The organism is Acinetobacter sp. WU_MDCI_Abxe161 (genome assembly GCF_025514355.1).
In the GTDB taxonomy this organism is placed as follows: Bacteria; Pseudomonadota; Gammaproteobacteria; order Pseudomonadales; family Moraxellaceae; genus Acinetobacter; species Acinetobacter pittii_E.
In genome coordinates this window covers 1-57,064 of sequence record NZ_JAHPTU010000003.1, presented here as the reverse complement: position 1 = coordinate 57,064, position 57,064 = coordinate 1, and the positions used below count along the sequence as shown (strand labels likewise).

The 57,064-nt window shown below is 37.8% G+C and carries 58 protein-coding genes and 1 pseudogene (1 of these 59 cut by a window edge); 32 read left to right on the top strand and 27 right to left on the bottom strand.

Annotation, left to right across the window (positions count from 1 at the left end; translation table 11 throughout):
• A protein-coding gene (locus tag KTI78_RS04045; RefSeq protein ID WP_262445286.1) for an alpha/beta fold hydrolase crosses the window boundary here: on the bottom strand, positions 1-693 show its 5' portion. Its footprint begins 168 nt before the window's first position; 693 of the gene's 861 nt are visible here — the first part of the coding sequence; the start codon lies at positions 691-693; its stop codon lies off the left edge, out of view.
• Between the two features lie 141 nt (positions 694-834).
• Between KTI78_RS04045 and KTI78_RS04040 the strand changes: the two are divergent.
• Positions 835-1,276: pseudogene (locus KTI78_RS04040) on the top strand (hypothetical protein).
• 25 nt (positions 1,277-1,301) lie between these two features.
• On the opposite strand, the gene KTI78_RS04035 reads toward KTI78_RS04040, so the two are convergent.
• The 3 genes from KTI78_RS04035 to brnQ form a co-directional block, all read right to left on the bottom strand.
• Positions 1,302-1,556 carry a hypothetical protein gene (locus KTI78_RS04035; RefSeq protein ID WP_005068965.1) on the bottom strand — a complete coding sequence of 85 codons (255 nt, stop codon included), beginning with the start codon at positions 1,554-1,556 and terminating at the stop codon, positions 1,302-1,304.
• Positions 1,557-1,814: 258 nt separating this feature from the next.
• Complete coding sequence (locus KTI78_RS04030) at positions 1,815-2,234, bottom strand: GlcG/HbpS family heme-binding protein (protein WP_016140763.1); 420 nt, start codon at positions 2,232-2,234, stop codon at positions 1,815-1,817.
• 188 nt (positions 2,235-2,422) lie between these two features.
• Entirely contained in the window at positions 2,423-3,724 is a 1,302-nt protein-coding gene (gene brnQ / locus KTI78_RS04025) for a branched-chain amino acid transport system II carrier protein (RefSeq protein ID WP_262445285.1), read from the bottom strand.
• A gap of 352 nt (positions 3,725-4,076) precedes the next feature.
• Here brnQ and map point away from each other — a divergent pair, with 352 nt between their 5' ends.
• Positions 4,077-4,871: a type I methionyl aminopeptidase gene (map, locus tag KTI78_RS04020; protein ID WP_262445284.1), complete on the top strand. Its 795-nt coding sequence runs from the start codon at positions 4,077-4,079 to the stop codon at positions 4,869-4,871.
• Between the two features lie 49 nt (positions 4,872-4,920).
• Here the strand turns inward: map and KTI78_RS04015 are convergent, their stop codons facing one another.
• Complete coding sequence (locus KTI78_RS04015) at positions 4,921-5,820, bottom strand: LysR family transcriptional regulator (RefSeq protein ID WP_016140766.1); 900 nt, start codon at positions 5,818-5,820, stop codon at positions 4,921-4,923.
• A gap of 234 nt (positions 5,821-6,054) precedes the next feature.
• Between KTI78_RS04015 and KTI78_RS04010 the strand changes: the two genes are divergently transcribed.
• Positions 6,055-6,378: a hypothetical protein gene (locus KTI78_RS04010; RefSeq protein ID WP_262445283.1), complete on the top strand. Its 324-nt coding sequence runs from the start codon at positions 6,055-6,057 to the stop codon at positions 6,376-6,378.
• A gap of 48 nt (positions 6,379-6,426) precedes the next feature.
• Here the strand turns inward: KTI78_RS04010 and grxD are convergent, their stop codons facing one another.
• On the bottom strand, positions 6,427-6,768 hold the full coding sequence (grxD, locus tag KTI78_RS04005; protein WP_002120913.1) for a Grx4 family monothiol glutaredoxin: 342 nt from the start codon (positions 6,766-6,768) through the stop codon (positions 6,427-6,429).
• Between the two features lie 227 nt (positions 6,769-6,995).
• Between grxD and KTI78_RS04000 the strand changes: the two genes are divergently transcribed.
• Positions 6,996-8,204: an aspartate aminotransferase family protein gene (locus KTI78_RS04000; RefSeq protein WP_016140768.1), complete on the top strand. Its 1,209-nt coding sequence runs from the start codon at positions 6,996-6,998 to the stop codon at positions 8,202-8,204.
• 56 nt (positions 8,205-8,260) lie between these two features.
• Here KTI78_RS04000 and KTI78_RS03995 read toward each other — a convergent pair whose 3' ends face one another.
• The 3 genes from KTI78_RS03995 to KTI78_RS03985 all read right to left on the bottom strand — a co-directional run bounded on the left by KTI78_RS03995 (position 8,261) and on the right by KTI78_RS03985 (position 9,748).
• Positions 8,261-8,692, bottom strand: coding sequence for a CBS domain-containing protein (locus tag KTI78_RS03995; RefSeq protein WP_206239357.1), 432 nt, complete (start codon positions 8,690-8,692; stop codon positions 8,261-8,263).
• 147 nt (positions 8,693-8,839) lie between these two features.
• Positions 8,840-9,214: a DUF2750 domain-containing protein gene (locus tag KTI78_RS03990; protein ID WP_025470290.1), complete on the bottom strand. Its 375-nt coding sequence runs from the start codon at positions 9,212-9,214 to the stop codon at positions 8,840-8,842.
• 300 nt (positions 9,215-9,514) lie between these two features.
• Positions 9,515-9,748: a hypothetical protein gene (locus tag KTI78_RS03985; RefSeq protein ID WP_002121063.1), complete on the bottom strand. Its 234-nt coding sequence runs from the start codon at positions 9,746-9,748 to the stop codon at positions 9,515-9,517.
• Positions 9,749-9,964: 216 nt separating this feature from the next.
• On the opposite strand from KTI78_RS03985, the gene KTI78_RS03980 reads away from it, so the two are divergent.
• From KTI78_RS03980 to KTI78_RS03960, 5 genes are all read left to right on the top strand, one after another.
• The gene (locus KTI78_RS03980) at positions 9,965-10,324 is read left to right on the top strand and encodes a hypothetical protein (protein WP_002120892.1); all 360 of its coding nucleotides are present in this window, start codon (positions 9,965-9,967) and stop codon (positions 10,322-10,324) included.
• A 99-nt stretch (positions 10,325-10,423) separates the two neighbouring features.
• Entirely contained in the window at positions 10,424-10,750 is a 327-nt protein-coding gene (locus KTI78_RS03975) for a hypothetical protein (protein ID WP_016140772.1), read from the top strand.
• A 119-nt stretch (positions 10,751-10,869) separates the two neighbouring features.
• Entirely contained in the window at positions 10,870-11,982 is a 1,113-nt protein-coding gene (ftsY, locus tag KTI78_RS03970) for a signal recognition particle-docking protein FtsY (protein ID WP_031948529.1), read from the top strand.
• Between the two features lie 187 nt (positions 11,983-12,169).
• On the top strand, positions 12,170-12,766 hold the full coding sequence (locus tag KTI78_RS03965) for a nitroreductase family protein (protein WP_262445282.1): 597 nt from the start codon (positions 12,170-12,172) through the stop codon (positions 12,764-12,766).
• A 214-nt stretch (positions 12,767-12,980) separates the two neighbouring features.
• Positions 12,981-13,652 (top strand): DUF2057 domain-containing protein, encoded by a 672-nt coding sequence (locus KTI78_RS03960; protein WP_262445281.1) that lies wholly within the window; start codon positions 12,981-12,983, stop codon positions 13,650-13,652.
• A gap of 65 nt (positions 13,653-13,717) precedes the next feature.
• On the opposite strand, the gene KTI78_RS03955 is transcribed toward KTI78_RS03960, so the two are convergent.
• The 8 genes from KTI78_RS03955 to KTI78_RS03920 form a co-directional block, all read right to left on the bottom strand.
• Positions 13,718-14,017, bottom strand: a complete 300-nt coding sequence (locus KTI78_RS03955) for a cyd operon YbgE family protein (RefSeq protein ID WP_239976933.1) — start codon at positions 14,015-14,017, stop codon at positions 13,718-13,720.
• On the bottom strand, positions 14,018-14,119 hold the full coding sequence (gene cydX, locus KTI78_RS03950) for a cytochrome bd-I oxidase subunit CydX (protein ID WP_000270276.1): 102 nt from the start codon (positions 14,117-14,119) through the stop codon (positions 14,018-14,020).
• Between the two features lie 10 nt (positions 14,120-14,129).
• Positions 14,130-15,275 (bottom strand): cytochrome d ubiquinol oxidase subunit II, encoded by a 1,146-nt coding sequence (gene cydB, locus KTI78_RS03945; protein ID WP_262445280.1) that lies wholly within the window; start codon positions 15,273-15,275, stop codon positions 14,130-14,132.
• Positions 15,272-16,858: a cytochrome ubiquinol oxidase subunit I gene (locus tag KTI78_RS03940; RefSeq protein WP_262445279.1), complete on the bottom strand. Its 1,587-nt coding sequence runs from the start codon at positions 16,856-16,858 to the stop codon at positions 15,272-15,274. Before KTI78_RS03940 ends, cydB begins: the two co-directional genes overlap by 4 nt.
• Complete coding sequence (cydP, locus tag KTI78_RS03935) at positions 16,858-17,052, bottom strand: cytochrome oxidase putative small subunit CydP (RefSeq protein WP_262445278.1); 195 nt, start codon at positions 17,050-17,052, stop codon at positions 16,858-16,860. Before cydP ends, KTI78_RS03940 begins: the two co-directional genes overlap by 1 nt.
• A 379-nt stretch (positions 17,053-17,431) precedes the next feature.
• Positions 17,432-18,040 carry an OB-fold-containig protein gene (locus tag KTI78_RS03930; RefSeq protein ID WP_016140780.1) on the bottom strand — a complete coding sequence of 203 codons (609 nt, stop codon included), beginning with the start codon at positions 18,038-18,040 and terminating at the stop codon, positions 17,432-17,434.
• Positions 18,041-18,065: 25 nt separating this feature from the next.
• Complete coding sequence (locus tag KTI78_RS03925) at positions 18,066-18,374, bottom strand: Rieske (2Fe-2S) protein (protein ID WP_002121079.1); 309 nt, start codon at positions 18,372-18,374, stop codon at positions 18,066-18,068.
• A 16-nt stretch (positions 18,375-18,390) separates the two neighbouring features.
• Positions 18,391-19,395, bottom strand: coding sequence for an adenosine kinase (locus KTI78_RS03920; protein ID WP_262445277.1), 1,005 nt, complete (start codon positions 19,393-19,395; stop codon positions 18,391-18,393).
• A gap of 369 nt (positions 19,396-19,764) precedes the next feature.
• On the opposite strand from KTI78_RS03920, the gene KTI78_RS03915 reads away from it, so the two are divergent.
• Positions 19,765-22,704, top strand: coding sequence for an insulinase family protein (locus KTI78_RS03915; protein ID WP_262445276.1), 2,940 nt, complete (start codon positions 19,765-19,767; stop codon positions 22,702-22,704).
• A gap of 20 nt (positions 22,705-22,724) precedes the next feature.
• Positions 22,725-23,876 carry a phospholipase A gene (locus tag KTI78_RS03910; RefSeq protein ID WP_262445275.1) on the top strand — a complete coding sequence of 384 codons (1,152 nt, stop codon included), beginning with the start codon at positions 22,725-22,727 and terminating at the stop codon, positions 23,874-23,876.
• A gap of 37 nt (positions 23,877-23,913) precedes the next feature.
• Here the strand turns inward: KTI78_RS03910 and KTI78_RS03905 are convergent, their stop codons facing one another.
• From KTI78_RS03905 to ilvA, 3 genes are all read right to left on the bottom strand, one after another.
• Entirely contained in the window at positions 23,914-25,251 is a 1,338-nt protein-coding gene (locus KTI78_RS03905; protein ID WP_262445274.1) for a TrkH family potassium uptake protein, read from the bottom strand.
• Positions 25,252-25,269: 18 nt separating this feature from the next.
• Complete coding sequence (locus tag KTI78_RS03900; RefSeq protein ID WP_262445273.1) at positions 25,270-25,920, bottom strand: potassium channel family protein; 651 nt, start codon at positions 25,918-25,920, stop codon at positions 25,270-25,272.
• Between the two features lie 144 nt (positions 25,921-26,064).
• Positions 26,065-27,612 (bottom strand): threonine ammonia-lyase, biosynthetic, encoded by a 1,548-nt coding sequence (gene ilvA / locus KTI78_RS03895; protein ID WP_262445272.1) that lies wholly within the window; start codon positions 27,610-27,612, stop codon positions 26,065-26,067.
• A 101-nt stretch (positions 27,613-27,713) separates the two neighbouring features.
• On the opposite strand from ilvA, the gene rpiA reads away from it, so the two are divergent.
• Together rpiA and KTI78_RS03885 are read left to right on the top strand one after the other, a co-directional pair.
• Positions 27,714-28,385, top strand: coding sequence for a ribose-5-phosphate isomerase RpiA (gene rpiA / locus KTI78_RS03890; protein WP_002046900.1), 672 nt, complete (start codon positions 27,714-27,716; stop codon positions 28,383-28,385).
• Positions 28,385-29,065 (top strand): SprT family zinc-dependent metalloprotease, encoded by a 681-nt coding sequence (locus KTI78_RS03885; RefSeq protein WP_262445270.1) that lies wholly within the window; start codon positions 28,385-28,387, stop codon positions 29,063-29,065. Before rpiA ends, KTI78_RS03885 begins: the two co-directional genes overlap by 1 nt.
• Here the strand turns inward: KTI78_RS03885 and KTI78_RS03880 are convergent.
• Positions 29,062-30,582, bottom strand: coding sequence for a hypothetical protein (locus KTI78_RS03880; protein ID WP_262445269.1), 1,521 nt, complete (start codon positions 30,580-30,582; stop codon positions 29,062-29,064). The genes KTI78_RS03885 and KTI78_RS03880 overlap by 4 nt on opposite strands.
• Before the next feature lie 183 nt (positions 30,583-30,765).
• Here KTI78_RS03880 and argC point away from each other — a divergent pair, with 183 nt between their 5' ends.
• The 6 genes from argC (at position 30,766) to KTI78_RS03850 (ending at position 37,209) form a co-directional block, all read left to right on the top strand.
• Positions 30,766-31,821, top strand: coding sequence for an N-acetyl-gamma-glutamyl-phosphate reductase (gene argC / locus KTI78_RS03875; protein WP_262445268.1), 1,056 nt, complete (start codon positions 30,766-30,768; stop codon positions 31,819-31,821).
• A gap of 75 nt (positions 31,822-31,896) precedes the next feature.
• The gene (locus KTI78_RS03870; RefSeq protein WP_079284188.1) at positions 31,897-32,655 is read left to right on the top strand and encodes a DUF6776 family protein; all 759 of its coding nucleotides are present in this window, start codon (positions 31,897-31,899) and stop codon (positions 32,653-32,655) included.
• Between the two features lie 9 nt (positions 32,656-32,664).
• Entirely contained in the window at positions 32,665-33,078 is a 414-nt protein-coding gene (clpS, locus tag KTI78_RS03865) for an ATP-dependent Clp protease adapter ClpS (RefSeq protein WP_002121129.1), read from the top strand.
• A 9-nt stretch (positions 33,079-33,087) separates the two neighbouring features.
• Positions 33,088-35,364: an ATP-dependent Clp protease ATP-binding subunit ClpA gene (gene clpA, locus KTI78_RS03860; protein WP_016140791.1), complete on the top strand. Its 2,277-nt coding sequence runs from the start codon at positions 33,088-33,090 to the stop codon at positions 35,362-35,364.
• Between the two features lie 3 nt (positions 35,365-35,367).
• Entirely contained in the window at positions 35,368-35,730 is a 363-nt protein-coding gene (locus KTI78_RS03855) for a YnfA family protein (protein WP_016140792.1), read from the top strand.
• 423 nt (positions 35,731-36,153) lie between these two features.
• Positions 36,154-37,209 (top strand): 3-deoxy-7-phosphoheptulonate synthase, encoded by a 1,056-nt coding sequence (locus KTI78_RS03850; protein WP_262445267.1) that lies wholly within the window; start codon positions 36,154-36,156, stop codon positions 37,207-37,209.
• Positions 37,210-37,259: 50 nt separating this feature from the next.
• On the opposite strand, the gene KTI78_RS03845 is transcribed toward KTI78_RS03850, so the two are convergent.
• Both KTI78_RS03845 and KTI78_RS03840 read right to left on the bottom strand, forming a co-directional pair.
• The gene (locus KTI78_RS03845) at positions 37,260-38,177 is read right to left on the bottom strand and encodes an alpha/beta fold hydrolase (protein WP_262445266.1); all 918 of its coding nucleotides are present in this window, start codon (positions 38,175-38,177) and stop codon (positions 37,260-37,262) included.
• Between the two features lie 2 nt (positions 38,178-38,179).
• Entirely contained in the window at positions 38,180-38,740 is a 561-nt protein-coding gene (locus KTI78_RS03840) for a PadR family transcriptional regulator (protein WP_224991567.1), read from the bottom strand.
• 135 nt (positions 38,741-38,875) lie between these two features.
• Here KTI78_RS03840 and KTI78_RS03835 point away from each other — a divergent pair, with 135 nt between their 5' ends.
• The 4 genes from KTI78_RS03835 (at position 38,876) to KTI78_RS03820 (ending at position 43,249) form a co-directional block, all read left to right on the top strand.
• Positions 38,876-40,900: an NADPH-dependent 2,4-dienoyl-CoA reductase gene (locus KTI78_RS03835; protein WP_262445265.1), complete on the top strand. Its 2,025-nt coding sequence runs from the start codon at positions 38,876-38,878 to the stop codon at positions 40,898-40,900.
• Positions 40,901-40,972: 72 nt separating this feature from the next.
• Positions 40,973-41,380: a nuclear transport factor 2 family protein gene (locus tag KTI78_RS03830; protein WP_262445264.1), complete on the top strand. Its 408-nt coding sequence runs from the start codon at positions 40,973-40,975 to the stop codon at positions 41,378-41,380.
• 38 nt (positions 41,381-41,418) lie between these two features.
• Positions 41,419-42,135, top strand: a complete 717-nt coding sequence (locus tag KTI78_RS03825; RefSeq protein WP_262445263.1) for an SGNH/GDSL hydrolase family protein — start codon at positions 41,419-41,421, stop codon at positions 42,133-42,135.
• A 19-nt stretch (positions 42,136-42,154) separates the two neighbouring features.
• The gene (locus KTI78_RS03820) at positions 42,155-43,249 is read left to right on the top strand and encodes a YheT family hydrolase (protein WP_224991187.1); all 1,095 of its coding nucleotides are present in this window, start codon (positions 42,155-42,157) and stop codon (positions 43,247-43,249) included.
• A gap of 63 nt (positions 43,250-43,312) precedes the next feature.
• Here KTI78_RS03820 and KTI78_RS03815 read toward each other — a convergent pair whose 3' ends face one another.
• Together KTI78_RS03815 and KTI78_RS03810 are read right to left on the bottom strand one after the other, a co-directional pair.
• On the bottom strand, positions 43,313-44,158 hold the full coding sequence (locus KTI78_RS03815) for a metal-dependent hydrolase (RefSeq protein ID WP_262445262.1): 846 nt from the start codon (positions 44,156-44,158) through the stop codon (positions 43,313-43,315).
• Positions 44,159-44,400: 242 nt separating this feature from the next.
• A complete protein-coding gene (locus tag KTI78_RS03810) occupies positions 44,401-44,889 on the bottom strand; it encodes an internalin (RefSeq protein WP_262445261.1) in 489 nt (162 codons plus the stop codon).
• Between the two features lie 223 nt (positions 44,890-45,112).
• Between KTI78_RS03810 and KTI78_RS03805 the strand changes: the two genes are divergently transcribed.
• The 3 genes from KTI78_RS03805 (at position 45,113) to eno (ending at position 48,991) form a co-directional block, all read left to right on the top strand.
• Positions 45,113-46,750, top strand: coding sequence for a CTP synthase (locus tag KTI78_RS03805; RefSeq protein WP_262445260.1), 1,638 nt, complete (start codon positions 45,113-45,115; stop codon positions 46,748-46,750).
• 30 nt (positions 46,751-46,780) lie between these two features.
• Positions 46,781-47,638, top strand: coding sequence for a 3-deoxy-8-phosphooctulonate synthase (gene kdsA / locus KTI78_RS03800; RefSeq protein WP_016140803.1), 858 nt, complete (start codon positions 46,781-46,783; stop codon positions 47,636-47,638).
• A 63-nt stretch (positions 47,639-47,701) separates the two neighbouring features.
• Entirely contained in the window at positions 47,702-48,991 is a 1,290-nt protein-coding gene (gene eno / locus KTI78_RS03795; protein WP_002121066.1) for a phosphopyruvate hydratase, read from the top strand.
• Positions 48,992-49,074: 83 nt separating this feature from the next.
• Here the strand turns inward: eno and KTI78_RS03790 are convergent, their stop codons facing one another.
• Both KTI78_RS03790 and KTI78_RS03785 read right to left on the bottom strand, forming a co-directional pair.
• Positions 49,075-49,752, bottom strand: a complete 678-nt coding sequence (locus KTI78_RS03790; protein WP_016140804.1) for a DUF421 domain-containing protein — start codon at positions 49,750-49,752, stop codon at positions 49,075-49,077.
• A gap of 304 nt (positions 49,753-50,056) precedes the next feature.
• The gene (locus KTI78_RS03785; protein ID WP_262445258.1) at positions 50,057-50,737 is read right to left on the bottom strand and encodes a hypothetical protein; all 681 of its coding nucleotides are present in this window, start codon (positions 50,735-50,737) and stop codon (positions 50,057-50,059) included.
• A 369-nt stretch (positions 50,738-51,106) separates the two neighbouring features.
• On the opposite strand from KTI78_RS03785, the gene KTI78_RS03780 reads away from it, so the two are divergent.
• The 6 genes from KTI78_RS03780 to KTI78_RS03755 form a co-directional block, all read left to right on the top strand.
• The gene (locus KTI78_RS03780) at positions 51,107-53,287 is read left to right on the top strand and encodes a TonB-dependent siderophore receptor (protein ID WP_410374414.1); all 2,181 of its coding nucleotides are present in this window, start codon (positions 51,107-51,109) and stop codon (positions 53,285-53,287) included.
• A gap of 315 nt (positions 53,288-53,602) precedes the next feature.
• On the top strand, positions 53,603-53,992 hold the full coding sequence (gene ftsB, locus KTI78_RS03775) for a cell division protein FtsB (RefSeq protein WP_005069056.1): 390 nt from the start codon (positions 53,603-53,605) through the stop codon (positions 53,990-53,992).
• Positions 53,958-54,674: a 2-C-methyl-D-erythritol 4-phosphate cytidylyltransferase gene (ispD, locus tag KTI78_RS03770; RefSeq protein WP_239977407.1), complete on the top strand. Its 717-nt coding sequence runs from the start codon at positions 53,958-53,960 to the stop codon at positions 54,672-54,674. Before ftsB ends, ispD begins: the two co-directional genes overlap by 35 nt.
• Before the next feature lie 342 nt (positions 54,675-55,016).
• A complete protein-coding gene (locus KTI78_RS03765) occupies positions 55,017-55,688 on the top strand; it encodes a 3-oxoacid CoA-transferase subunit A (protein WP_262445257.1) in 672 nt (223 codons plus the stop codon).
• 18 nt (positions 55,689-55,706) lie between these two features.
• On the top strand, positions 55,707-56,360 hold the full coding sequence (locus KTI78_RS03760; protein WP_262445256.1) for a 3-oxoacid CoA-transferase subunit B: 654 nt from the start codon (positions 55,707-55,709) through the stop codon (positions 56,358-56,360).
• 12 nt (positions 56,361-56,372) lie between these two features.
• Positions 56,373-57,064, top strand: a 692-nt coding sequence (locus KTI78_RS03755; protein ID WP_316249978.1) for a beta-ketoacyl synthase N-terminal-like domain-containing protein, incomplete at its 3' end; no start/stop codon positions are given.

Sequence of the window (57,064 nt, the reverse complement as noted above, 5' to 3'; positions counted from 1 at the left end):
TGCAATTTCATCATCACTTGCCCAAATAGAAGTAATAGAGTAGCTAATTTCAGTATGAAAATCCTGAAAAATAGTTTTACCAATGGCGTTTTTCACATAACCGGGATGACTACAAAATTCACGCCACTGTTGAGCGACTTTTTTAGGTAAGTTTTCTCCCATTCCAATAAATTGGGTAGCAGCATAACCTTTTAAGACACTAGAGATCGGGAAGATAACATTAAACATCACTGGTGCTAAAAACTTGGTTTTACCTTTAAGACCTTTTACGTGACCAGTAGAACCTGCGACTGCAACAACTTTTGCTACTTTATGGAAGTTAGGCACAATTCCTAGCAATTGCCCACCAGCACTATGGCCAAGAAGAGTAACTTGTTGTGCTTGGGTTTTTCCTAATAAAGTATCAATTGCACAAGGGATATCGAGAGTTCCCCAATCATTAATACTTGCACCACTTTGCTTTAACGGCCCATGCAATGAATCTCCAATTCCACGGAAATCAAAGCTTAATACATCATAGCCTTGCTCACTTAACCAACTAGCAAAAGAATGATAAAAGTTTTTGGTAATACCTGTGGCTGGACAAATCAACACGGGATTGGCCAGTTGTTTTGATTGAGCTGGATAAAAATGTGCAGCAAGTTGATAACCATCTTTGCAGGTCATCCAAAATGATTCAAAAGTATTATCCATAATATTTCATAGTGATAAGTTTGTAGATATCTTTAATTTACACGAGTTCTAAAATGAAACTTGGTTAAAATGTGACTACAAAGTCAATAATTATGTTATACGGCTCATTAAATTTGAATAAAACGAATAATTGGAAAAAAGATGGATTTACCACAGGCCGTACAGTTAGCTATTGTGTTTAGTGGCATATTTTTATGGATAGGGATGTTAACCGGGGTATGGAAATATTGGCAAATACGCCGTTCAGAATTAAACCGTGCTCATTATTATGTAGATATCGCTCATCGAAGTAGTTTGTTATATGCAGCCGCTAGCCTAATTCTAGCTGTCTTAAGCTACTTTACTGTTTTAAATGAAAATATTACTTTGTGGTGCGTGTTTGCAAATATTCTGTTTTTTAGTTTATATCCTACATGGCTATTTACAGGACACGACAAAAAAATTTAAACGTCCGCACAAGTTAGGCCATTTTAGTTTGCCTTCATGGTTAATGTCTTTAATGATGATAGGATTAATTGTGACTGAATTACTTGCTACGGCTATTTTAGTTATCGGAACAATTTTTTTATTTTTAGGTATATAAAAATGGATGATCACTCATCCATTTTTTAAGTATTCGAGTTCTGTTGACTAAGACGTCTTTTAGCTAATTTTCGCATCTTATGGTCGACAAAGGCCCACACACAAAATATGAAAGAAACAACCATCGCATACATAAAGTATTCGGGTTTCAGATTTCCCTTAATCATACCTTGAAACAGTAAAGTCAGCATAAGAGCAAGCGGCGTTACTCCATAAACAACTGAATCTTTGCTGTTCAGAGTGTTAATGAAGACTTGTTTGTTGAAATGTAATGATAACATCTCCATCCCTCCTTGTGGTTGTGCTAAAACTGAATGTTTTAGTCAAGAATAAGTTTAATGTTGTACTTCTATTTTTAATTCAATTCAATAGTGAATAGAAAATTTTTTGAGCAGTTTTATAAAAAACTCTATATTTATAAAAGGTTAAGGTATTAAAAAAGTAAATATTAAATATTTTTGTATAAAATACTTAATTTTTTAGAAAAGAGAAATATTTAAGTGAAAAGTGTAATAATTTCTCTTCTCTATAAGTTCAGATTAACTATTTTGTTTTTTTAAAAAGAGGTCAATGGCATGTTGGGCAATTTCTGCATCTTCAAAAGATTGAACGCCAGAAACACCAATTGCACCTAAAATTTGACCGTCGTAAAGAATTGGTTTGCCACCTTCTAGCATGCCCTGAGCACTCGGCATACTTAAAAAACCTAAGCGTCCATTTTGTAGAAGTTCTTCATAGAATTTTGATGGTCTACCTGATATTGAAGAACATTTTGCTTTTTCTAAACATAAATGGGAACTTAAAGGCGAGGCACCATCTAAACGTTTCATGAGTAGTAAAGAACTTGTTTCGTCAACAATAGCAATACTAACTTTAAAGTTGTGTTCAATTGCATATTTTTGAGCTTCTTCCATTAAAAACTCTGCATCTGCTAATGTTAGGTAATATTTACTTTTCATTGTTGCTCTCTTTCCTAGTAAGCTAAAAATTATTTTAGTGTAATTTTACAGTAAAAATTGATTATATCTATAATTGTTTTGTCATTCAAATTAGTGTGGAAACAAAATGCTGGTTGGGTAAACTCAGCATTTTATTCAATATATAAAATCATGTTTGGGTAAAACTCGATTTCAAAATAGACACTAGATTAAATGTTTTTAAATTTAACATTGTCGATCATTACGGTAATGATGAGAACAACTAAAGATGGGATCAACCAAGCTAAGTTTTGTTCGTTTAAAGGTAAGTGTTGAAGAAAATCGGGTAAATAATCACCAAAACCTGCAACCTTAAGACCGTCAATAATCCCGAAGATAAAAGCAATACTTGTTACTGAACCAACAATAAAAGAAGGCTTGTGCCAGAATTTCCAAAAGAAGCTCAGCATAATTACCACAATTGCAGGTGGGTAAATTGCGCTTAAAACAGGCACTGATACAGCAATAAGTTTGGTTAATCCAAGATTAGAAATAACGAAAGAGAAACCAACTAAAATGAATACTAAAAGTTTGTACGGTAATTTAGTTAACTGAGCAAAATACTCACCGCAAGCGCAAGTTAAGCCAATCGCTGTTACCATACATGCTAGAAAAATGAGGCCAGTTAAAAATAGCGAACCCATATTGCCGAAAGCATGTTGAACATACGCATGTAAAATTACTGCACCATTTGCTGCATTTGGTGCAACTTCATGGCTACCTAAACCTAATTTAAACAAGCTTAAATAAACTAATGTAAGTCCAGCACCTGAAATGAGACTGGCAATAATTGCATATTTAGTCACTAGCTTTTTATCGGTAACACCACGCGAGTAAATCGCTTGAATAATTACAATACCAAATACTAATGCGCCTAAAGTGTCCATGGTGAGATAACCATTTACGAAACCTTCTGAAACTGGAGAAGCAACGTAATGGTTGATTGGAGCAGGAACATAACCAGACGGAATCATGACTGCTGCAATGCCTAAAATTGCTAATGCAATAATTTTTAGCGGAGCAAGTACATGTCCAACTGTATCCAATAACTTGTTTGGATAAAGAGAAACTAGAGTTACAAATGAAAAATAAATTGCACTATAGATCAAAAGGCTACTACTTGATGTTCCAAAATAAGAAGAAAAACCAATCTCATAAGAAACAGTAGCTGTACGTGGAGTTGCAAATAAAGGGCCTACTGATAAATAACAAACTACAGTTAAAATCAGACTTGCAACTCGACCTAGAGGAGAGCTAATAATTTCAATGGAACCCTGCATACGAGAGAGTGCCATAATGGTAATTACAGGGAGACCAACTGCAGTAATCAAAAAGCCTATAGCAGCTAGCCATACATGATCACCGGCTTGTTGAGCGACAATGGGAGGAAAGATAATATTGCCAGCCCCAATAAAGAGGGCAAAGGTCATAAAACCTAAGGCAATAATATCTCCAGTACGAAGATGTTGCATAAATTAAATTTAATAAAAAAGAAGGAATTTTAGAGCAAAAGAGAGCATGATCAAGCGGTATTTTATGTGAAAAAGATTTTTTTCGGAGTATAAAAACCTTTAATAGATATCAAAAATATCAACTGGTTAAAGTATGTATTTGAAAAACCATTGAAAGAAATGCGTAAATCATTTTTTATGTCTGACTTTTTAAAAAAATTATGCAAAAATAAAAGTATAAATTTCTATTATGAATGTTGAATATTTGGGCACTTAACGCTTCCAGCCTATCCTATATCCGTTCTAAAATATTCTAAATTAACTTACATTTTTGTAGGCATTGTAAAAATAGTGTCTACGAGGATAAAACTGAATGAGAGCTTCTACTGTTACAATAAAAACTGAACAAGATCTAGAAAAGTTGAGAGTTTCTGGACGCTTGGCTGCGCAAGTTTTAGAAATGATAGAGGCACATGTTAAATCAGGTGTATCTACTGAATATTTAGATAACCTGTGTAACGACTATATTGTAAATACTTTAAAAGTTATTCCTGCCAATGTTGGATATCATGGTTTTACTAAAACAATATGTACCTCAGTAAATGAAGTGGTTTGCCATGGAATTCCATCGCCGAATAAAATTTTAAAAGATGGCGATATTATCAATATTGATGTCGCAATTATTAAAGACGGCTACTTTGGTGACACGAGCCGTATGTATTTTGTGGGTAATGTAAATCCACAAGCAAAAAAACTTGTTGAAACAACTTATGAGGCGATGGTTGCTGGTATTCATACCGTTAAACCGGGAGCTACATTAGGTGATATCGGTTACGCTATTCAGTCAGTTGCCCATCGAGAAGGGTATAGCATTGTTCGAGAATATTGTGGCCATGGGATTGGTAAGGTTTATCATGAACAACCCAATGTTCTACATTATGGACAACGTGGCCAAGGTTTGGTTTTAAAGAAGGGAATGGTCTTTACCATTGAACCGATGATTAATGCGGGCAGACCGCAAGTGAAAGAGCTGAATGATGGGTGGACTGTCATTACCCAAGATCATTCGTTATCTGCTCAATGGGAGCATATGGTTGCTGTAACTGATACAGGCTTTGAGCTATTAACACCTTGGCCTGAAGGTGTAGGAAATTATCCTGCAATTTGAAAATAAAAAAAGTTCGATAATTATCGAACTTTTTTTATTTTAATTTATTTTAATGCTCAGAAAGATGTTCTACCAAATAATCGATAAATACTCGTACAGCAGGTAGCAACCCTCGGCGTGATGGATATACGGCATGTAATATACCGTGAGGCGCTTTCCATTCTGGTAATATTTGTACAAGTTGTCCAGATTTTAGAAAATCTTCTGCTGCGCTTTCTGGGAGTAAAGCGATACCACAGTTTTGACTCGCCAATTGTGCCAACATGTGTATGTTTGTACCCATTATGGTAGGGCTGACTTTGATTTTCTTTTGCTGATTGTCTGGTCCATGCAAAAGAAATTGCTGATCAAGGTGCTCTTCAGAAAGACTTAAAATACGGTGTTCGCTTAGCTGCTCAGGGGTTTTTATATCACCAAACTCATTTAAATAGGCCTGACTTGCAAATAGACTCTGTTCTATAAGAGCAAATTGTCTAAGAACTAAACTTGGGTCATCATCTAGTTTTGAGCGAACTCGTAGAGCAATATCAATTCCTTCATTAATAACATCTACTCGACGATTGCTGACCATAAGTTGCAAACGAATTTCTGGATATTTTTTTAGGAAAGCAGGCAAAATTTTAGGAAGTTGATTTTGAGCAACATCAACTGGAACACTAACTTTAACAACACCTCTGGGTTGAATACTTAGGTGATCAACCAGATCATGTGCGGCTTGTGCAGCATTCATCATGACTTGAGCATGTCTATAAATATCCATCCCAATATCTGTAACAGCAAAATGACGTGAACTACGTTGAATGAGGCGAACCCCTAAGTTTTCTTCTAAACTATACACGCGACGACTTAGTTTTGATTTTGGTATATCCGTTACACGTTCAGCAGCACTAAAGCCACCATGCTCAACAACGAGAGCAAAACAATAAAAATCATCAAGATCAGTGAGCATTAAAATATCCTATTTCTGCAACACCAACGATTTTACATTATTATTTTTGCAACAATAATTCTTAAACTAAATTATTTGTAATTAATTAGCCCTCTAAATAAAAATAGAATTTTGAAATTATATTGTAATTACGTTGTAATTTTAACGTGTATTGTTTTAACTAGTGTTCTAGCCTCTTATAGAAGTTTTAATTAATTTCTTTTACACTATAATTTTTCTCTACTCTCAAATTTCATGCCTTATCAACTGATCGAACTTAACGATGCCTCTGCAAATATTGAATGTCCATTTTGTAAACAAGCGATAATTGACTGGGCGCAAGAACAATATATTCAGCCGTGTGAACATACTTTATTTATTGCTATGGATTTAGGATTTGAATTTGTTGCTGATCGATTTGAAGAGGGTATGAATCAGAATGTAGATGAGTTGCACGAAGATCCGAATATGAATGTATTTGAAGCTTTAACGACAACTACTTATGAAAATCTAATTATTTTGAAGTCTGATTTAGGCGTAGAAAATTTATTTCGCTATGTTGGGGTGAGTGATCGTTAAATTCGAGAGTAATAAAAAAGCCAATCTATTGATTGGCTTTTTTATTATTTACGCTTCTGGCGCTGCGCTGTATTGTTCAACTAATGGTTTTAATTCGCCATTTTGGAACATTTCAAGCATGATATCGCTACCGCCAATAAGTTCACCATTTACCCAAAGTTGCGGGAATGTAGGCCAGTTCGCAATTTTTGGTAATGTTGCACGAATATCAGGGTTTTCCAAAATATTTACATATGCAAATGGACGACCAATTTGACTGAGCGCCTCTACAGCACGTGCAGAGAAACCACATTGTGGAAACTGTGGAGTGCCTTTCATGTAAAGTAAAACGGGATGCTTCGCAATTTGATCGCGGATTAACGCTTCAGTATCACGTGCTTGTTCAGTCATAAATAGATCCTCAACTAATCTAGCAGCATTATAGGGGGTGTTTACATCGCTTTGCAAACCACCTGATTACTTAAAGTTGCATTGAATATTCAATATTTTATTGTATAAACCGAAGTGATAGCAAAAAGCGGACGAAATTTTAGATAAATGAATGATGAGACTTTTCATCAGAGCCAGTTTTTGCTTATATAAACCCTTCTAAAAATCTCATACAGACAGAGTTCGTCATGACTGATATTACCCTAGCCCCAATACAACCTGATCAACCATCACATTTAATGGCTACTTATGGCCGCCAAGCGATCAGTTTTGTACGAGGCCGAGGGGCATATTTATATACCGAAGATGGCACAGAGTATCTAGATGCTTTAACGGGTATTGCTGTATGTGGTTTAGGTCATGCACATCCGGTAATTGCAGAAGCGATTGCAGAACAAGCTGCAACGCTTGTCCATACGAGTAACTTATTTGAAATCCCTTGGCAAACTGCTGCTGCTCAGAAGCTGGCTGAAGTTTCAGGAATGGAAGAGATCTTCTTTTCAAACAGTGGTGCTGAGTCAAATGAAGGAGCGATTAAAATTGCTCGTAAATTTGGTACTCAACAAGGTATAAGTTCACCAAAGATTATTGTGGCAGAACAATCATTTCATGGCCGTACTTTAGCAACACTTTCAGCTACTGGTAATAAGAAAGTACAAGATGGCTTTGCTCCCTTAACTCATGATTTTATTCGTGTGCCATTTGGTGATGTAGAAGCAATTCAAGAAGCCGCTTTACAGCATCCAGATATTGTTGCGATTTTGATTGAGCCAATTCAAGGTGAAGGTGGTATTAATACAGCACCTCAAGGTTTTAGCTATCTTGAAGAAGTACGTATCCTATGTAATCAGCATAACTGGCTCATGATGCTAGATGAAATCCAAACTGGTAATGGCCGTACAGGTAAGTATTTTGCGTATCAACACACAAATATTGTGCCCGATGTTCTTACGACTGCGAAAGGTCTTGGTAATGGCTTTCCAGTAGGAGCGGTCATGACACAAGGTAAAGCTGTAGGTTTATTAGGACCTGGTAGTCACGGTTCTACTTACGGTGGAACTGTGTTGGGTTCTCGTGTGGTTTATACGGTAATTGATACAATCCAAAAAGAGAATGCTGTAGAAAATGCAGCTATAGTCGGTGGTTATATTGTTGATCAATTACGTGCTCAATTGGCAGATAAAAATGTACAAGTACGTGGCTTTGGGATGATGATTGGTATTCAATTACCTAAAGACTGTGCTGAGCTCGTTGCAATTGCTCGTGATCAACATAAGCTGATTATTAACGTTACAGCAGGTTCTGTAGTGCGTTTATTGCCCCCAATTAATATGACTCAAACACAGGCTGATGACTTGCTAGAGCGCTTAGTCTCTTTAATTAATAACTACCTTTAAGTTTTGATATTAATAAAAAATGGGCATATAAATGCCCATTTTTTTATGTGAAATAATTATCCAGAAATGTACTGTTTTAACTGTTCAATGAGGTTTTTCTGGTCTTCCATTGCAGCTTTTACTAAGTCACCAATAGAGATAAATCCAACTAATTTTTCATTGTCTAGTACAGGTAAGTGACGTAAGTGGCGGTCTGTCATGAGCTGTAAACACTCTTCAACCGTATTGTTTAGGCTTACCGTAATCACTTTTGATGTCATAATTTCAGCAACTGTGGTGCTATATGAAGAACGTTCCATTAGTGTCACTTTTCGCGTGTAGTCACGTTCAGATAAAATTCCGACAACTTTTTCGCCGTCTGCTACGACAAGTGCACCAATCCCTTTATCTGCCATGATCTTAATTGCTTCAAGGACAGTGGCTTCTGGAGAAATTGTAAAAATATCTTGCTCTGATTTGTTTTTGATTACTTGTGCAACGATTGTCATTTCTTCTGTCCTGTGTTTTATCATTTTGTTTTAAATTAGCTTGATTTTATAAAAATGCAAAGACTTGATAGTCATTCAAATATAAGTTTTGCATTCAAGCGTTCAAAAAGCATTCTATATTGATTGCTAAAAAGCTAAAGAAAAAGTTTAAGCTCCTTGCCAATGGGGATGTTTAAAAAAGAAATGGTGCATTTGCTGAGTAGATAGCTTTAATTTTCTATGAGATGAATTAAACAAAGCAGGAGTGACGTTAAGTCGAGTTAAGGTGGGTAATAAAGACTCATGGAAATCTTTAGGGGTAATTCTTCTAGGTTTGTAATGTGGCCAATGCTCTTTTGCATAGCGATGTGCCTGCAATCCGTTAAGCCAAAAAGGGAAAATAAAATCTTCCTGATCTGATTTAATTGCCCATCCTTGATGAAATAAACCCCAAAGAACCCCGCAGTACATCATGGTTCTTAAAATATAAATCTTAATCATCAAGTCTCGTGAAACCGGTTGTAGATTACTTAAACTATTCATTGTGAATTTAATGGTTCTTAACTTGTCTTGCTTATTATAAAAAAATCAGATGACATTTCAGTTTAAACAGGTATCAAATCGTAAACAAATATTCCAGTTATGAAATTCTGTTCATTTACTTATAGTGTCTGAAGTTTTAAATCAATTGATAACTTTGGTTTTTTTTACAGGCATAAAAAACGCCACCTGAGCAAGACAAAGCGATTAAAGCTTTGGCGAAGCGCAAGAAGAGATAAGGGATGAATTGGTTTATATCAAATTTTTACAGGCATAAAAAAACGCCACCTAAGTGACGTCTCTTTATGCTTGCATTGTGGCTAACTTTTGCCAGTATTGTGCTTTAAGTGAGTCACGTTCAACACGGAAACCTTGATAATACAATTCTGCTAAAAACAGAGCGGCTTTACCGTGCCCAGCGCGAGCAACTTCTTCTAACTGTGCAACTGCATCCTGAAAATTCATTTGAGAGTGAATTGTGTTTACTGCAGTTGCGTATACATGTTCTAAATCATGATGAGAGATACGTTGAATCATATAAAACTCCTTATTGTAATTATGATTACTTTTTCTAAAGGCTAGTGCCTTTAAATTAATTTAACTTAGTATTGTTAAACTAATATTACAAATTAATGGATTTGTCAACTATTGGTGCAAACCACTTTATTCACTATTAGGATACATGATTAAACATTATTCACAAATAATTTTGAGTAAAATCAATATGAGAATAAAAGACAAGGAGAATAAAATATGACAAATACTATCGATGGCTTTGTTTTTGATACTCCACCTAGAGAGGAACAAATCATAGAACTAGCCCATTATCATCGTAAACTATTAGATGAAGCGATCTTTCATCAAGAGATCCATTTAGGGGATTATTGTCTTGCTCAGCGCAAAAGAGTATTTGATTTCGCTCGGCATTTGGAACCAGCACAAAAAAACTGGTTTTATCAAGTGTATGATGGCGAACTGAGAAAAATTGCTGATGAAGACGAGTTGCATCCAGCAGATGCAGAAGAAGGATTAAGTATCTTTGCTATGTTTTTAGTCTTGGTGATTATTGCGGCAATTTTATACTTTTCTGTCATTCGTTCACTAATAAGCTAAGTATTATTATCCAGTAAGGTACGATTCTTGGCCTTACTGGATGTTTGATCTTGTGCTTATGAGTATTGAACCCTACACTACACTAATTCGAGGTAGGTCATGCTCATATTCAAACAAAATTTCCTTAAATTAAAGTCTGAGTTAAAAATTGATCAATGTTTTAACCTATTTGTGGTTATTGTCATTGGCTGTATTTTTGTGCTGTCATATTTAGCATTACTTCGGCCTATTAGTCCGAATCAATATCAACGAATTGTACAACTCTCTCATCAGGCAACTTATCCAAGAACTCAAGATATGGCTGAGTTACTCATGACTCAATCTGAAATTCATAGAGCAGAGTATTTAAAGTTAATGCATGCATACCAATTTGAAGGTGCTCATATTAAGCAATACCCAGCACTAGCCCAAGAAGATATGCAATAAATTGGTTATCGAGATAAATCTTGGTTTCCAAAGCTTTTTGAGCACTATTGTGGCAGGCAAAAGTTTGAATTTATGCTAAACTTTATCTTTTTTAACACGCTGCTTTTCAAGGAATCCGCATGGAGCAACAATCGAATATGCAAAATAAATTCTTGATAGATGCTGAGATCGGTGATGACGATGTCACATTACCTAATTTACCTGCTATCGATGTTCCCATCGTTGAATCTCCTGTTAAATCACAAGAAAATATTGAAGTAGCCAAAGTTGAATTAGCTCCTTCAGAAACAGCGGTCGAACAACCAAAAACTGGTTTCTTTGGCCGAATGAAAGAGGGTTTAACCAAAACTCGTCGTAATTTCGCTGATGGTATGGTCAATATCTTGATTGGCGGAAAGGAAATTGACGATGAGTTACTTGAGGAAGTTGAAGAGCAATTACTGGTTGCAGATATTGGTGTCGAAGCAACTAAAACGATCATTACCAACTTAACAGAGCGTACAGCTCGTGGCGATTTGATCTATTCTCATTCTTTATATAAAGCCTTACAAGAAGAGCTGGTTGCTTTGTTGGCTCCACGTGTGAAACCTTTGCATATTGATCCTAATAAATCACCGTATGTAATTTTGATGGTTGGGGTAAATGGTGTTGGTAAAACTACTACTATTGGTAAGTTAGCTAAACGTTTGCAAGGGGAAGGTAAAAAAGTGATGTTGGCTGCTGGGGATACGTTCCGTGCCGCAGCGACTGAACAATTACAGATCTGGGGTGAACGTAATGATATCTCAGTAGTGGCGCAAGGCCATGGGGCTGATAGTGCTTCTGTTATTTTTGATGCTTTTGAAAGTGCTCGTGCTAAAGGAATTGACGTATTAATTGCAGATACGGCAGGTCGTTTACATAATAAGAGCAATTTAATGGAAGAGCTCAAAAAAGTTAAACGTGTTATGCAAAAAATTGATGCCACTGCACCTCATGAAATTATGTTGGTGGTAGATGCGGGTACAGGGCAAAATGCGATTAACCAAGTACAAGAGTTTGATCAAGCTGTAGGTTTAACGGGTATTACCATTACTAAGTTAGATGGAACTGCGAAAGGTGGTGTGCTCTTTAATATTGCCAGTCGTACCCATGTGCCAATTCGTTTTATTGGTGTAGGTGAAAAAATTGATGATTTAAGACCATTCTCGGCTAAATCTTTTGTTGCAGCACTATTTGAAACTGATAAGTAAATTGTTTATTAATCTTAAAAAGCTTCACTAAATCGTGAAGCTTTTTTATATCTATATCTTTTTTTATTGTTGCGAAAATAAAACGAACTGTCATATTTTTAATGCTGATTATAAAAAATGACTTTAATACACTGTATTCATTCCCAAACAACGACTCTTGGTCAATCAATAGGTAGGAAATAACAAAATGTCTACTTTCTTAGATAAAATTAAAAACCGTCGTACTATTTATGCAATTGGTAAAAATGTTGCATTAGACCGCACAAAAATTGAAGAAACAATTCGTGAAGCGGTTAAACATAGTCCTTCATCATTCAACTCACAATCTTCACGTGTTGTGACTCTATATGGTGAGTCACATGCTAAATTTTGGAATTTAGTTCGTGAAGCATTACGTAAAATTGTTCCTACAGACTCTTTTGCGGGCACAAATGCAAAAATTGATAGCTTTGTTGCTGGTGTTGGTACGGTTTTATTTTATGAAGACCAAGCTGTTATTAAAAGCTTACAAGAGCAATTTGAATTATATGCAGACAACTTCCCAGTTTGGTCTGAGCATTCAACTGCAATTGCACAGTTTGCAACTTGGACAGCACTTTCAGAGCTAGGTCTAGGGGCATCTTTACAGCACTATAACCCAATTGTTGATGCAGACGCAGCTGAAGCATTTGATATTCCTGCAACTTGGAAATTACGTGCTCAATTAGTATTTGGTTCAGTTGAAGCACCAGCAGGCGAAAAAGCATTTATTAATGATGTTGATCGTTTCAAAACTTTTAATTAATTAAAAGTTAAAAAAAGCACCTATTTAGGTGCTTTTTTTATTTTTTAGAATGAGTAGATAGGTTAACCAAATTAAAAGCTAATAAAATGCAGATAGATATTTCAAAATAAAAAAACAAGAAATTAGCCTATCACTGTACTGTCATAAAATAGTCACAATCATATTGCATATTGCTCATGATTTAATAGCTTATCAAACACAGAGAAAGAGACAGATGACTTTAAGATTAGGTGTTGCTGCAATTGGTTTATTACTCAGCGGTTCGGTATTTTCAGCAGTTACAATTACAGCACCAGAGGAAATTGTAATCCTTGCGGTGAATGGTCAGGAAGTCAACTCTGGATTATTTCGTTCATCTAAAAATAATTATAAAGTTGATGCAGGGGAAACGAGCTTAAGTGTGCGCTATCAAGAATACTTTGAGCATTTAAATGGTGAACATGACATTATTAAATCTGGAGTAGTTACGATTCAAACTCCAGCACTTCAGGATGGGCAAACTTATAAGCTTGCAATGGTAGATGCACCAAAACAATTTGAACAAGCTAAGAAATATGCGGAGCAGCCAACAGTGGCTTTGTATAGTGCAAATAATGAATTAATCGTAAAACAAACTGGTGCAAACAATGAGGCAAAACCTTGGTTTGCAACGGGTTTATTAGGTAAGGTTACTGACTTTACGACTAAATCATCAAAATCACAGCCTGAGGCAGTGTATGCATCTGCTAAACCTATTGCTACACAGGTTGCTGTTCCAGTTCCCACGTCTATGCCAGTAGCGGGTGTAGCACAAACGAATGATCAACGTTTAGTTGAAACTTGGCAGAAAGCTTCTAAAGCTGAGCGTCAAAAATTTATGGCGTGGTTAGCTGAACAATCGAATTAATTTAATATTAGTACCCATTACATTAGTTGAAATGAAAAAGGACCTCAGATGAGGTCCTTTTGGATTTAGGTTAGAAACCAGATGTAATAACCTAGAAACATGAGAGGCCAAGCCACCCATGGGCTAAATAGCCATTTCCATAACCAGAAGTTGGGTACGAAACCCACTCCATAAATAAAGCCACCAGAAATACCAATCATCACCAGCATAAGCTGGCTATGATTGTAGTGTCCATTAGCATCTAGCATGAGTGAAGGATAAACCAACAAAATTGCAGCAAGAGGCAATGCCAACAGAAAAGAAAGGGCCATTGCAAATGCTTGAGCTTTTCGATGATTTGATGCTGTCATTGCGTTTGCCATCATTTATTCCTCATCTAAATTTTGATGGTGTTCGATATACAGCGCGCTGAGTACACCCGCAAAACATGCCATCAAAATGCCTAGGATCCATGCGAAATACCACATAGTTTTCTCCTTAATACAAGCTATGCGAGTTTGACTCGATATGTTTGTTAGTGATGACTCCCCACATTTTGTAATAAGACCAACTGGTATAGATCAAAATGAGAGGAACAAAAATGCAGGCAGCGACAGTCATAACGCCTAAAGTCAGATGACTTGAGACAGCATCCCACATCGTCAAACTGGAGTTAGGGTTGATACTAGAGGGAAGCAGAAATGGAAATAGAGCAAAGCCAGCAGTTAAAATTGCTCCTACAATCATTAAACTTGTGCCAGTAAAACTTAAACCTGCTTTTGCTTTTGAAGATGCAAAAATTGCAATAATTGCACCTAATATGGCAATAACTGGAGCAACTTTAGTCATTGGATAGGTGCTGTAATTGTTCATCCAACCCGGGTTACCATTGGTAATTACTTCTTTAGCTAAGGGGTTAAGCGCAGCATTTGGATCTATGGCAACAGCATAGCTATAACCGGGCACTTGTCCAAAATAGAGCCATGCTCCAATCACAAGGAAGCAAATTAAAAATACAATCGCCATAATTTGAGTGGCTTTGGCAGAGCGTTGTTTTAAAGCTTCATCTGTACGCAACATGAGCCATGCACCACCATGTGCACAAAGCATAGATAGACTCACAACTCCGCAAACTAAGGCAAATGGGTTGAGAAGCGCAAAAAAGCTACCTGAATATTCAGAGCGTAATGTGCTATCTAAACTAAAAGGAATGCCTAAGAACAAATTACCAAATGCCACACCAAATACAAGCGCTGGAACGGCACCGCCAATGCAAAGCCCCCAATCCCAAGAATTACGCCACTTGGTATTGTCTAGTTTAGAACGATAATCGAAGCCGACTGGTCTTAGGAAGAGTGCGAATAAAACCAACAACAGTGCCCAGTACATACCAGAGAAGGCAACGGAATAGACCATTGGCCACGCAGCAAATAGTGCACCACCTGCGGTGATAAACCAGACCTGATTACCATCCCAATGCGGGGCAATGGTATTGATTGCAGCACGGCGCTCGCTATCAGTTTTTCCAACGAAAGGCATAAGAGCCATAGAACCCATATCGAAGCCATCAGTTAGAGCAAAGCCGATCAGTAGTACGCCAACTAATACCCACCAAATGATTTTTAATAATTCATATTCAATCATGATAAGGCCTCCCCATTAACAGCTGCTTTCGATTCTTGCTTTTCAAAATGATATTTGCCAGTGTGCAGGGAACTTGGCCCTAAACGAGCAAATTTGATCATTAAATACATTTCAATAATTAAAAGAGCGGTATAGAACGCTGCTAAAGCAAGGATTGAACCCCATACATCTCCAGTACTTAAACTAGAAGTAGAGAGATGAGTTGGTAAAATCTCACCAATGGACCATGGTTGACGGCCACCTTCAGCTACATACCAACCAGTTTGTGCAGCAATCCAAGGAAGCGGCAGCGCAAACAATGCGTATTTAAGTAACCAAGGTTTGTTTTCAGCATTTCTTTTGGCTACCGCCCAAGTTGCTAAAATGAAAAGTAATAGCATTAAAAAGCCAGAGGCAACCATTGCGCGGAAAGAGAAAAATAGTGCTGTAACATTTGGAACTGTATCTTTTACAGCGGCTTTAATATTTTGCTCACTTGCATCAACTACATTGGGTGCATATTTCTTAAGAAGTAGGCCATAACCTAAATCTTTTTGATTTTTTTCAAAAGAAGCCAATAACTCTGGTGAGCGATCACCTGCACGCAACTTTTCAAGGTCGGCATAGGCAAGCATACCGTTGCGAATACGAACTTCATGTTGTTGCATGAGATCTTTAAGGCCAGTAACTTCTTTAGTTGTTGAACGAGTTGCAATTAAACCTAACGCATATGGAATTTTAACTGCGTAATCTGTCCGCATTTCTTCATGGTTTGGGACACCAAATAAAGTAAATGGAGCAGGAGCAGGGTGAGTATCCCATTCGGCTTCAATCGCAGCGAGTTTAGTTTTTTGAACATCTCCTAACTCGTAGCCAGATTCATCGCCTAACAAAATTACTGAAAGTGTAGATGCAAGACCGAAAATTGCAGCAATTGCAAATGAACGACGCGCGAATGGTAGATCGCGTTTCTTAAGTAAGTAATAACTTGAGATAGCCAGTACAAAAATTGCACCAGTTACATAACCCGCAGATACAGTGTGGACAAATTTCACTTGAGCTACTGGGTTAAAGATAAGCGCGCCGAAATCAACTAATTCCATACGCATCGTTTCAAAGTTAAATGCAGCACCTACCGGGTTTTGCATCCATCCATTAGCCACTAAAATCCAAAGCGCTGACATATTAGAACCTAGAGCGACTAACCATGTTACGCCTAGATGCTGAATCTTACTTAAACGATCCCATCCAAAAAAGAATAACCCAATAAATGTAGATTCAAGGAAGAATGCCATAAGGCCTTCAATTGCTAATGGAGCACCGAAAATATCACCTACATAGTGCGAGTAATAAGCCCAGTTTGTTCCAAACTGGAACTCCATTGTTAAGCCAGTAGTTACCCCTAAAGCAAAGTTAATACCAAATAATTTTCCCCAAAATTTAGTCATATCCTTGTAAATTTCTTTACCAGAAATGACATAGGTGGTTTCCATAATGGCAAGGATAAATGCCAAACCTAAAGTTAAAGGGACGAAAAGAAAGTGATACATTGCGGTCATCGCAAATTGAAACCGCGAAAGATCAACCACGCTTTCAGAAATCATCAACGTGTCTCCTTAATGTGGGAAATGTTATCGCCAGCAATATGCTCGGCGACCTGATTGTCAAAATTTTGGGGGATGGTGGGAGCATCAAACCAAATATGTTTAATCGTTAAAAGAAGCACTATTTTTATTATTAGAATAATAGTGATTTCTTTAATTAAACGGCTGTTAAGTTTTTTAAAATTAAGGCTCATAAATTAAACCTCATTTGATATTAATTTTATTATTAAACAAAATATAATAAAAATAAACATTAAATATATTTTAAATAAATATTTAAATAATTAAATTAAATAAAACAATGGTTTAATATTTGAAAATAAATACTTTACTAAAATAGTTTGAATTAATTATTAATTCCTACTAAAACACTTATAAATAAATTTTTTAAGTTGATTAAAATAGTTTGTTTTAAATTAATACCAACTAAGATGGTCTTATATAATATTTGTAAATTTTATTTCAAAATAAATTAGTCAGAATAGTAAATAATTAATTAAAAAGGAAAATAATAAAATGCAGGTGTAATAAACCCTGCAAAAAATAATAAGGAAATAGAAAGTTGATTAGGGATTAATCGGGTGCAAAAAGATCGTTTGATACAGAAATTTTCTTAGCCACATAATGACTTTTATGGACTCTAACAAGAATCACCTGAGAGTATAGTTCGAGTTCGCCATACTCTGGTTCGACTTGAACGTAATGGAGCTGTCCAAATTCATCACGGACACGGGCTTGGGCAGAAAATCCAGGTCTGGCATTGCCGCTGGAAATCGTCGCTAATCGCCCTAAAAGATTATAGTTGGTATGGGTGAGCTTTGGTTTAATCACTTGGTCCAGACAGTGAATCATGAACACGGTAAAAAAGATGGCGATGACAAGCGCTGGGACGATTAAATAAAATGGTGTAATAAAATAATGCTGTATAGCAAAGAAAGAAAGCTGTAAAAAATAACCAGCAAAACTAAAATTGATGAGTAGAAAAACGAAAATTAAAGCTTTAGAAAATTTAACGTTAAGTAGTGGTGAGTTAGAAAGCCAAACAGGCGCAATTTTTTTGAGTAATTGACTTGGACGAAGTCCAATATACATACCAATGGTTTCTACCACGCTGAGTAATATCAAAGCCACTACACTTAAGTGAAATGGCATAAGATAATAATTGAAAAAGAAATCAGCCATGGCAGAAACTCTAATGTTGATCGCTTCAGTCTACGATGTAGATACCGCCATCTGAATGTACTTTAATCTCAACTTTATTTAAAAAATCACCTAAACATGGACCTGAGATACATTCACCTGTTTCCACAGTAAATAAAGCACCATGGGTAGAACATTGGATGTATTCTTGGTCTTGATCAAGAAATTGATTTTCTAAATATTCAAGCTCTGTTTGCAAATGAGGGCATAAGTTTTGATAAGCATAGAATGCGCCGTCACGTTGCGTAATGAAAATAGTCGTTCCTTGTAGAGTGTCAAAAGCTCTAGCTTCACGCTCAGGAACTTCTTCCGTCATACAGATCCTTTCCATTTCAAGCACATTCCTTCTGAAAATTTTCAAGAAGTTTAGCATAATCATTAATCCCTAAACGTGGACCAAATTGAGAAACAACTTCACTCGAAATTAACACGGCTAACTGTGCAGCAGCATTCAAATCTTGATGATGATTTAGGGCATAAAGGAATGCGCCTGCAAATGCATCGCCAGCACCATTGGTATCAACTGCTTCTACATGGCGACCTGCAACATGGAAATGTTGCGTAGGGCTAGAAACTAAAGCACCTTTAGCACTTTGTGTAATCACTACTGTATGATTTTTAAAACGTAATTGAGCAAGAGCGTCTTCTACAGAGGTAGTATTTGTATACATTAAGGCTTCTTGTTCATTACAAAATAGTAAATCTACGCCATCATCCATGAGTTCTTCTAAGCCCTCGCGAGCGTATTGAACCATTGCAGGATCTGAAAGAGATAAAGCAATTTTAACACTGTTTGCTTTTGCAATTTCTCTCGCTTGTTTTACAGCTTTACGCGCTGTTTCACTTGTAGAGAGATAACCTTCAATATAAAGCCATTTTGCTGTTTTTAATGGTTCAAAGTCGATTTGATCTTGAGAGAGTTCAGCAGTGATACCTAAATAGGTATGCATTGTACGTTCAGAGTCAGGACTAATGAGTACCATGCAAGTACCTGTCACGCCTTCACTGATCGATTTTGGAGTGGTCTGGATTCCAGCTTCATTTAGACCTTGTAGATAAATTGAACCTAAATCATCATTACCCACACGGCAACCATAAAAAGCACTTCCGCCTAATGCACTAAAGGCCACAGTTGTGTTTGCCGCTGAACCACCACTCGCTTGACCTTTGTAGTCTTGATGCTGTTTCAACTCTGCATAAAGAGCAGATTGAGTGTCACCATCGGACAACTGCATTGTGCCTTTTTGCAAGCCTTGCTGATTAAGAAAATCATCAGACACTTTAAATTCTTGGTCGATTAATGCATTACCAATTGCAAAAAGATCTACAGTTGCCATATGTGTTGTCACAAATAAAAAAATCAGGTTGCTAAGTTTACACCATTGCTTGGATTTGCTGTAGTTTGTTGAATAAAATTCAGTTAAATCAAAAATTAGTAGAAAAATATTGTTGTTAGAAGATTCTTTATATTAGAGAAATAAAATTAATAAGCTTTTTTATTCAATATCTATCTCATCCATAGAATTAAAAGCTTTTGTTCTGTTAGGATAAAACATCGATAGCTATGTGCTTGATATCAAAGCCGTGCTAACGAAAACTAATACTCAACAAAAACATAGTATTTTACTTGGCTTTTGTTCGCCAATCTCAAGCTGACTCAGGCTATAATGAGATTTATTGACTTATCCGATATGTTAGGAGATCACATGACTGTAGATGTCACTGAAACCATTTCTCAAACTGTTCACCCTGCGTTTCAGTTGCTACGTCAGCACCATGTTGAAGCATTAGATATTTTAGTGTCTGAATATAAGCATAAAGTCACAGGTGCGGTGCATTATCACTTGGCAACTGATTATGATGAAAATGTATTTCTTGTTGCTTTTAGAACACAACCTATGGACTCTAAAGGTACGGCACACATTTTAGAACATACCGCTTTGTGTGGATCTGAAAAGTTTCCAGTACGTGATCCATTCTTTTTAATGATCCGTCGTTCTCTAAATACGTTCATGAACGCATTTACAGCGGCAGATTGGACTGCATATCCATTTGCTACTCAAAACAAAAAAGATTTCCAAAACTTACTTTCTGTTTATCTTGATGCGGCATTTGCTGCAAATTTGAATCCACTTGATTTTGCTCAAGAAGGTATTCGTATTGAACTTGAAAATGGACAACCTGTTTATAAAGGTGTTGTTTTTAATGAAATGAAAGGTGCGATGAGTGCGCCGTCTGACCAACTTTATCATCAGTTGGCTCATCATTTATTCCCTGAAACAACCTATCATTACAACTCAGGTGGCGATCCTAAAGATATTCCTGACCTAACTTATGAACAGTTAGTCGAGTTTTATAAAGTACATTACCACCCAAGTAATGCTGTATTTATGACCTTTGGTAATCAAACAGCATATGAGCTGCAAGAGCAATTTGAGAAACTAGCTCTACATAAGTTTTCTGCGGGTACAACTTTATATTCTAAGCCTGAAAAACGTTTAGCAGCGCCAATTGAAGTAACAGAGAACTATGGTGTTGATAGCGATGATTTAAAAGATAAGACTTATCATGTTTTATCTTGGTTATTACCAGAAGCAAATGACATTAAATTGCGTTTAGGAATGCGTTTGGTAGAAGGGATTTTATTAGAAAATTCAGCTTCACCTCTACGTCATTACTTAGAAACTTGTGGTTACGCTCAATCAACAGGTCCATTAATGGGCGTGGACGACAGTAATTTTGAAATGACTTTCTACTGTGGCGTTCAAGGCTCAAATCCTGAACATGCACAAAGCTTTAGAGAGGGTGTTTTAAATATTCTGCGTGATGTTGCTGCAAAACCAATTGACAGTAATTTAGTCGATGCAATTTTGCATCAGATTGAGTTGCATCAACGTGAAATTAATGGTGATGGTACACCATATGGTTTAAGTCTAATTTTAAATGGTTTAAGTGGTGCGATTCACCATAGTGATCCAATCCAAATTTGGGATGTCGACAGCGCAATTGCACAGGTTAAAGAAGAGTTGAAGGACCCAATGTGGTTATCAAATCTGATTCAAACGCACTTGCTTGACAATCCTCATCGTGTACAGATGACTTTAGTTCCAGACCCAATCAAGTCTGTAAAAGAGCAAGAAGCGGAAAAAGCACGCTTAGCAGCTATTGGTGAAAAACTAACAGACGCTGATAAGGCCGAAATTATTGCTAAAACCAAGGCTCTAGAGGAACGTCAGGATACGCCTGATAACCTTGAGTTATTACCGAAAGTAGGTTTGGAAGATGTACCTGCTGACTTGCATATTGTGCAGGGCCAGTTACGCGAAATTATTTGTAATCGTATGGATACACCGCTGAATTTGTACCATGCGGGTACGAACGGTATTTATTATCAACAAGTACTTATTCAGATTCCTGAAGATATTGTGAAGTCACCTTACTTCAATTTGCTTTCTATTTTAATGGGTGAAGTAGGTGCAGGTGAGTATGACTATCTTGAACTGCAAAACTTACAAACAGCTGTAAGTGGTGGTTTAGGAATGGGTGCTTCATTACGTAGTAAAGTTGACGATAAAGATAAAATTAGTGCTTGGTTAACGTTAACGACTAAATCTTTGACTCAGAAATTTGATGCAATTCATTTATTAAAATTAGCATTTGAACAGCTTCGATTTGATGAAAAAGAGAGAATTATTGAGTTATTACAACAACGTAAGACGCGATGGCAATCTCGTTTATCTGGAGCGGGCCATAGTTATGCAATGCAAATCGCATCACGTAATATGAGTGCCTTGGCTCAACGTGACTATCAAAATACTGGTTTAGGCGCTTTAAACTGGTTAGGCGAACTTGTCGCTAAGATTACTCAAGATGATGCTGCTTATGACGAATTAATTGCGGAATTAAAACGTATTCATAGTAAGTTGTTGCAAGCACCTAAACAGTTCTTACTTGTCTGTGAAGAACATCAATCTGAACGTTTGGTTGAAGAAATCCAGAATGTTTGGGATAAATTAAACGTTGATACAGCTACAGCTGAGTTAACTCAAGTAGAACAAGCTAATGATAATAATCATGAAGCATGGTTAATTCAGGCAAACGTTCAATTCTGTGCGTCTGCATATCAAGCCGTAGAAGTGTCGCATCCGGATGCAGCTCCATTAATGGTCTTGGCAGCTTATTTACGTAACGGATTCTTGCACAGTGCTATTCGTGAAAAAGGTGGTGCTTATGGTGGCGGCGCTAGTTATGATGGAAATGCGTGTTCATTCCGTTTCTTTAGCTACCGTGACCCACGTTTAGCAGAGACTTTTAAAGACTTTGAAGCAAGCGTGCAATGGTTATTAAATACAGAGCAACAACCTCATCAGCTTGAAGAAGCGATTCTTGGTTTAGTAGCAAGTATGGATAAACCAGGTTCTCCTGCAGGTGAAGCGATTACGGCATGTTATGCACTGTTACATGCAAGAACACCAGCTTTCCGCCGTACTTTGCGTGAAAGATTGTTGCATGTGACATTAGACGATTTACAACGCGTTGCTCGTCAATATTTAGTTGAGCAAACTCCTGTAAAAGCTGTAGTTGCACCATTTGCAAAACGCGATGAATTGCAACAATTAGGTTTTACCATTCAACAAGTGAATTAAAATAAAAATTGGAGATGAACATGGCGTTCAGACAATTTGAACGCACATCTTTACAGCTAAGCATAGTAACTGTGCTTAGCTGTTTATGTGCGTCTGTGACATATGCTGACACCTTAACACCCGTAAACCCTGCGACAGTGAATGCATGTGTTGCACTTACTTCGAACGCCGACCGTTTGGCTTGTTACGATTCTTTATTTAACACATCAGCTCTACCTGCTGTGCAAGCCGCAGCAGCACCAGAGCCTGTTAAAAAAATCGATCAGCCTGCTGTTCAACCAGAAACATTTAAAGAAAAAGTTACTGATACAGTAAGTAATATCAAACTTATAGGAAAAGCACCTAAGCTTGAACCTACTACTTCTTTACTTGATCAACGCTGGGAGCTGTCTGAAGAAAGTAAATTGGGTGTATGGAACATTCGTGCTTATCAACCCGTCTATTTACTACCTGTATTCTGGACCAGTGACAAAAATGAGTTACCACATAGTCCCAACCTAAATAATACGGTGACAAAAGATCAAAATCTGAAATCAACAGAAAGTAAATTTCAGATTTCTTTGAAAACCAAAGCTTGGGAAAATATTTTTGGCAATAATGGCGATTTGTGGCTAGGGTATACGCAATCTTCACGTTGGCAGACCTTCAATGCTGACGAGTCTCGTCCATTCCGTGAAACAAACTATGAACCAGAAGCAAGTTTAATGTTTAGAACAAACTATGAGTTGCTTGGTTTAGATGGGCGTTTGCTGGGGGTTACCTTAAACCATCAGTCAAATGGTCGCTCAGACCCATTATCTCGTAGCTGGAACCGTGTAATCTTTAACGTTGGATTAGAGCGCGGTAACTTTGCTTTAATGCTTCGTCCATGGATTCGTCTCGAAGAAAATAGTAAAGATGATAATAACCCTGATATTGAAGACTACATCGGTCGTGGTGATTTAACAGCTTTTTATAAGTGGAAGCAGAATGACTTCTCTTTAATGCTCCGTCATTCATTGAAAGGTGGTGATGACTCTCATGGCGCTGTTCAATTTGATTGGGCTTTCCCAATCAGTGGAAAGTTACGCGGCCATTTCCAATTATTTAATGGTTATGGTGAAAGCTTGATTGATTATAACCATCGAGCGACTTATGCCGGTTTGGGTGTGTCACTCTTAAATTGGTACTAAGATTCTATAAAAAGCCGCTTTTAAAGCGGCTTTTTTATTATCCAATTTGAATATTGGCTTGAGGGTGTTTGAGCCGGCTCTTTTTAGGAGTAGCGATTAAATAGGCGAGTGTTAAAGGTCCGAGACGTCCAGCAAACATGAGTAGGCTTAAAATAAATAAACTACCATTGTGTAAATCTGGTGTGATGCCACGAGAGAGACCTACAGTACATGCTGCTGAAACAACTTCGAAAAGTAAATTCATAAAATCTGCTTTAGGCTCTAAAAGTAAAAGAATAAAGAAGCCCATGAAGATGAGTATGCTCGTAATAGCAGTCACTGCTAATGCTTTGTAAGTCGTTTCGTGAGATACCGAATGATTGAATATTCTAATTTCATCTGTACGGCGTAAAAATGAAATTACACTCAGCACTAAGATGACAAAGGTTCCAACTTTGATTCCACCCGCTGTACTCAGTGAGCCACCACCAATAAACATCAATAACATCATTAGTAAGGAGCTACTGTTGGTCATTGCGCCCGTATCAATGGTATTAAAGCCGGAAGATCGAGGAACTGTTGCCTGAAACCATGCATTTAAAGCTTGATCACCTGCATTTAACATGCCTAAAGTATGAGGATTTTGAGCTTCTAAGGCCCATATTAAAATAAAGGCAATAAGGTTGATAATTGCAATTGTTGTCAGAATAAGCTTGCTATTGGGTGTTAGTTTTTTCCATTTTTTGTTTTGTTTAATATCCATGAGTACTAAAAAACCAAGGCCACCTAAAGTGTAAAGTATGCTAATGGTTATACAAATAATATAGTTGCTTTGAAAGTTCATTAAACTGTTGGAAAATAATGAAAAACCCGCATTATTAAATGAAGAAATGCTGTAAAAAGCCGCATAGTACAAACCACGTGCAAACCCATATATTGGTGTAAAAGCAGTGGTGAGAATAATTGTACCAACCAGCTCAAAAATAAGGGTATAGGTGACAACGCCCTTAGCAACAAAGGTAACCTTCGATAAGCTCGTTTGTCCGAGACTATCTTGAGCCATCATTTGCTGTTTAAGACCAACTTTGGGAGACAAACTTAATGCGGCCAATATCGCAAAAGTCATAAAACCCAAACCGCCAGACTGAATCAGCAATAAAATAATAGTTTGCCCAAAGAGGGTAAAAGACTCATGAATATTCAAAACAGATAGGCCAGTAATTGTAACTGCTGAGGTGGCTGTAAAGAGTGCATCCATCCAGCTGACATTGCCTGTATTCGCAAATGGCAATTTAAGCAATAAAGTGCCAAAGGCAATAAAGCCTAAAAACCCTAGCGCTAAAAGTGAAGGAGGGCTTAAATTTAACGTTTTATGAGGCTTGGGATATATAGACATATTCTAGATTTCGTTTTCTTATAAGAAGCAATTAGAAAGTTTCTTTAACTGTGGTAAATGACCTTCTAAAATAAGAATATCATGTGTTTGCAAAGTGAAATTTTCTTCAGTTTCAAACAAAATCTGCTGTTGTCTTTTAACGAGTAAGGTTTTAACCTGTGGCGCTTGCTGCATAATGCCATATAGGTTAATACCATGCAGTTTTTCAGGGATTTCAATTTTTATAATGTAGTGATCATCGTCTAAAGACATATAGCGACTTACCATCGGATAGTTGAGGGCTTGAGCTACTCTTACTCCCATATCTTCTTCAGGATGAATAATTTTATTGATATTGAGATGCGACAAAATGGTGTGATGAGCTTTGGTTTTTGCTTTTACCCAAATTTTATCAATTCCCAAATTTTTTAAGTTCAGCACACACAAAATACTGGCTTCAATATCTTCACCAATTGCGACCACAACTGCGTCACAATTTTGAATATTTAGTTCGTCAAGCACATGTTCATCGGTAGCATCAGCAATGACGGCATGCGTTAAAACGTCGGCAAGATTTTCGACATTCTTTTTTACCGTATCGATGCCAATAACATCATGATTTAATTTTGTGAGTTCTTGAGCTACCGTTGCTCCAAAACTACCTAAGCCAATGACTGCGAACTGTGCCATGTTGGTCCTTTTTTCCGATTTAGATCATTATTTTTAAGGATATTTTCTTTAAGATAAAGAGATGCAATGTAAAGATGGTAGAAATATAAAAAGATTGTATAAAAAAGCCGACAACTTTGTCGGCTTCTTCATCAAAATTAAAGATTATTTCAAGAAGCGTTTATAGCCGACGTTATCAGTAATTTCTGCATACGGATAATTAATCTGCTCAAGCGTTTCAATCAATCCATCAGGGTTTTGTTTCGCATCGGTTGCTTGTAAACCAACTAAAACACGTCCTTCTGCTGCGCCATGGTTACGATAATGGAAGAGGGTAATGTTGTGAGTTGGACCTAAACGAGTTAAGAATGTTAAGAGGGCACCTGGACGTTCAGGGAACTCAACGCGGAACAATCTTTCATCATCTAGATTTGCGTGACCACCAATTAAATAACGAATATGTAGTTTGGCAACTTCATCGTCAGAAAGGTCATCTACAATGTAATCTTGCTGTTTTAATTGTTCCAAAATTTCATGGCGCTCTGTATCTCCACCTTTCAAACTAATACCGACGAATACTTGTGCTTCCTCTGTATTGTTTGCTCGGTAGTTAAACTCAGTGATATTGCGACCTTGTAATGCACGGCAGAATCCTAAGAATGCACCTTTTTCTTCAGATAGGGTAACCGCATAAATCGCTTCACGTTGCTCACCTAACTCGGTACGCTCAGCAATATAACGTAGGCGGTCAAAATTCATATTGGCGCCGCAAACAATCGACACCATATTTTTATTGCTGATTTTGTGTTCGTGAATATATTTTTTAATACCCGCTAAAGCCATCGCACCAGAAGGTTCGACAATACTGCGGTTTTCATCAAAAGTATCTTTAATTGCTGCACAGATTTCATCTGTATTCACCGTGACAATATCAGGATCAACAATCGGACCTGAATTATCAGATTTGCGCAAACGAATAATATCAAAAGGTAAAGCACCAATTTGGGCAACAGCCGTACCGTCTGCAAATAATCCTACATGTGGCAAAATTACACGTTCATTTGCTTCTAAGGCTGCTTTTAAACAAGCAGACTCTTCATATTCAACGCCAATAACTTTTACGTGCGGTGCAACTTCTCCAAGGTAAGCTGCTACGCCTGAAATAAGGCCACCGCCACCTACAGCAACAAACACATATTCTACATCACGCCATTGACGTAAAATTTCATTTGCAATTGTGCCTTGACCTGCAATGACAAGTTCATCGTCATAAGGTGGAATAAATACAAGACCTTCAACTTCAGCACGTTGTTGAGCATATTTATTTGCGATATCAAAGCTATCACCATGTAACACAACTTGGCCGCCTAAGCGTTTAACTGCCTGAACTTTAATGTCAGGTGTTGTGCTTGGCATAACAATAATGGCAGGAATGCCTAGTCTTTGACCTGACAATGCTACACCTTGAGCATGGTTGCCCGCAGAAGCACAAATCACCCCACGTTCAAGTTGTTCTTTAGGTAATTGACTAATACGGTTGTAGGCACCGCGTAATTTAAAAGAAAAAACTGGTTGTAAATCTTCACGCTTAAAACGAATTGTATTGTTTAATTTTTGACTAATTCGTGGAGCTGCTTCGAGAGGTGTTTCAATTGCAACATCATAAACCGTTGCTTGTAAAATTTGTCGTACCACACGAGACAGCATGTTCATCTTCCCTATAACAGTTTAAAATAGGAAATTATTGTAGCAAACCCTTGTGCATTTGCGCCGTTTATTGGCGCATAAATGTCAAAAAATAGTTGAGTGATGTCATGAGTCTATATGCAACCCAAGATGAAAAGAAACAAGCTGCTGCGAAAGCTGCTTTAAAACACTTACCCAAAGGTGGCATTTTGGGGGTTGGGACTGGAAGTACCGTAAATTTTCTAATTGATTTATTACCTGAATTACAATTAGAAGCAGCTGTGGCAAGTTCTCAAGCAACTGCTGATCGTCTTAAAAAACTCGGTATTGAAGTTGTAGACATGAATCATGTGGGTAGCCTAGATGCCTATGTTGATGGTGCAGATGAGATCGACCGTCATATGCATATGATTAAAGGTGGTGGTGCTGCATTAACACGTGAAAAAATCGTGGCATCAATTGCTAAGAAATTTGTCTGTATCGTTGATGATTCAAAATGGGTTGATCAACTTGGACGTGATTTTCCTCTTCCAGTAGAAGTTATTCCAATGGCGCGTTCGGCTGTAGCTCGTAAATTAGTAAGTTTAGGTGGTGACCCCGTTTATCGTGAAGGTGTAGTTACAGATAACGGTAATGTGATTTTGGATGTTTTCAATCTTAATATCTTAAATGCTATTGAGCTCGAAAAAACAATTAACAATATTCCTGGTGTGGTAACTAACGGGATCTTTGCCTTAAATCCAGCAACGATTGCAATTGTTGCAACAAATAATGGTATTGAAGAGCGTACCGCACAGTAATGTCTGCAAAAATGCCAGAGATTAAAATCGTTCGACACGTAAGAGCAAGAAAATTGCGCTTACGTGTTGAGCCTGCTTCAATCCGTCTTACGGTTCCTTTATTTTGTAGTAAGAAGCAAATTCAGCATTTTTTAGCACAATCTGAACAATGGTTGACCGAGACGTGGAATAAACAACAAAACGTCCAATCGGCATCGATTGATATTCCTTCCGAAATTTATTTCTTTAATAAAGAACATCCATTTCAAGTCATTGTTCAAAAACAGCACCGTATTTTTCAATTTGATTGGGAAAATAGCTGTTTATTTATTAAAGACACGCAGCCATATTTGGCATTACAAAGTGCAGTTATTGCCTATGCGAAGCAAGAATTACCCGAGCTTTTAAAAGAGTTAAGTGAGAAGACTCATTTGGCTTATAGGGAGTGCACAATTCGCCGCCCGAAAACTCGGTGGGGAAGTTGTAGTAGTCAGCATAATATTATGCTACACGCGGGGCTGGTGCTCATGTCACATGAAATTGCTCGCTATGTGGCTATTCATGAGTTGGCGCATACCAAACATTTTGACCATAGTCCTGCATTTTGGGCAGAAGTTGAAAAATATGATCCATATTTTCAAAAACACCGCAGACAACTTAAATCAAATCCATTGCCTGCATGGTGGTATGTTTCAGCTTAACTAAAACTACATTCTAGTTGAGGTGTTTGTAAGTTATCGGGTGCTTTTCGGCTATCTAATCCTGCTTTGGCGCTGATAATTTTATTTGCTTTAATAGATAACTGTATAAAGTTGTATTGTTGCGTCGAGTTATTTGGTTCAGCTGAACTTGAATTGAGTAAATAACTTGAGCTCGCAGCATCTGTTTGCAATAAATTATCGGTACTATCAGCACTTAGAGCCACACGATAAATTTGTGAGCCTTTACTCATATCGATTTGACCATTCGCACGAAAATTAAGCTGACATCCAGTCGAGGTGTCTTCATAGTGACCAATTAAATAGTCTGTAGCTGGTAGGTTTGGATCTGATAAGTTAATGCTAGTTAAGCCTTGTTTGCATGGATAGGTTGATCCATTACAAGTCGCTGTGGTGGTAAACCCTACAGCTCTACGGTAATCTCCAGCACCGTCAATGCGAATGAATGTTGTTGAATTTACAGTAGGAACAATACCTGTATATTGTTTCTTTTGCAGAAGTTCATAGCCCGTTTGATCTAAAGACTGTTGTGAATTAGCCTGAGCCAATTGCAAAGTAGATGCTTTTAGGTTGGTTCCAAAGTAATCGCGCGTTACCTTTTGATTGGCTGCAATATCTAACAGCGTATTTTTTACTGGATCAATATTATCTGGGGCAGGAGTGAAAATAGGGGTAAAGGATGTTTGATCCCCATGAAGTTTTTTCCCATCCAAAAAGCCATCTTTTAAATCAGTTGCTAAACTTTTAACGAGTTCTTGGTAGGTGCTTGCTCCACCATGAATTGCTGACCAATATTGTAAATAGCCAAAGCTAAGGTAGCTATCCACATAGGTGGTAGGTTGTTTGGTTGAATACTGCTGTAAATTTAAAATTGTTAATGGATTCGCTGGACTTAAACTAGGAATAGCGGGATCTTTAAATGCATTCATTAACGATTTGTAAACATCTTGAGAAGCTAAATCCACGTGTAATTGTTCAATACGGGTTGGATCAACTGTCTCTTGGGGGAGTTGGCCTGAGCGTATGACCGCTCGTTGGTAAACCGCTTCACTACTTGGGCTAATGAATTGGGTTCTGCTACTTGCCGTATTCGGCGTAATAAATGCATGATAAATACCTGACAGATTTTGGTACTGTGAAGTAAGTGGGTCAAACACTTGAGATGAGCTTTGAGTTGTAATTTCTACGCGATATAAACGATTCAATTTTGCAGTAGGAATTTTGACATTAAAACTATTTAAACTTGCAATTGAAGTATCCACTAAAACAGCGTTGTTGGTGTTGTCATATACCTTCAGTTGGATATTACGCATCTCTACAGGGGTTTTTAAAGTCACATCAGTTGTTGCTTCAGGTGTAGGGTCAACAGGCGTTGGAGTAGTTGGTGAGCTGCCTCCACTACTACCTCCACCTCCGCAACCAGTAAGGGCTACACTTAAAATTAATGTGCTCAAGCCAAGGTACGTGCGTAATTTTGTTTCTTTTGATTGTTGAAGCATCCTAGCTCTCCAAAAATTAATCTGGTATTTATTTGCTGATATTTATGTGGTTATGACAGTCCAGTAAGTGTTATCTGATTGTCACTAAAATTAAAAAATTAAAATTACCAAGCATGAAATGGTTTTGTAAGCTTGGACATCCTGTCATACTACTGCCCAAGTATAGATTCAAAAATTGAGGTAATGCACGTGATTTCTGTCGGAATTGTTGGTGGAACGGGTTATACAGGCGTTGAACTATTACGTATTTTATTACGACATCCTAAAGCGCAGGTTCGAGTTCTTACTTCACGTACAGAAGCGGGCAAACCAGTTGCAGATATGTTCCCTAATTTACGTGGACATACTGATCTTCAATTTTCAGATTTAAGCATTAATGCATTAAAAGAATGTGATGTTGTATTTTTTGCAACTCCACATGGCGTTGCGATGCAGCATGCCAAAGAGTTGATTGCAGCTGGAACTAAAGTTATTGATTTAGCAGCAGACTTTCGCTTACAAAATCTTGAACAGTTTGAAAAATGGTATGGTATGGAGCATGCTTGCCCAGATGTATTAAAAGAATCTGTATATGGTCTAACTGAGTTAAACCGTGAAAAAATTAAACAAGCTCAAGTTATTGGTAACCCGGGTTGCTATCCGACGACTGTTCAATTAGGTTTAGCGCCACTGTTAAAATCAGCACAAGCACTGATTGAAACTAAAAATATTATCATTGATGCGAAATCTGGTGTTTCTGGTGCTGGCCGTAAAGCAAGCTTAGGCATGATTTATAGTGAAAATGCAGATAACTTTAAAGCATATGGTGTTGCAGGCCATCGTCATCATCCGGAAATTGTAGAAGCACTAGAAAATATTGCGGGACAAAAAGGTGGGTTTGAAGGACTCTTGTTTGTTCCGCATTTAGTACCGATGATTCGCGGTATGTTGAGTACAATTTATGTAGACTTAACGGAAGCGGGTAAGCAGACAGACTTACAAGCTTTATATGAAAACTTCTATGCTAATGAAAAATTCGTAGATGTCATGCCTGCGAATAGTTCACCTGAAACACGTAGTGTACGCGGTGCAAATGAGCTTCGTATTGCTTTGTATAAACCACAACCAAATAAACTGATTATTTTGGCTGCTCAAGATAACCTTGTAAAAGGCGCATCTGGTCAGGCTGTACAAAATATGAACCTTATGTTTGGCTTTAGTGAAGAGGAAGGCTTACAAGGGATTGGTTTATTACCATAAAAAACTCTTTTTTGCTTCACACACATTTAAATTTCGATTTAAATGTGTGTCTTGACTCTGATCTTGAACACTGAGATGACGATGCAAAACTCTGGACAGACGACTTCGGCAGAAAGTTCGTTGCAAAAGAAAAATTTTTTAAACACCAATAAGCCTTTATTTATTGGTGCTGCCATTTTAATGAGTGGTTGTTTTGCGCTCGGCTATACAATTGGGCACCGTCAAGGTTTAACTGTTGTTGGTTACGATGCAGATGCAGAGCAATTGGTTGAAGTAGTGCAAAAGCAAAAAACAGCTTTAGATGCAGTTAACAAAAGCTTAAACGCGGCAGTGCAAGAGCGTGATGTGGCTGTGACCAATGCAAATGATCTGTTTGAAGCGCTTAATCAAGCGAACGCCGATAAAACTCAGCAAGAAGGTATGAGTAATATCTACCGTGAGATTTTGAGACAGCGTGGTGGTTTAAGCTTAACGATTCAAAATCTGGCCATTAAGCCTTTACCTGAAAATGCTTATGAATATCAGCTAGATTTAGTGCAAGTAAGTCCAAGTAAGCGCCGTGCTCTAGGATCGGTTGAAATAAGATTGATCAAAGATACTGAAGTTTTAGTGGTACCACTTGAAGCGAAGAACTTTAACTTTACTGACTTTGAACGTTTAACAGGTCGTTGGACGATGCCTAAAGGTTTTACGCCTCAATTTATTGAAGTGCGTTTAACAGGCGGCTCTGAAACACCAGTTATTAAACGTTTTAGTTGGCAGCGTGGTAAACCTGTCGAAACATCTTCTGCTTTTGTAGCAGAAATTCCTCAAGCTGAAGCAAATTCACAATAGTAACATCCTATGCGAACAAATAAGCGTCAAACAAACTTAAAAGATATCAAGGCTTCTTTTCAGCAGTCTGGCTATGTCGATTGGCACTTCCATCCACGCTTAAGTGATTCGCAAAACGAAGATCATGACGGAGAGGTTGTTGTACAAACAGCCCCTCCAGAACTCAAGCGTCCCCCATTATATGCAGTTGTATTAATGAATGACGATTACACCCCAATGGACTTTGTAATTGAAATTTTACAACAATACTTTGCAATGAATCTTGACCAAGCAACTCAAGTAATGCTAACAGTACACTATGAAGGTAAAGGTATTGCCGGAGTATATCCAAGAGACATCGCGGAAACTAAGGCAAACCTTGTTAATAATTACGCTCGATCGCAAGGTCATCCATTACTTTGCCAGATTGAGCCTAAAGCATAAGGGGGTTACATGCTCAGTCGTCAATTAGAAGTATCATTACGTTTGGCTGTTAGCATGGCTCGTCAAAAGAGACATGAGTTTCTTACAGTCGAACACTTATTATTAGCATTACTCGACAACGATTCAGCCGTGAATGCACTCAAAGCATGTGGGGCTGATATAGTTTCTTTGCGTAAAGAATTAGAAGAATATGTAGAACAACATACTCCTAAGCTTGGCGAAAATAGCGAGCAAGCTCCACATCCAACAGAAAGTTTCGACCGCATTTTGCAACGTGCTATTTTCCACGTGCAATCAAGTGGCGGCGATCGTACTGTTGAAGGTGCGGATGTTTTGGTCGCAATGTACTCAGAGCGTGATTCTTTTGCTGTGTATTTACTTAAACGTCATCAGATCAATCGCTTGACATTAACTCAATACTTGTCTCATGGGACACGTAAAGACGAAGTGCAGGTTGAAGAAGAAGTTGAAGATATTGAAGGTGAAACCAGCGCAGGCAATGCAGGGCCATTAGAGCTTTATACGCTGAACTTAAATGTTGAAGCGCAAAAAGGCAAAACTGACCCACTGATTGGTCGTGAAAAAGAAATTGAGCGTACAGCACAAATTTTGTGCCGCCGTCGCAAAAATAACCCATTACTTGTAGGTGATCCGGGTGTTGGTAAAACCTCGATTGCTGAAGGTCTGGCATGGTTAATTGTGAATGGTAAAGCACCAAAACCTTTAAGTCAGGCTGAAATCTATAGTCTGGACATTGGTGCATTGGTTGCTGGAACGAAATATCGTGGTGACTTTGAAAAACGTTTAAAACAACTGCTTAATGCATTGAAGAAAAATCCAAATGCGATTTTATTCATTGATGAGATTCATATGATCATTGGTGCAGGCTCAAGTATGGGCAGCACAATGGATGCTTCAAATCTCATTAAGCCAGCTTTAGCTAATGGTACTTTACGTTGTATTGGTTCAACGACTTTCCAAGAATATCGTCAGGTTTTTGAAAAAGACCATGCGTTATCACGTCGTTTCCAAAAAATTGACGTTAATGAGCCAAGTATTTCGGAAACGATTGATATTTTACGTGGATTGAAAACTAAGTTTGAAGATTTCCACCATGTACAATATGACGATAAGGCCTTGGTATCAGCTGTAGAACTTTCTGCTAAATTTATTAATGATCGTTTCTTGCCCGATAAAGCGATTGATGTCATTGATGAAGCAGGTGCTCAGCGTCGTCTGAAAGCTGAAAGTGATGATAGCTTGATTACGGTAGAGAATATCGAGGATATCGTTTCTAAGATCGCTCGTATTCCGCCAAAAACTGTATCTAAAGATGATAAGTCAGTGCTTGAAAATCTTGAGCGTGATTTGAAACGTGTGGTGTTTGGTCAAGATGAAGCAATCACTGCATTAGGTTCAGCGATCAAATTATCTCGCGCTGGATTGAAATCACCAGATAAACCAGTGGGTAGTTTTGTTTTTGCTGGCCCAACTGGGGTGGGTAAAACCGAGGTTACTAAACAGCTGGCGAAATTGTTAGGTGTGGAGCTTGTACGTTTCGATATGTCTGAATATATGGAACGTCATGCAGTTTCACGTTTAATTGGTGCACCTCCGGGGTATGTGGGTTATGACCAAGGTGGTTTGCTCACTGATGCGATTCATAAAAATCCGCATTGCGTCTTGTTGCTTGATGAAATTGAGAAAGCACATCCAGATGTGTTTAATCTCTTGCTACAAATCATGGACCATGGTGCGTTGACGGATAACAATGGACGCAAGTCAGACTTTAGAAATGTGATTATTGTTTTGACTACGAATATTGGTGCGGAAAGTATTTCACGTGCGAGCATTGGTTTTACAGAACAAGATCATAGTTCTGATAACCAAGAAGCGATGAAACGTGCTTTCTCACCAGAGTTCCGTAACCGTCTAGATGGCGTTATTCAATTCAAAGCATTACCAACTACTGTGATTGAGTCTGTAGTCGACAAATTCTTAACAGAATTGCAAGCACAATTGGATGAAAAACAAGTTGTTCTTGATGTCGATCAAAGTGCACGAGATTGGTTAGCAACAAACGGTTATGATCGTTTGATGGGTGCTCGTCCAATGCAACGTCTCATTCAAGAACATTTGAAAAAACCACTCGCTGAAATGATTCTGTTTGGTGAACTTGCAGATCATGGTGGTAATGTGGCTGTATCAGTGAAAAAAGAAGATGGCAAAGCTGTCGGCTTGAAACTTGAAGTGTTTGAAGATCATCATACGGCAGAACCAGCGTAACTTATGTTAATTGATAGTCTTGCTATAACCCGAATACTCAGTGTATTCGGGTTATTTATTATCACAGCAATTGCTGAAATTCTGGGTTGTTATTTTCCTTATCTGATTTTAAAAGAAGGTAAGTCAGCTTGGTTGTGGATACCTACAGCCTTAAGTCTAGCTATCTTCGTATGGCTGCTGACCCTACATCCAGCAGCTTCTGGGCGTATTTATGCTGCATATGGCGGTATCTATATTTTTACTGCGCTCATGTGGTTACGCTTTGTTGATCAGGTTGGATTAACCAGATGGGATCTATTAGGTGGTCTAATTGTGCTTTGTGGAGCGAGCCTAATTATTTTGCAGCCTCAAGGGTTGATTCGTTAATAGGTAATTGAATCAAACCTTAAGCGAGAAAATAAGAAGTTTTTTCAAAAAAAAGACTTGTCAAACTCATCAACAATGCGTATTTTAGATTCAAGGAACATTTTTTAATATTTGAGATAAAGATGTTAAATCTATCTGTGAACACTAACGCTTACTATTACTTTTGGCAATTTAGATAGTTGCCTGAGCGTATTCGGGCATGAGAAAGTTGCCCATCACAGTTAATACCTGATCGGCAACCCCGATCAGGTTTTTTTATGCTTTATCTTTTTTGAATCGAGGAACTTAAAATGAACAACATGACTTATTCGTACTTTAGCAACTTTTATTGGTTTTACTTTTGCTTACCTTTACCAACGAATAGATCCAAAACGCTCAAATAAATGATCGGACTGAGTAGATTGCAGTCCCAAGGAAAAACCAATGAATGCCCTAAATACTTTACTGACTCAAACCAATACAAAAGAAACACCAGTTAGTTTACCTATTCAGTTAAAAGCGAAATATCCGCTTGCACACACTTTCGCACGTCAAATTGCCGAACATCGCCAAAATATTCAAAATATTCTTAACGGCAAAGATCATCGTCTAATGGTAATTACAGGGCCTTGTTCAATTCATGATCCGGTTGCAGTACTTGAATACGCTGAAAAACTGCAAAAACTACAAGAAAAAATAAAAGATCAAATTTTTATTGTAATGCGCACATACATTGAAAAGCCACGCACAACTGTGGGCTGGAAGGGCTTCATGTATGATCCAAATTTAGATGGTTCATCAAATTTACAACTTGGTTTAGAAAAGTCTCGTGAACTGTACCTACAAATTATTGAAAAGGGCTTGCCAATTGCGAGTGAAATTTTAAGCCCAATGGCAACTGGCTATTTTGATGATTTATTGGCTTGGGGGGCAATTGGTGCTCGTACCAGCGAGTCTCAGATTCACCGTGAGATCTCAAGTCATATGCCATACAGTATTGGTTTTAAGAATGGTACTGATGGTTCTATTCAGATTGCATTAGATGCGATTCAGTCAGCACAAAATGAACATCAATTTTTAGGTATGAACCAACAAGGTTTGCCTTCGGTGATTCAGAGTGCTGGCAACCCATTACCGCACTTGATCTTGCGTGGAGCAAATCATGGGCCAAATTATGATTTAGCTTCAATTCAGGCGATACGCGAAAAGTACAAACAAAATCTACCTGCACTGGTGATAGATTGTAGTCATGGTAATAGTGGCAAAGATCCGTTGCGTCAGCCGGAAGTATTACAGCAAATCGTTGCTGAACGTTTGAAAACACAAGTTAGAGGGGTCATGATTGAAAGTCATTTGGTTGATGGTAATCAAAAGATTTCTTGTGATATGACTTATGGCCAGTCAGTAACCGATGGTTGCTTAGGGTGGGAAAAAACAGAGCAACTTTTGTTAAATGTATCAGAGCAATTAAAAGCGAAAGTATTAGCCCATTCCGCTTAATTATTTATTGATGTAAAAAAGGGATCTGTAAGTAGATCCCTTTATTTTTTTTAAGAAGCATGCTTGAGTTCGGATAAGAATGTAGTGATTTCATGTCCAAACTTTTTAGGCTCGGTTAATAGAGGTGTATGGCCTGAGCGTTCAAAATATATTGCTTTTGCATGTTCAATACTATGAGCAATCAGCGTTTGCCCAGTTTCTGAATAAAGTGTCGAATTGCGACCAATAAAAAAGGTGGTTGGACATGCTAATTGCTGAATCGCTTCGCGATAATCTTCATTGTGATAAAGATAATTTTCCACATACCAAAACAAGTAATCTAAACGTTGAATGGGTAATAAATATTTTTGTAGAAAAGGCTGTTTTAAAGCTGTTTTAAAAACTAAAGGACTAAATGGGTTACTACTTTGTAGCTCAATAAAATCTACCCAAAGACGGACCAGTTCTTGCCGATCTGGAAGCGATAGCTCATAAAGATATTTGGCATTTTTATGCTTTGCTAATAATTGATAGATATCATTTAATAATTGTTTGAACTGAGTGTGAAGTGGGCCGAATAAACCATATTCCCAAGTTGAATCTACTGATATCTTTGGTGTCTGGTCAATATGTAAATAGGCTTTTAACTGCTGAGCCAGTTGAGCGTGCTTCATGCCATGCATGGCAGTTGTCGCGCCCATTGAATAACCCATCAAGATAAAGTTATTAAGTTTTAATTGATCTATTAAATGAGCAACGTCTTGCCAATGGCTAGAAATTGCATCTTGCTGGGGAATTGCACAATTTTTTGAACCACCGAATCCGCGCCAGTCTGGAATAATAAATTCATATTCTTTGCGGTTTGCATAAATAAAAGGTAGCCACTGCCAACTTTGCATGCCAAGGCCAGATAAAACCAAAACAGGCTCACCACGACCAACACGGCGTACAAATAAATTTTCCCGATCGGGCATGGTGTAATACGGCATGGCTATTCTCCAGATGTGTTATCTTGGGCAAAGCGTTTTAATTGAGGAATGACTTGTTCCAACCATTTGATCCATTCACTTTCCATCGTAATCCCAAGTTCTAAGATCATTTTGTGGATGTATAACACACGGTCATTTAGATCATCACTGTCTTTAAAATCTTTATCATAAATACTTTGATAAAGTTTGAGCTTCTCTTGATGTAAACCAAGGTGCCTTAACAGTTCAGGTAATATCTGATTATTGCTCAATTGTGCTTCAGCACGCAATCTAACCATTAAATCATCACGAAGCTGGGCAGGTTCACTTTGTTGAGTCATCCATGAAGCCAGTTCGATACGTCCCAGTTGTTCAACCTGATAGGTTTTTTTTCGGCCATTGTCCATTTCATTTTCTAAAGTGGAAACCCAGCCTTTTTTAAGCATGTTATTGAGTTCACGATAAATTTGCTGGTGAGTGGCATTCCAGAAAAAGCCCATTGAGCGGTCAAAGCGGCGGGCGAGTTCAAACCCTGTACTTGGACGTTCAAGCAAGCTGGTCAATAAAACATGAGGAAGTGACATGGCAATCCAGTTTGTAAGCAAAAGTAAAGTGTGACTCATGAGATTATGCAACATGTTGCATAAAAGTCAAAATTTGATTATAAATTTATGCAACAAGTTGCATTAGCAAGCTTATTGCTAGCCATAGGAGAAAATATGTCAGCTTATCCACATTTATTAAAGCCACTTGATTTAGGCTTTACGACTTTAAAAAACCGTGTGCTTATGGGGTCTATGCATATTGGGTTAGAGGAAGCACCGCAAGGATATGAGCGCATGGCTGCGTTTTATGCTGAGCGTGCAAAAGGTGATGTGGGTTTAATTGTAACTGGCGGTGTTTCTCCAAATGATGATGGTGTTGTGTTTAGCCACGGGACCAAACTAGATACAGTTGAAGAAGCTGAAAAACATAAAGTGATTACCCAAGCTGTCCACGAGGCTGGGGGCAAAATTGCTATGCAGATTTTACATACAGGTCGTTATTCTTATCAGCCAAACAATGTTGCTCCTTCAGCAATTCAAGCACCGATTAATCCGATTAAACCTAAAGCTTTAAGTTCTGCCGAAGTACAACAAACAATTGATGACTTTGCCAACTGTGCCAAACTTGCTCAGTATGCGGGCTATGATGGTGTAGAAATCATGGGCTCTGAAGGTTATTTAATTAATGAGTTTATTGCAGCTCGTACGAATCATCGTGATGATGAATGGGGCGGTAGTTACGAAAATCGTATTCGCTTTCCTATCGAAATTGTAAAGCGTACCCGTGAATTAGTAGGTGAAAACTTTATCATCATTTATCGTCTATCTATGCTTGATTTAGTTGAAGGCGGCTCAAGTTTTGATGAAGTGATTCAGCTGGCAAAAGAAATTGAAAAAGCTGGTGCAACAATTATCAATACTGGTATTGGTTGGCATGAGGCGCGTATTCCAACTATTGCGACTAAAGTGCCACGTGCTGCATTTACTTGGGTGACTGAAAAGCTTAAAGGTGAAGTTTCTATTCCTTTAATTACTTCTAACCGAATCAATACGCCTGAAATGGCTGAGCATGTATTGGCATCGGGTCATGCTGATATGGTGTCTATGGCACGACCAATGCTAGCTGATGCTGAGTTTGTTTTGAAAGCAAGTGAAGGCCGTAGTGATGAAATTAATACTTGTATTGGGTGCAACCAAGCTTGTTTAGATCATATTTTCTCAATGAAAATCGCAACCTGTTTAGTCAACCCTCGCGCGTGTTATGAAACTGAACTGATTTTTAAAGAAGCTCAGGTTAAAAAGAATATCGCTGTGATTGGTGCGGGGCCTGCGGGCTTAAGTTTTGCAGTATATGCAGCCGATCGCGGGCATCAAGTTAAAGTTTTTGAAGCAAGTCATCAAATTGGTGGTCAATTTAATATCGCAAAAACAGTTCCTGGAAAAGAAGAATTCTACGAAACTTTACGCTACTTTAGCCGTCAAATTGAATTGCGACCAAACATTGAACTTGTACTAAATCATCAAGCGACTTATGACGAATTAAGCCAAGCAAATTTTGATGAAATTGTAGTTGCAACAGGCGTGACGCCTCGTCAATTACAATTCGAGGGAATTGATCATCCTAAAGTGCTGAGCTATTTACAAGTTTTAAAAGAGCGTGTGCCAGTAGGACAACGTGTTGCCATTATTGGCGCAGGTGGTATTGGTTTCGACACAGCTGAATATCTTACTCACGAAGGTGAAAGTGGCAGTTTAAATCCAGAAAAGTTCTATGAAGAGTGGGGAATCGATACTCAATATGAACATGGGGGTGGCTTAAAGCAGCCAAATGTTGAGGCATCTGAAAGAGAAATTTATTTACTGCAACGTAAAACTGCTGCTGTAGGTGCTGGTTTAGGTAAAACAACAGGTTGGATTCATCGCACAGGACTTAAAAACCGTCAGGTCAAAATGTTTGCTGGTGTGCAATATGACAAAGTAGATGACCAAGGTTTACATATAACGATAGACGGGCAACCAAGTGTACTTGAGGTCGATCATGTTGTGATTTGTGCGGGGCAAGAGTCATTTACTGCAATGTATGATCAATTAAAAACAGATGGAAAAAATGTTCATTTAATTGGTGGTGCTAAAGAGGCAGGAGAGCTAGATGCAAAACGTGCAATACGCCAAGGCGCTGAATTAGCAGCAGTACTCTAAATTTTAAATGGGCATTTCTTTTAAAGAGAAATGTCCATTAATTCACTCGTCAAATTATAGGATAGAAATACAATGACACTTGAAACTACAAAACAGTCTTTAGAAAAATGGCATCAAATGGTTCAAGCCGGTAATTTGTCAGATCTAAATGATTTGCTGGCAGATGAGGTAGTTTTTCGCTCACCAGTTGCTTACAAACCTTATGAAGGAAAACAGGTTGTTTTCTTCATTCTTACCAATGTTATTCAAGTGTTCGAAAACTTTACCTATCATCGGGAGTTCTATACAGAAGATGGTGAAAATGTAGTACTTGAGTTTAGTGCCAATGTCAGTGGTAAATCATTAAAAGGTATTGATATGATCCGTTTTAATAACGAGGGCAAGATTATTGATTTTGAAGTAATGATCCGTCCAATGAGTGGCTTAGCAGCATTGGCTGAACAAATGGGTATAAGAATTGCCAAGTTTCAACCCCAATAATTTTAGTAAATAGCCTAAGTAATATAGAGATCAATAAAATGTGGTTAAAGCTTTCAACTGTTGCATTGTTGCCTGTCCTTTTTGTGCAGGGAACAAAGGTTCGTAAGAATACACCACGCTTGCTAGAAGCCAGTGGCGAAAGAGAAGGCATAGTGGGTAAGGGTAAACCCTTATCATTACTTATTTTGGGAGATTCTGCTGCTGCAGGTGTTGGAGTTGAAACCCAAAAAGATGCTTTATCTGGTGCGATTATTTCTGAATTGCAAAATCAATATTCAATACGCTGGAAACTGCATGCAAAAACAGGTAATACAACCAAGCAAGTTTTCCAAGCGGTACAGCATTTAGAGCAACAAAGTTACGATGTGGTTGTTACGTCGATAGGGGTTAATGATGTCACAAAACTAACTTCAGCAAGTTCATGGATAAAACAACAAAAACAATTATTTCAATATATACAGGCACGTTTTCAGCCTAAACTCATTATTGTGTCTGGTGTTCCGCCAATGCAACATTTTCCAGCTTTACCCAATCCATTGGCTTGGTTGTTTGGAAAATATGCGGAAAAAATGAATCAGACACTAGATAAATGGTTAGAATCACAAAACCAATTTAGATTCATTAAATATGATATTGAGAGTTTTCAAGCGATGAATTTGCCTATGGCAAGTGATGGCTTTCATCCGAGTAAAGAAATTTATGCAATTTGGGGACAGCAGGTTGCAGCATTAGTGCGGCAATCATTTAACTCATAATCAGAGGTCGTGATTGGAAATGGGCATATCTACTTTAAATAAAATTAAAGCTTTCGGTTCGGAATTGTTTGATTCAGTATTAGGTGCTGAACAACCAAAAATCTATTATGACCCAAATGGGAAAATAAAAGATATTCTAGATAAATTGCCCCAGCTCAAGCAAAAATATCGTCCTACACCGTGGTTAAGCAATAATCATGTTCATCTTTTGTACTTTGATATTATTAGAAAAAAAACCATTAAACTTGAATATGATCGAATTGATCAGCTCACCATGAAAGATGGTGGCGTAACTGCCATCGCGTGGTATGGGTATGATCTCCCTGCAGATACTCCAACAGTTGTTATTATGCATACCATTACAGGAACACCTGAAAGTATGCGTGAACTTGTGAAAGATATACATCATTATACGGGTTGGAGAATAGCGTTATGCTTACGCCGTGGGCATGCTGGTTTACCTATGCCTGTACCACAGATCTCTCTTTTTGGGTCAACGAGCGATCTTAAAGAGCAACTTGCACATATCCAAAACCTGTTTCCAAAATCAGATTTATACGCCGTAGGTTCCTCTGCGGGAACAGGGTTATTGGTTCGTTATTTGGGTGAGCAAGGCGCAGATACACCATTTAAAGCTGCTTTTGCAATGTGTCCAGGCTACAACACGGAGATTGGCTTTAAGAATGTTCATCCGTTTTATAGCAAAATGATGACCAAAAAGTTATTTAAATATTTTATTCATCCTTATCAAACTACATGGAACCAACTTTCTTCTATAGAGAAAGTTCTAGCGACCACAAGTCTAGAAGAATTTGAAAAAGAATATTTTGAAATGGCTGGCTTTGAGGATTATCAAAGTTATTGCCAAGCTATTAATCCAATTTATGTATTTGAGAATGTCAAAATTCCATTGATGATTCTTAATGCTGAGGATGATCCTGTCTGTTCTATTAAAAATTTGGAACCTTATAAAGAAACGATTCAGCAAATGAGTAATATTGCGGTAATCACTACAAAAAAAGGAAGTCATTGTGGCTTCTATGAAGGTTGGAAAAGCACCTCCTGGGCTGCCAAATTAATCTCAAATTATTTTATGGTCGAACATAAGCAATAACGGTAAATTTGCAATAAGTTAAATAAAGCCCATTCAACAGATGGGCTTTATGATTTTATTTGGTCAAGATAAAAGTAAATTGGGATCTTTTAGTCCAATTTTGATTTTCGTGCTGGCAACAAGGTCTTTTTCGTCTGTCTGGTTGGGATGAAAATCAAAGCGATAATAATCAAAAAATTTAGGGGTCAATGCTCTATATTGTTTATTAGCAAAACTAAAGAACTTACGCCAAGATTTAAAATTGAGAAGTTGATGATCTCGCTTCATTAAAATAAATTGATAAATTGTTGAAAAGGCCGTAATTAAAAATAGACTTAAAGTAAAAACTGTAATGCGCGGAAGGTAGGCGCTTAAGCCGCTTCCATATAAATGTTGATAGAGATCAAAGGCAACAGCTTTATGTTCTGTTTCTTCAATACTGTGCCATAGCCACAAATTACGTATAGTTGAGTCTGTCATTAACTCATTAACAGATTCCATCATGCTAACCACGAGTACTGCTGTGTAGTGTTCTAGACCTACGGTTACAAGCAAATTCCATTTTTTACTAAAAACTTTTTCAATCGTTTTTAAAACGATGCCAGTTACTTTTTCTAAAGATTGAGGATCTAAGCCATATTGCTGTGCACTTACATGAAAAGCATGATGTTCTTTAGAGTGCATAGCTTCTTGGCCAATAAAAGCACTGATTTCACGATCTAAAATTTCATTCGACTTTGCTTTTGCGCGTAAAGCTCGAACAGAGCGAACGAAATATGATTCACCTTCAGGAAACAACGTAGATAAGCCCGTAAAATAGTGGGTGAAAGTTGGTTCGTTGTTACACCAGTAACGAGGTGTATTTTCAAAATTATAGTCCATACGACGGACCGGAAATGAGGCAGGCACACGGTTTAATACAGTATTCATTTTAAGCTCCAATCTTCTTTTAATTAGAGTTCCAAAAAGGAACTTGATAAAAAACTACATCGCTCTATATCTATCGTCAATGCTTTTTTAGGTAGAAAAAATAGATTGTCCTTAATTGATATCTAAGGAAACTTTAAAGATAAATAGTAAGAAAAATTAAAACTTATTACTGAATTGATAATTTGAATAATAATTAAAAAGCCCAAACCGATGGTTCAATTTGGGCATATTCGAGTAAGAACTTAGTTTTTAAGCGCTGGAGTAGCAGCAGCAATTGCAGCGGCAACAGCATCATCTTCAGTTTGAGATGGTTCAGCAGGCTTAGCTGGTTTTGACTGAACCTTTTCAGGTTTTGGCTCTGCTTTTGGCTCAGGCTTAGGTTCAGGTTTTGGTTTCGGCTCTACTTTAGGTTCTGCTTTAGGTTGCTCAGAAACTGTTGTTTGTGAACCTTGATCAGGTTGGGCAGGGCGAGTTTCACGGCGAATTTCAGTTGTCGTATTCGCTGTTTCTTCACGGTGAACTTCAACTTGCGGTGGTTCCTGAGTTTGAGCTTCTTCAGTTTGCACACTTTCTAAAGACTCAAATTTTGCAGGTTCAGCAGGTTTAGGTTCTGAAACAGCAGTTTCAACCTTTTCTTGCTCTTCTTCTTTAGGTGTTTCTTTTTTGACACATGCGGTTAACAATAGTCCAGCAGCAATTGCAGCACAGATTAAAAGTTTTTTATTTGCCATTGTCCTAAACAACATTTAATTGAGGAGCTGGCATTATAACAGCAAAAGAGAATGAAAAAATCATGTGAGATTGACCTAATTTTTTATTAAAAATGCTGATAGAATAGCCAGTTGTTTAATGATCTTTGAATTGATGCGGTTTGACTTTGCTTTATAGGGGCAGAGTACAGTAAAATTGCCAAACATTGTAGGCCGATTTCGGCTTGATTGTACGAGAAACTTAATGACCCATTTTATTTTTGTCACTGGTGGTGTAGTTTCATCGCTAGGTAAAGGTATTTCTGCTGCTTCAGTTGCTGCACTTTTGGAAGCCCGTGGCTTAAAAGTCACAATGGTTAAAATGGATCCCTACATTAATGTCGATCCAGGGACAATGAGCCCTTTCCAACATGGTGAAGTTTTTGTCACAGAGGATGGTGCCGAAACTGATCTAGACTTGGGTTATTACGAACGTTTCTTACGTCGTGCGAAAATGACCAAACTTAATAACTTTACCAGTGGTCGTGTATATCAGGACGTTTTAAACAAAGAACGTCGTGGTGACTATCTTGGTGGTACAGTTCAAGTTATTCCACATATTACTGACAACATTAAAGAACGCGTACTTCGCGCAGGTGAAGGCTACGATGTTGCTATCGTAGAAATTGGCGGTACGGTAGGTGATATCGAATCATTACCGTTTATGGAATCAGTTCGTCAGTTAATGGTTGAGCTTGGTCATAAAAGAACCATGCTTATGCATTTAACTTTGTTGCCATATATCAAATCTGCAGCAGAGCTTAAGACAAAACCAACTCAACACTCTGTAAAAGAGTTGCTTTCAATTGGTATTCAGCCAGATATTCTTATCTGCCGTACTGAATATGATGTTGATGCAGACACGAAACGTAAAATTGCTCTATTCACTAACGTAGAAGCACGTGCTGTTGTGGTATGTAAAGATGCGAAAACCATCTATCAAATTCCACGTGGTTTCTATGAGCAAAATGTAGATGACCTCATTTGTGAACGTTTTGGTTTCAATGATTTACCAGAAGCTGACCTAACTGATTGGGATAATGTAGTAGAAGCATTACTTAATCCAGAATTCACGGTACGTGTAGCAATGGTTGGTAAATATGTTGAATTACCAGATGCTTATAAATCTGTGAATGAAGCATTATTACATGCTGGTATCAAAAATCGTGTGAAAGTACAGATTGACTATGTCAATGCTGAAGAGCTTGAAAGCCAAGATGTTTCTATTTTGCAAACAGCTGACGCAATCTTAGTCCCAGGTGGCTTTGGTGAACGTGGTACTGAAGGCAAAATGAAAGCTATTCAATACGCACGTGAAAACAAAATCCCATTTTTGGGTATTTGTTTAGGTATGCAATTGGCTGTAATCGAATATGCCCGTCATGTTGCTGCTATGCCAGAAGCATCTTCTACTGAGTTCAACCGTTCTACAAAATATCCATTGATTGGTTTAATTACTGAATGGTTAGATGAGCGCGGTGAATTACAACAACGTAGCCTTGAGTCTGACTTAGGTGGAACAATGCGTTTAGGTGCACAAAAATCAGAATTGGTTGAAGGCACAAAAACACGTGAAGTCTACGGTAAAGCTGAAATTACTGAGCGTCATCGTCACCGTTATGAAATGAATAACCGTTTCATCGAGTCGATTGAACAAGCTGGTATGAAGATTTCAGGTTACTCTTCAGCACAACATTTAGTTGAAACTGTAGAAATTCCTGAACATCCTTGGTTTATTGCTGTACAATTCCACCCGGAATTTACAAGTTCACCACGTGATGGACATCCATTATTTGCTAGTTTTATTGACGCTGCAAAAACACAGCATCAAAAAAGTAAATAATGCGATTTTAAATAAACTGGGAAAGTTTAAATGTCACAATTAAAACCACAAGAAGTTGTACGTTTAGGCGATATACAAATGGCAAATCATTTGCCATTTGTATTATTTGGCGGAATGAACGTACTTGAATCAAAAGATTTAGCTTTTGAAATTGCAGAAACTTATGTTGATATTTGCAAACGCTTAGATATTCCTTATGTATTTAAAGCGAGTTTCGATAAAGCAAATCGTTCTAGTCTGCATTCATTCCGTGGTCCTGGACTTGAAAAAGGTATCGAATGGTTAGGTGATATTAAAAAACATTTTAATGTTCCTATCATTACTGATGTGCATGAGCCATATCAAGCTGCACCTGTTGCAGAAGTAGCCGATATTATTCAGTTACCCGCATTCTTAAGTCGTCAAACTGATCTTGTTGAAGCGATGGCGAAAACACAGGCTATTATTAACATTAAGAAAGCCCAGTTTTTAGCACCTCATGAAATGCGTCATATCCTGCATAAATGTTTAGAAGCAGGAAACGACAAACTTATTCTTTGTGAACGTGGTTCGGCATTCGGGTATAACAATCTTGTTGTAGATATGCTCGGCTTTGACACCATGAAAGAAATGAATGTGCCAGTTTTCTTTGACGTGACACATGCGTTACAAACCCCTGGTGGTCGTTCTGACTCAGCAGGTGGTCGTCGTGCTCAAATTACAACTTTAGCACGCGCAGGAATGGCAACTGGTTTGGCTGGATTGTTCTTGGAAGCTCATCCAGACCCAGAACATGCAAAATGCGATGGACCTTGTGCATTACGTATGTCGCAACTTGAACCATTCTTGGCACAAATAAAAGAATTGGATACTTTAGTTAAAGGATTCAAAAAGTTAGACACCCATTGAGTTGTTTTATAACCCTTACGCTGCTTTAACCGCAGCTCATATTCATTCAAAGAGGAATTGTTCATGAGCCAAATCGTTGACATTCGTGCACGTGAAATTTTGGACTCTCGTGGTAACCCAACCATCGAAGCAGACGTAATTTTAGAATCTGGGGTTGTTGGTCGTGCATGTGCACCATCTGGTGCTTCAACTGGTTCTCGTGAAGCTTTAGAACTTCGTGACGGTGATAAATCACGTTACTTAGGTAAAGGCGTTCGTACAGCAGTTAACAATGTAAACACATTGATTCGTGATGCTTTGTTGGGTAAATCAGTTTTTGAGCAAAAAGACATTGATAACACAATGATTGCGCTTGACGGTACTGAAAACAAAGAAAAATTAGGTGCTAACGCAACTTTGGCTGTTTCATTGGCTGCGGCGCGTGCTGCTGCTGAAGAAAAGAAACTTCCTCTTTTCCAATACATCGCAGATCTTCGCGGTCAAACAATTTTGACAATGCCTGTACCGATGATGAACATCTTAAATGGTGGTGAGCATGCGGACAACACTGTTGATATTCAAGAGTTCATGATCGAGCCTGTAGGTTTTACTTCATTTGCTGAAGCTTTACGTGCGGGTGCTGAAGTATTCCATTCTTTAAAATCAGTTTTAAAGAAACAAGGTTTGAATACTGCTGTAGGTGATGAAGGTGGTTTTGCTCCTAACTTGCGTTCTAACGAAGAAGCAATTCAAATCATTTTACAAGCAATTGAATTGACTGGTTATAAAGCTGGTTCAGATATGATGCTTGCATTAGACTGCGCATCTTCAGAATTCTACAAAAACGGTCAATACGTTTTAGAAGGTGAAGGTAATCGTGCATTTACAAGCCATCAGTTTGCAGATTACTTAGCTGGTCTTGTAAATCAATATCCAATTATCTCGATCGAAGATGGTTTGGATGAATCTGATTGGGAAGGCTGGAGCTACTTGACTTCAATCCTTGGCGATAAAATCCAATTGGTTGGTGATGACTTGTTCGTAACTAATCCTAAGATTTTACAACGTGGTATTGATGAGAAGGTTGGTAACTCAATCTTAATTAAATACAACCAGATCGGTACTTTAACTGAAACTTTAGATGCGATCTATCTTGCTAAAGCAAATGGTTATTCGACTGTTATTTCTCACCGTTCTGGTGAAACAGAAGATTCTACTATTGCTGACTTAGCAGTAGGTACAGCAGCTGGTCAAATCAAGACTGGTTCACTTTGCCGTTCTGACCGTGTTTCTAAGTACAACCAATTACTTCGTATTGAAGAATTGACTAAAGCTGCTTACCGCGGTAAAGCTGAGTTTAAAGGTTTAAACTAATCTTTAAATAAAAAGTTAAAATTAATTTTTTAACATTTTAAGGTGCTTTTTTCTGTTTTTAATAGGGAATAGCACCTTTTTTATTATCCTAATCGGCGTGTTTTCAAAGATTCAGCCCAACTATGATGCTTGCAGCGGGTACATTCTTGATCAATCTTATTTAAAATTTTAGTTTCACCACATTTCATACATGAATAAAAAGTATTAAGTTTAAGTACATCGGCTTTACAGTAGGCATCAGGGAATAATGGCAGGCCCCATCTGACATCTTCATCCTCATAATAAAGTAAACTCAAAATGCCGTCGGATTCCAACAAAGCTGTTCTCACTTGCCCAAGATGTTCAACATTTTGCTGACGCATTTCCGAGAAAAATTCATCATGTGAATATGTTTGTTTCTGGAAATCTTTGTAGACTAAAAGACCTTCTTTAACTACACATAAAGCTTTCCCTTCCAGTAAATCCTCAATTTTTTTATTCTTCACCATGGCCCAGGTTACAAGTCGGTATAGAAAAAGAATAGCCATAAAAGCTACTAAAGCATGGGCAATAGGTAAGTCCTTAGTGAACATCGGGTCACCAGCGGCTGAACCTAAACATAAAATAATGGCAAGTTCAAAAAGTGAAAGCTGACGAATTCCTCTTTTACCCGATAACCTTAAAAAACTGATAATAATAATAAACATCACAAAACAGCGAACTAAAATTTCTAAAACAAACTTCCAAGTCGTATCGCCGATGAAAATATTAAAAAAATCCATTTTTTTCTCCTTATTAAAATAGTTAGAAGAAATCCTTGTAAAATTTTTACCAAAGTAAAAAATAAAAAAATATACATTTTAAGTAGTTATTAGTTAAAAATTAGAAATATATGTGATTTTGTATGAATCTCACGTTTAAAAAATTATGAAGGAGGCTGTAAAGTTGTGCGAGATAATATTTGCAATAGAGTGGGAGGCGCATTAGAAACTATATTCCAAAGCGTGCTTACTTATTGTTAAATAAATTAAGCGGAATAACGGTGCAAGCTATAAATATGGTAGATCATAAGAATAAGAAGATAGATTAATGACAATCAGAGGTATAAGGGATCGCGTCTAAACGTGTCTGAAAAATAGAAGAGTTCATAACGTTTTTATACATTTGCTGATATGTTTTTTTGTGGTCTTCTATGTTGTGATAATCGATAATTTCTTGGAGTTTATCTTTATACTCTATATGTCCAGCATGGAACATTGCTGCGTAGTGGCCCCATAAAGCATATTGATATCTCAAAGCAGCTTTGGGGATTAAATTTATCTCATTTAAGTAACTATTAGCGGTTTTTTCATAACATGCTTTTATTTCATGTGCATCTTTTTTCATTTTACTCAAGAAAATACATTGCATCTCTTGTAGTTTTGAACTTTCTGTTTTAGCGAGTATTTTTTCTGTGACGATATAAGCTTCATTTAGACAACCTAAATGTACAAGTATTTTACGTTTAGTTTTTAAAATATTTAAGTTGTCATCACTAGATGGCATCTTTTTTAATAAAGTTTTTAATTTTAAATGAGCTGTGGCTTGGTCTTGTTTAGTACCTAATTTATAAATAATATCATTATATTCATATATATAGGTGTTAATTGGTTTATATTGCTTTTGAATATCCTCCATATAAATTATTTTTGATGGACTATCATCTGTAGGATTATTACAAGCGCTTAAACCTATGCTTACTAAAGAAAATACTAAAACTTTATACACTACAACTTATACCTTTATTCTCTTTTATGAGATTTGAGAAGAATAATAAAATATAAAAGAAAATACTGTTTAGTTTGTTATTTTTGAGTTAGTCCTAAGACTGTTCTTAACATTGTATTCATTAATCTGAGGAGTAATAAATTTAAAAGATCTGATAATTAAGCAAGATTGGTAGGGAATGAGGGATATAAATAATTAGAACTATTGATAATTCGTTCTAAACAAATAGGAATAATTATTAATATATTGTTGATAACAATTATCATTCGTGTTAGTTTTTGTGCCGAACTTTTGCTGTTATGTAACCTACAAAAAGCAGTAAAAGACTAGGGATCTCGCACAGCACACTCGTTATTATGGAATTTTCTTATGTACACTTCGCCCTTTGGAAAAGTATTTAGAGCTCATCCTTTAGCATTTGCTATGGCTTTAACTGTTCCTTCATTTGTTTATGCAGATGAGAAAAATGGTACAGCCACTTTAGAAACGATAAAAGTACAAGCAGAACAAGAAAATTCCGCTGTTACCGAAGGTTCGGGCAGTTACACAGCTAAAAGCGCAAATACTTCTACAAAATTAAATTTATCACTTCGTGAAACACCTCAATCGGTCAAAGTTTTAACTCGTGAATATTTAGATGATCGAAAAATCGATTCTTTTCAAGATTTAATGAACAATATTACGGGTGTTTCAACTTCACGTACCGATGAGCGCCAAAAAGCTTATGCACGTGGTTTTGAGGTGGATTATTATTTGCTGGATGGAATGCCGAGTACAACCAACTTAAGTATAGGTGATCTTGATCTAGATATTTATGATCGTGTCGAAGTCGTTAAGGGGGCTAGTGGCTTAACTACAGGTGCGGGAAACCCCGCAATGGCCCTCAATATGATTCGTAAGCATGCTAATGCTAAAGAACTTACTGGAAATGTCAGTACATCATTAGGTTCATGGAACTCTTGGAGTAGCTCAGCAGATGTTTCCACGCCATTTAATGCAGATGGATCATTGCGTGGCCGCATGTTTGTAAAACATTCTGATGAAAAATCATTTATGGATTTTTATGAGAAAGAACGCAATGTATTTTATGGTGCCCTTGATTATGATCTGAGCGATAAAACTAGTATGTCGCTTGGGGCAACTTATCAAGAGTTACATCGTGACGGTATCCGTTGGGGCGGAACACCTGCTTTTTATACTGATGGGACTCGTACCAATTTTTCTAGAAGCTTAACAGTAAGTGCACCTTGGACATATTGGGATGTAAATACAACAGCAGTATTTGCAAACTTAAAACAGAATTTATTTAATGACGTTAATTTGAATGTTACTTATACCTTCCGTAAAGAAGATACAGCTTCTATGTTGTTGTATACTGCTGGAAAAGTAGACAAGGCAACCAATACCAGTCCATTAAAAAATGAAGAGGACAAGGATAATGTCTCAGTATATGGCGCAAAAGCTGCAAATGAAGAAAACAATATTGATATTTTTATCAATGCACCATTTACGCTTTTTAATCGTCCGCAAGAAATCATTATTGGTGGATCTTGGAATAAAAATGAGAAAACAAAGGATATTTTTGGTGGATCTAACACAAACCAAGACATTGAAAAGTATTTAGGTGGACCACTTAACTATAATGATATGGCTCAAGAGTTGCTTCAGCCTGTTGTTTTAAACGGTAAAAATGCGCTGAATGAAACCACACAAACTGCTGCTTATGTTGCTGGTAAATTTCAGATTCTGGATCCTTTAAAAGTTATTGCTGGGGCACGTTTATCTAACTGGAAATATAAGTCTGAGAATGATAAAGGTAACCGTGAATTTAACAATGAATTAGCACCATATGTTGGCGCTATTTATGATTTTGCCCAAGATCATTCTGTGTATGCGAGTTATACAGAAATTTTCAAACCTCAAGAACGTAAAGATGTAAGTGATCAATATATTGATCCGATTACAGGTAAGAGTTATGAGGCCGGTTTAAAGAGTGAATGGTTTGGAGGGCGGTTAAATACGGCATTGTCAGTATTCCGAATAGAACAATCTAATTTTGCTGAGTTGATCCCGGGAGTATTTATTGTCCGCAATGGTACACAAACTACAGAGCAGGCCTATCGCGCTGTAGATGGGGTTAAAAGTAAAGGTTTTGAGTTTGAAGTTGATGGCGAGATTAATGACAATTGGGGTATTAACTTTGGTATTGCTAATTTTGAAGCAAAAGATGCACAAGGCACAAAGGTTAATACGACAAACTCTCGAACAACCTCGAATCTATTTGTTAAGTACAAACTTGATCAATGGAGTGCAGGACTAGGTTTAAATTATAAGAGTAAATACTATACGGGTAGTGGAAGCTCTCGTATTGAGCAAGATGCGTATGTTTTAGCAAGTGCGATGCTTGGCTATCAGGTAGATAAAAATATTAAACTTCAATTCAACATCGATAATATTTTTGATGAGAAATATTATGAAGGTATTGGTGACAACTCAATGAATTGGGGCACACCACGAAATGCAACGGTGAGTGTTCGTTATAACTTTTAATTACGGGCTCATTTAAATCTCTATTGAAAAGTCCTCTTGGGAGGACTTTTCTCTATTTATTCAACATAATTTCTTGATACGCAGAATAGCTTTTATATACATAGAGTGATTTATAAGCAGTTGTACTTATAAATATGATTTCCCTTTCAAATTCCATTCATTTTTGACAAAATGAAACATGTCACAATGGTCAATTTAAAGTAACATGTGCATTAATAGTTTTGCACTGATTTTGCAGGAATTTTGCATGCTCTTTTTAAATTGTTATACAATACAAAAGCTTAATCAAAGTTTTTAATTAAAACTCTTAATGATATGTTAGAAGTATTTCGATCCACTTCAAGCAAACTGATATTGCTACTTGTTATTGTTTTAGTAGCTATACTGCAATATCAATTTTGGTTAGGTGAGGGTGGCTATCTCCCTCATCAGGCTCTCATGCAACAAATTCAGCAACAAGCTGAAGTTAATGAAGAGCTTAAAGAACGAAACCGTATTTTGGCAGCAGAGGTTTTTGACCTGAAAAATGGTACAGAAGCAATAGAAGAACATGCACGCCTTGATCTAGGTTTAGTTAAACCACATGAGACATTTGTTCAAATGAGTACAATTAGTACCCATTACAAGCCTATTTATATTGACCCGAACGCTAAAGTTGATTTGGAAACGAATGAGACACCTGCATCCCCAGATATCCCAGACTAAATTATGGGCAGTTATTCCCGCTGCAGGATCAGGAAGTCGATTTTCTAAAACTGAATTGAAGCAGTATCAATATATTCAGAATACGACTGTTTTAGAGCATACTGTTCGGCGTATAAGTCAACTTCCATTAGATGGTTATATTTTGGCAATCGGTGCCCAAGATACCTTTGCCCCAACTCTTGCATTTCAAAATATAGATAAGGCGCAATTTTGTACGGGTGGGGCGGAACGAGTTCATTCGGTATTAAACGCTTTAAATCATCTTTTAACTTTTGCCGATGAAAATGATTGGGTACTTGTTCATGATGCCGCACGTCCTTGTGTAACAATTGACTGTTTAAATACCCTTGTTCAAACAGCAGTTGAGTCAAATCATAGTGCTATTTTAGCGATTCCCGTTCGTGACACGTTAAAGCAGGTTAAGTCAGGCAATCAAATTGATAAAACAGTTAGCCGTGATTTCTTATGGCAAGCTCAAACTCCTCAAATTACTAAAATCGGTAAACTAAAAAAAGCAATTGAACATGCTTTAGAAAATAACGTCACTATTACCGATGAGGCAAGTGCACTTGAGTATATGGGTGAAACTGTACAGGTCGTAATGGGGCGTTCGGATAATATAAAAATTACCTATCCCGATGACTTAGAGCTTGCACGTTTAATTCTTCAGTCTCAATCTTAGTTGCCTCTTTTTGTATTTGCTTAGAAGAGAAAATATCTAAGCAAATCCATCTACATATCTCTTTATAAGATCTCATATTCTTTTACATTGATCAGTCCCACCATCTAGCAGGATGATACGAGTACTTTAGATAATGTTCGATCATCGAACAAAAAACATTTATACCGAACAAAACTATAGTCTGATAACTAGATCAAATTATAAAAATTATCAAGAATGTTTAGAAAGGGAAATCTAAGGGAAACACTCGGGATTGAGTGAAATATTTATCTATTCTTCTCGCTTCAGTGTGCCTACCTCTCTTACCTATCTCTTCTTCAATGAGCACAATGGAGTTGTCTAATGATTGACAAAAGTAAGTCCTCACTAAGCGAGGCACTATCGCAGATTAAGGATGGTGCAACCATTCTGATTGGTGGTTTTGGTACTGCAGGACAACCCGCTGAACTCATTGACGGACTGATTGAACTGGGTGTCAAAGATTTAACCATTGTCAGCAACAATGCCGGTAACGGTGATTACGGTCTGGCGAAACTGCTTAAAGCCGGTTCAGTTAAAAAAGTGATTTGTTCTTTCCCACGTCAGTCCGATTCTTATGTGTTTGATGAACTGTACCGTGCCGGAAAGGTCGAACTTGAAGTGGTGCCGCAAGGCAATCTGGCTTGCCGTATTCAGGCAGCCGGTATGGGACTTGGAGCTGTGTTTACCCCAACAGGCTTTGGAACACTATTGGCTGAAGGCAAAGAAACCCGCCAGATTGATGGCAAAGATTATGTACTTGAATATCCGATCAAGGCTGACTTTGCCTTGATTAAAGCTTACAAGGGCGACCGCTGGGGCAATCTGGTTTACCGTAAATCTGCACGTAACTTTGGCCCGATCATGGCGATGGCTGCTGATGTCACCATTGCTCAGGTGTCTGAGGTGGTTGAGCTAGGTGGATTAGATCCGGAACATATCATCACCCCAGGTATCTTCGTACAGCATGTTGTACAAGTCGCGCCTGCACAGTAAGCAATAAGGAGAAATAACATGAGCTACCAGAAACTCAGCCGTGACCAGATTGCAAAACGTGTGGCACAAGATATTCCAGATGGCGCCTATGTGAACTTAGGTATTGGCTTACCGACCAAGATTGCAAGCTACCTACCGAATGACAAAGATATTTTCCTTCATTCCGAAAATGGCTTGTTAGCCTTTGGCCCACCACCGGCGGCAGGTGAAGAAGACCCTGAACTGATTAATGCGGGTAAAGAGTTTGTGACCATGCTTGAAGGCGGCAGCTTTTTTCATCATGGCGATTCATTTGCGATGATGCGTGGTGGTCACCTTGATATTGCGGTGCTTGGCGCCTTTCAGGTTGCAGCGAATGGTGATTTGGCGAACTGGCACACGGGTGCACCGGATGCGATTCCTGCGGTAGGTGGTGCGATGGATTTGGCTGTAGGTGCTAAAAAAGTATTTATCACTACAGACCATGTGACCAAACAAGGTGAGCCAAAGATTGTGGCTGAGCTCACTTATCCAGTAACGGGTAAGCAATGTGTGGATCGTATATACACCGACCTGTGTGTGATTGATGTGACTAAAGATGGTTTAAAGGTGCTTGAGAAAGTTGAAGGTCTAAGCTTTGATGAGTTGCAGGCTTTAACTGGTGCAACTTTGATTGATGCCACTCAAGGGTAAGGAAGTAGGCAAATGACATTAAAAAACGCTTATATCATCGATGCCATCCGTACTCCATTCGGCCGTTATGCCGGTGGCCTTGCTCCTGTCCGTGCCGATGACCTTGGCGCTGTGCCGATTAAAGCACTTATGCAGCGTAACCCAAATGTAGATTGGGAACAGGTCGATGATGTGATCTATGGCTGTGCGAACCAAGCCGGTGAAGATAACCGTAATGTCGGCCGTATGTCAGCACTGCTTGCAGGTTTACCGTATCAGGTGCCTGCAACGACTATTAACCGTCTCTGTGGTTCCTCACTCGATGCCATTGCCATTGCTGCCCGTGCCATTAAAGCAGGTGAAGCGAACTTGGTGATTGCAGGTGGTGTGGAAAGCATGAGCCGTGCACCCTATGTGATGGGTAAGTCTGACAGCGCTTTTGGCCGTAACCAGAAGATCGAAGATACCACCATGGGCTGGCGTTTCATTAATCCGAAACTTAAAGAATTGTATGGTGTAGACACCATGCCCCAGACTGCCGAAAACGTGGCTGAACAGTTTAACGTCAATCGTGCAGATCAGGACCAGTTTGCCTTGGTGAGCCAACAACGCACCGCAAGCGCGCAAGCCAAAGGCTTTTTTTCTAAAGAAATCGTAGCAGTTGAAATCCCTCAGCGTAAGGGGGATGCTGTTGTGATTGATACCGATGAACATCCACGTGCATC

What these genes read in the sequence shown, in the direction of transcription:
- KTI78_RS04035 (WP_005068965.1), bottom strand. Translation starts at nt 1,556, where the DNA reads ATGTTATCATTACATTTCAACAAACAAGTCTTCATTAACACTCTGAAC.
- KTI78_RS04030 (WP_016140763.1), bottom strand. Translation starts at nt 2,234, where the DNA reads ATGAAAAGTAAATATTACCTAACATTAGCAGATGCAGAGTTTTTAATG.
- brnQ (WP_262445285.1), bottom strand. Translation starts at nt 3,724, where the DNA reads ATGCAACATCTTCGTACTGGAGATATTATTGCCTTAGGTTTTATGACC.
- map (WP_262445284.1), top strand. Translation starts at nt 4,077, where the DNA reads ATGAGAGCTTCTACTGTTACAATAAAAACTGAACAAGATCTAGAAAAG.
- KTI78_RS04015 (WP_016140766.1), bottom strand. Translation starts at nt 5,820, where the DNA reads ATGCTCACTGATCTTGATGATTTTTATTGTTTTGCTCTCGTTGTTGAG.
- KTI78_RS04010 (WP_262445283.1), top strand. Translation starts at nt 6,055, where the DNA reads ATGCCTTATCAACTGATCGAACTTAACGATGCCTCTGCAAATATTGAA.
- grxD (WP_002120913.1), bottom strand. Translation starts at nt 6,768, where the DNA reads ATGACTGAACAAGCACGTGATACTGAAGCGTTAATCCGCGATCAAATT.
- KTI78_RS04000 (WP_016140768.1), top strand. Translation starts at nt 6,996, where the DNA reads ATGACTGATATTACCCTAGCCCCAATACAACCTGATCAACCATCACAT.
- KTI78_RS03995 (WP_206239357.1), bottom strand. Translation starts at nt 8,692, where the DNA reads ATGACAATCGTTGCACAAGTAATCAAAAACAAATCAGAGCAAGATATT.
- KTI78_RS03990 (WP_025470290.1), bottom strand. Translation starts at nt 9,214, where the DNA reads ATGAATAGTTTAAGTAATCTACAACCGGTTTCACGAGACTTGATGATT.
- KTI78_RS03985 (WP_002121063.1), bottom strand. Translation starts at nt 9,748, where the DNA reads ATGATTCAACGTATCTCTCATCATGATTTAGAACATGTATACGCAACT.
- KTI78_RS03980 (WP_002120892.1), top strand. Translation starts at nt 9,965, where the DNA reads ATGACAAATACTATCGATGGCTTTGTTTTTGATACTCCACCTAGAGAG.
- KTI78_RS03975 (WP_016140772.1), top strand. Translation starts at nt 10,424, where the DNA reads ATGCTCATATTCAAACAAAATTTCCTTAAATTAAAGTCTGAGTTAAAA.
- ftsY (WP_031948529.1), top strand. Translation starts at nt 10,870, where the DNA reads ATGGAGCAACAATCGAATATGCAAAATAAATTCTTGATAGATGCTGAG.
- KTI78_RS03965 (WP_262445282.1), top strand. Translation starts at nt 12,170, where the DNA reads ATGTCTACTTTCTTAGATAAAATTAAAAACCGTCGTACTATTTATGCA.
- KTI78_RS03960 (WP_262445281.1), top strand. Translation starts at nt 12,981, where the DNA reads ATGACTTTAAGATTAGGTGTTGCTGCAATTGGTTTATTACTCAGCGGT.
- KTI78_RS03955 (WP_239976933.1), bottom strand. Translation starts at nt 14,017, where the DNA reads ATGATGGCAAACGCAATGACAGCATCAAATCATCGAAAAGCTCAAGCA.
- cydX (WP_000270276.1), bottom strand. Translation starts at nt 14,119, where the DNA reads ATGTGGTATTTCGCATGGATCCTAGGCATTTTGATGGCATGTTTTGCG.
- cydB (WP_262445280.1), bottom strand. Translation starts at nt 15,275, where the DNA reads ATGATTGAATATGAATTATTAAAAATCATTTGGTGGGTATTAGTTGGC.
- KTI78_RS03940 (WP_262445279.1), bottom strand. Translation starts at nt 16,858, where the DNA reads ATGATTTCTGAAAGCGTGGTTGATCTTTCGCGGTTTCAATTTGCGATG.
- cydP (WP_262445278.1), bottom strand. Translation starts at nt 17,052, where the DNA reads ATGAGCCTTAATTTTAAAAAACTTAACAGCCGTTTAATTAAAGAAATC.
- KTI78_RS03930 (WP_016140780.1), bottom strand. Translation starts at nt 18,040, where the DNA reads ATGGCTGATTTCTTTTTCAATTATTATCTTATGCCATTTCACTTAAGT.
- KTI78_RS03925 (WP_002121079.1), bottom strand. Translation starts at nt 18,374, where the DNA reads ATGACGGAAGAAGTTCCTGAGCGTGAAGCTAGAGCTTTTGACACTCTA.
- KTI78_RS03920 (WP_262445277.1), bottom strand. Translation starts at nt 19,395, where the DNA reads ATGGCAACTGTAGATCTTTTTGCAATTGGTAATGCATTAATCGACCAA.
- KTI78_RS03915 (WP_262445276.1), top strand. Translation starts at nt 19,765, where the DNA reads ATGACTGTAGATGTCACTGAAACCATTTCTCAAACTGTTCACCCTGCG.
- KTI78_RS03910 (WP_262445275.1), top strand. Translation starts at nt 22,725, where the DNA reads ATGGCGTTCAGACAATTTGAACGCACATCTTTACAGCTAAGCATAGTA.
- KTI78_RS03905 (WP_262445274.1), bottom strand. Translation starts at nt 25,251, where the DNA reads ATGTCTATATATCCCAAGCCTCATAAAACGTTAAATTTAAGCCCTCCT.
- KTI78_RS03900 (WP_262445273.1), bottom strand. Translation starts at nt 25,920, where the DNA reads ATGGCACAGTTCGCAGTCATTGGCTTAGGTAGTTTTGGAGCAACGGTA.
- ilvA (WP_262445272.1), bottom strand. Translation starts at nt 27,612, where the DNA reads ATGAACATGCTGTCTCGTGTGGTACGACAAATTTTACAAGCAACGGTT.
- rpiA (WP_002046900.1), top strand. Translation starts at nt 27,714, where the DNA reads ATGAGTCTATATGCAACCCAAGATGAAAAGAAACAAGCTGCTGCGAAA.
- KTI78_RS03885 (WP_262445270.1), top strand. Translation starts at nt 28,385, where the DNA reads ATGTCTGCAAAAATGCCAGAGATTAAAATCGTTCGACACGTAAGAGCA.
- KTI78_RS03880 (WP_262445269.1), bottom strand. Translation starts at nt 30,582, where the DNA reads ATGCTTCAACAATCAAAAGAAACAAAATTACGCACGTACCTTGGCTTG.
- argC (WP_262445268.1), top strand. Translation starts at nt 30,766, where the DNA reads ATGCACGTGATTTCTGTCGGAATTGTTGGTGGAACGGGTTATACAGGC.
- KTI78_RS03870 (WP_079284188.1), top strand. Translation starts at nt 31,897, where the DNA reads ATGACGATGCAAAACTCTGGACAGACGACTTCGGCAGAAAGTTCGTTG.
- clpS (WP_002121129.1), top strand. Translation starts at nt 32,665, where the DNA reads ATGCGAACAAATAAGCGTCAAACAAACTTAAAAGATATCAAGGCTTCT.
- clpA (WP_016140791.1), top strand. Translation starts at nt 33,088, where the DNA reads ATGCTCAGTCGTCAATTAGAAGTATCATTACGTTTGGCTGTTAGCATG.
- KTI78_RS03855 (WP_016140792.1), top strand. Translation starts at nt 35,368, where the DNA reads ATGTTAATTGATAGTCTTGCTATAACCCGAATACTCAGTGTATTCGGG.
- KTI78_RS03850 (WP_262445267.1), top strand. Translation starts at nt 36,154, where the DNA reads ATGAATGCCCTAAATACTTTACTGACTCAAACCAATACAAAAGAAACA.
- KTI78_RS03845 (WP_262445266.1), bottom strand. Translation starts at nt 38,177, where the DNA reads ATGCCGTATTACACCATGCCCGATCGGGAAAATTTATTTGTACGCCGT.
- KTI78_RS03840 (WP_224991567.1), bottom strand. Translation starts at nt 38,740, where the DNA reads ATGTCACTTCCTCATGTTTTATTGACCAGCTTGCTTGAACGTCCAAGT.
- KTI78_RS03835 (WP_262445265.1), top strand. Translation starts at nt 38,876, where the DNA reads ATGTCAGCTTATCCACATTTATTAAAGCCACTTGATTTAGGCTTTACG.
- KTI78_RS03830 (WP_262445264.1), top strand. Translation starts at nt 40,973, where the DNA reads ATGACACTTGAAACTACAAAACAGTCTTTAGAAAAATGGCATCAAATG.
- KTI78_RS03825 (WP_262445263.1), top strand. Translation starts at nt 41,419, where the DNA reads ATGTGGTTAAAGCTTTCAACTGTTGCATTGTTGCCTGTCCTTTTTGTG.
- KTI78_RS03820 (WP_224991187.1), top strand. Translation starts at nt 42,155, where the DNA reads ATGGGCATATCTACTTTAAATAAAATTAAAGCTTTCGGTTCGGAATTG.
- KTI78_RS03815 (WP_262445262.1), bottom strand. Translation starts at nt 44,158, where the DNA reads ATGAATACTGTATTAAACCGTGTGCCTGCCTCATTTCCGGTCCGTCGT.
- KTI78_RS03810 (WP_262445261.1), bottom strand. Translation starts at nt 44,889, where the DNA reads ATGGCAAATAAAAAACTTTTAATCTGTGCTGCAATTGCTGCTGGACTA.
- KTI78_RS03805 (WP_262445260.1), top strand. Translation starts at nt 45,113, where the DNA reads ATGACCCATTTTATTTTTGTCACTGGTGGTGTAGTTTCATCGCTAGGT.
- kdsA (WP_016140803.1), top strand. Translation starts at nt 46,781, where the DNA reads ATGTCACAATTAAAACCACAAGAAGTTGTACGTTTAGGCGATATACAA.
- eno (WP_002121066.1), top strand. Translation starts at nt 47,702, where the DNA reads ATGAGCCAAATCGTTGACATTCGTGCACGTGAAATTTTGGACTCTCGT.
- KTI78_RS03790 (WP_016140804.1), bottom strand. Translation starts at nt 49,752, where the DNA reads ATGGATTTTTTTAATATTTTCATCGGCGATACGACTTGGAAGTTTGTT.
- KTI78_RS03780 (WP_410374414.1), top strand. Translation starts at nt 51,107, where the DNA reads ATGTACACTTCGCCCTTTGGAAAAGTATTTAGAGCTCATCCTTTAGCA.
- ftsB (WP_005069056.1), top strand. Translation starts at nt 53,603, where the DNA reads ATGTTAGAAGTATTTCGATCCACTTCAAGCAAACTGATATTGCTACTT.
- ispD (WP_239977407.1), top strand. Translation starts at nt 53,958, where the DNA reads ATGAGACACCTGCATCCCCAGATATCCCAGACTAAATTATGGGCAGTT.
- KTI78_RS03765 (WP_262445257.1), top strand. Translation starts at nt 55,017, where the DNA reads ATGATTGACAAAAGTAAGTCCTCACTAAGCGAGGCACTATCGCAGATT.
- KTI78_RS03760 (WP_262445256.1), top strand. Translation starts at nt 55,707, where the DNA reads ATGAGCTACCAGAAACTCAGCCGTGACCAGATTGCAAAACGTGTGGCA.